Genomic DNA, 57529 nt, shown 5'->3' with positions numbered 1-57529 from the left:
TCGCCAATGATAAACTCTGTACTCGCCCCACCGATATCAATAACCAAGCGACGGCCTTGACCACAAGTGGTCGCCACCATACCTTGATAGATAAGCTCTGCTTCACGCATTCCAGAGATAATTTCGATCGGATGACCTAAGAGTGGCAATGCACGCTGATTAAACTCATCAGCATTGCTAATACTGCGAAGAGTTGCAGTTGCAATCACAGCAACATGGTTTGCTTCAATCTTATGTTGTACCAACATCTGGGCAAACATACTCAAACAGTCGAGGCCGCGCTGCATGACATCGGGGCTTAATTTGCCATCGTTGCCTATGCCTTCGGCGAGCCTCACCTTGCGTTTATATTTCGCAATAATATGCGGCTGACCACCACGCGTTTTGGCGATCAGCATATTAAAACTATTTGAGCCTAATGTTATAGCGGCATAAGCGGGTGTTGGCATTTACGAATGTCTACGTGTCCTATCATGACGAGGAGGGCGAGCACCACTGCGTTGCGCACCTGGGCGGCTTGCCCCTGAACGATCACGCAAGTTTCGAGTGCCGCTAGGGTGTTTACGGTGGATCTTCGCTGGCGTAGGAATATCGGCCAGTAAAGCTTCACTATCGTAGTTACTTACTGGAATCGAATGATTGATGTAGCTTTCGATTGCAGGCAAGTTCAATGCGTACTCTTCACAGGCAAAGCTTATCGACATGCCTTTGTTACCCGCACGACCCGTACGACCGATTCGGTGAACATAGTCTTCGCAATCATCAGGTAAATCATAGTTATACACGTGTGAAACGTCAGAAATATGTAGACCACGAGCCGCAACATCAGTAGCAACCAATATATCTAGCTGGCCACTGGTAAATTGCTCAAGGATACGAATACGCTTTTTCTGTGGCACATCACCCGTTAATAAACCCACACGATGTCCATCACCTTCAAGCCAAGACCAAAGCGTTTCACAACTGTGCTTAGTGTTGGAGAAAACGATGGCTTTTTCTGGCCAATCTTCTTCAATCAAGGTCAACAGCAAACGCATCTTCTCTTCTTGGGAAGGATAGAAGATTTCTTCTTTGATGTTTTTGGAGGTTTTTTCTTCGGGGGCGATTTCGACTTTAACGGGCTCATTCATATGATCATAAGCCAGCTCTTGTACTTTCATCGACAAGGTTGCCGAAAATAGCATATTAAGACGTTGATTTGCCTCAGGCATACGTCTAAATAAGAAGCGGATATCTTTAATAAAACCAAGATCAAACATACGATCGGCTTCATCAAGTACTACTGCCTGAATTGAATTCAAGCCAATAATACCTTGGCGAACGTAGTCGATAATTCGACCCGTTGTACCAATCAAGATATCAACACCTTGATCTAATACTTTACGCTGCACATCGTAACTTTCACCGCCATAAACAATACCCACCTTTAAGTGTGTGTGCTTGGCGAGTAAAATCGCATCTTTGGCAATCTGAATCGCCAGTTCGCGAGTCGGGGCCATAATGATGGCGCGGGGCTGATTAATCAGTCGACCTTCAGGTATGGGAGTCGATAATAAATGATTAAACGTGGCGACCAAAAAGGCCATTGTCTTACCAGTGCCCGTTTGTGCTTGGCCTGCGATATCTTTTGATTGGAGTAATACAGGCAGTGATAACGCCTGAATCGGCGTACAAAATTCGAAGCCGTTCTCGGCAAGGGCCTGTTTAACCTCAGGATGTAGAGGTAGGTCGGCAAACCTTTGGGTAGATAGATGTGTTTCGCTCATAGCGCAAGCTTACCTGTTGAGGTTGCAATAAGATACTCGATCGTTTGAAATAGCCACATTGTAAAAAGGTAACTTGAAAAGCTATTTTTCAGCCCCAATATACATGGTAAGCCATTAACAAACCAGCAATGGCACCCAAACTGGAGAACATCATGAGCGATAAAATTATATACCTGAGTGACGACAGCTTCGAAAACGACGTATTAAAGTCTGATTTGCCAGTATTGGTAGACTTCTGGGCCGAGTGGTGTGGTCCTTGTAAAATGATCGCTCCAATTTTAGACGATGTGTCTGAAGAATATGCAGGTCGCTTGACTATCGCTAAATTAAACGTTGACCAAAACAATGTTTCTCCAGCGAAATATGGCGTTCGTGGCATCCCAACTTTACTGCTATTCAAGAACGGCGAATTAGCCGCGACTAAAGTTGGCGCACTCTCAAAAACGCAATTGAAAGAGTTTATTGACGCTCAAATCTAATTTGACGTCGTCGTAATGAGTGACCTCCGGCACAAGCTATAAATTAATTGTGCCGGAATTTCCCTAAATTTCTGGACGCCCCGCTTTGTTAGTGCTACTTTAATAACCAGATTCTTTCTAATAACCTCTTCTCGCTCGTCAATCACTATCCTGAATTACATCCTTACTGATTGATCGCGGTAAGCTTTGTCGCGTAACACAAGACCCCCAAAATGAACTTAACTGAATTAAAAGACACGCCGATTTCTGACCTAGTCTCGCTAGCTGAAAATATGAAGCTCGAAAATATGGCCCGCGCTCGCAAGCAGGACATTATTTTCTCAATCCTTAAAGCCCACGCAAAAAGTGGAGAAGACATTTTCGGTGGTGGGGTATTAGAAATACTCCAAGACGGTTTCGGCTTCTTACGCAGCTCAGACGGTTCTTATTTAGCTGGTCCAGATGACATCTATGTCTCACCAAGCCAAATTCGCCGCTTCAACATGCGAACGGGTGATACCATTTTTGGTAAAATTCGCCCACCAAAAGAAGGCGAGCGTTATTTTGCTCTATTGAAAGTCAACGAAGTTAACTTCGATAAACCAGAAAACTCCCGTAATAAAATTCTCTTTGAAAACTTGACCCCACTCCACGCAGAAGAACGTATGCGTATGGAGCGCGGCAATGGCTCAACTGAAGATATTACCGCGCGTATTCTGGATTTATGCTCACCGATTGGTAAAGGTCAACGTGGTTTGATCGTTGCACCACCAAAAGCCGGTAAAACGCTATTACTTCAAGGTATTGCTCAAAGCATCAGCTACAACAACCCAGAAGTGGTGTTGATGGTATTGCTGATCGACGAACGCCCAGAAGAAGTAACAGAGATGCAGCGCCTCGTTAAAGGCGAAGTTATCGCATCAACCTTCGATGAACCAGCCAGCCGTCACGTTCAAGTTGCCGAAATGGTGATTGAAAAAGCAAAACGTTTGGTTGAGCACAAGAAAGACGTCGTTATCTTACTCGATTCGATTACCCGTTTAGCCCGTGCTTATAACACTGTTATCCCATCATCGGGCAAAGTGTTAACTGGTGGTGTAGATGCCAACGCCCTGCACCGTCCAAAACGCTTCTTCGGTGCGGCACGTAACATCGAACACGGCGGCAGCTTGACCATTATCGCCACAGCCTTGGTAGATACCGGTTCTAAGATGGACGAAGTGATCTACGAAGAATTTAAAGGTACAGGTAACCAAGAGCTACATTTGTCACGTAAAGCGGCAGAAAAGCGCGTGTTCCCAGCCATTGACTTCAACCGCAGCGGTACGCGTCGTGAAGAAAAGCTCACGACTCAAGAAGAACTGCAAAAAATGTGGATCCTGCGTAAGATCCTCAATCCTATGGATGAAGTCAGCGCAATGGAATTCTTAATCGATAAATTGGCGATGACCAAGACTAACGAAGAGTTCTTTACCGCCATGAAACGCACTAAGTCTTAAATCTCACTCAGTGAGTCTCTAAACTAAAAGCCGCATTATGCGGCTTTTTTGTTATCTAAGATTTTTTCACTGCTAATATTTTACTCAAGTTTTTACTCAAAGCCTGTGTTCGCTGCCGGAGCATTTCCCGCAGTAAGAGCACGACAGGCGTGACATGTTCACGTCCTGGGCACACTAAGTACAAATCGACGGGCTCCCCCTGATACTCAGGCAACAAACGTACTAATCGCCCTGAGATTAAGTCATCGGCCAGATCTAGACTCGACTTAAATACCAACCCTTTGCCAGCCACAGCCCAACGGCGGGCAATCTCGGCATCATTAGCACTACGATTTCCCGTGACACGCACTTTGAATTCTTGACCATCTCGCCTAAATAGCCATTGATCGTGGGTGCGATCATCTAACTTATAAAACAAGCAATTATGCTCAACTAATTGTTCTAATGAATTAAGCACACCAAACTTGGCGAGATATTCAGGTGAGGCGCACAAGACACGATCAACACTGCAGATAGGAAAAGCCACTTGGTTAGAATCCTGCGGTTTTCCATAGCGCACAGCGACATCAATTTTATCGTGATAAAAGCTGCTGATATTGTCGCCAAGGTGCAAGCGCACTTGCAGTTGAGGAAAATCGAGCAAAAAATCGTCGAGCCAAGGCACAAACAAATTACGACCAAAGTCTGAAGAAACCGACAGGCTTAAGGTGCCAGATATTTTACCTTTATCACTGGCAATAGCCTGTTCGCCAAGCGCTAAATCGCTTAGCGCACGTCGGCAATGAATAAGATAACGTTCACCTTGCACAGTCAAACGTAAACTGCGTGTCGTGCGGATAAATAAACTAGTATCGAGCTGTTTCTCAAGCCGTTTTATTGCTGCACTGGCAGAAGCAGCCGAGATATCCATCTCGGCTGCTGCGGCAGATATATTGCCGCAATCAGCGACTCGCACGAACAAAGCTAAATCATTAATTAGCATGATTATCAAAAATCCTTTGAAAAAATTACAAACTTTATCCTGTTTATCTCTTGGCTAATATTCCACACAATGGCTACACGATACAAGTACACTCAAACAAGTAGACTCCAGCAAGTACACCCAGAGGAATAAACATGAAAGCCATTGGTTACCAGACAGCAGGTGCAATCACAGCGCCCAATGCATTAGAAAACATCACGCTAGCCGAGCCAACTGCGACAGGTTTTGACCTCTTAGTGGAAATCAAAGCCATTTCTGTCAATCCGGTTGATACAAAAATCCGTGCATCTAGCTCAGCGTCTGCAGGCGAATACAAAATTATCGGCTGGGATGCGGTCGGTGTCGTCAAAGCAGTTGGTGAGAAAGCCAGTCTTTTCAACGTTGGCGATGAAGTGTGGTATGCAGGCGATATCAGTCGCAGTGGAAGTTATGCAGAATATCAATTGGTTGATGAGCGAATTGTCGGCCATAAACCTAAAAGTTTAACCTATACCCAAGCCGCGGCATTACCTTTAACGGGGATTACGGCATGGGAGATTTTATTCGACCGTTTAGCTTTACCCCAAGATGGTTCGGCAACTGACGCCCGTATTTTAATTATCGGTGCGGCCGGCGGTGTGGGTTCAATCATCACTCAGCTTGCAGTAAAACTCACTGGTGCAGAAGTCATAGGCACTGCATCTCGTCCTGAATCCGCCGCTTGGGTGCACAAACTTGGTGCCGATGCTGTTATCGACCACACCAAGCCACTTTCACAGGAACTTGCCAATATTGGCATTACTAATGTGACCCATGTGATTAGCTTAACCCAAACCGATCAGCATTTTGATGAAATAGTACAAGTGCTTAAGCCACAAGGAAAACTAGCATTAATCGATGATCCTAAGGGGCCATTAGATGTGATGAAACTTAAGCGTAAAAGCTTATCCTTACACTGGGAACTGATGTTTACCCGCAGCCTATATCAGACCGAGGATATGATTGCGCAACACCACTTACTCAACCGCTTAAGCGCCCTTATCGATACAGGCGAGTTACAGAGTACGTTCGGTGAACACTACGGCACCATTAATGCCCAAAACTTAATCAAAGCTCACGCTCAGATAGAGTCTGGCAAAGCGATCGGTAAAATTGTTTTAGAAGGTTTTAACCAATGAAAATAACAGTATTTGCCCAAATCATAGCGAATCAAGGCCAAAGCGATACGCTATTTAAGATACTCAAGCAACTCGTGACAGACACTCATACCGAGGCTGGCTGCATCGAATACAAACTGCATCACTCATTAGATGATGAAAATATCTTCTGGATGTACGAAATTTGGCAATCCCAAGCCGCACTGGATGAACATATGGCGAGTACGCACTTTCAAGCATTCGTCGCTCAAACCGCAGACATAATCAATCGAGCTGACATTCACAAAAGCTACGCCTGCTAATCAACAAAAAAGCGCCAAACACGTTGGCGCTTTTCATCATTTATCACTCATCAAATCAAAGTCATGGCCATCTTACGGCGTAAATACGCAATTTGCTGCATGTGTGGCAAATCCTTAGGACAGTTGTCTTGGCAGCCGAGTAAAGTCATACAACCAAATACGCCATCCTGATTGCCAATCACATGGTAAAAATCCTCGGCAGTACGAGCGTCACGGCTGTCCATCTCAAAACGAGCTATTTTCATCATGCCCACAGCGCCGACAAAAGTTTCACGCATTTGTTTAGTCGCACAGGCAGAAACACACACGCCACATTCAACGCAGCGCTCTAGCTCATATAAACGCGCAGCTTCATCTGGGTCCATAGGATCTTCAAGCCGATGCACGCTTATATCATTGGCCTTAGGGTGTAACCACAGCTTTAAGCGTTCGGCCAGTTCCCGCATAAACTTACCAGTGTTAACCGAGAGATCACCAATCAACTCAAAACCTGGAAGCGGCATTAAGGTGATTTCGCCCTTAGGATATTTGGCCGTTAAGGTGCGGCAAGCTAGCGTCGGGAAACCGTTGATCACCATAGCGCAGCTACCACAGATACCAGCACGACAAACAAAGTCGAACTGCAATGAAGTGTCTTGTTCTTCCCTGAGTTTATTAAGGGCGATAAATACCGTCATCCCCAGTGTTTCGGTGAGCTGATAACGCACCATTTTCGGCTTATCGTTTGGCTCCTGCGGATCATAACGAAAGATATTAAAGGTTAACTGGCGACCTTGGCTCATTATGATTTTTCTCCTAACGCATTGGCAGATGGACTTTTTAAAGTATCACTTAAACGTTCATTATTGGGTTGTAAGCTCTCGGGTAATTCAAAGGGCATAAGAGCCCGCTGCCTTTGATAACGGTCAGCATCATCACCTAGCTCAGCTAAAATCTCGGCAATTTGCTGTTCACGCTTTTCGGTATCGGGATGCACTATGGCGTTGTTGATGCCATAACCACGATAACCCGGCGGGAGTTCCATCTTCATCACATCGAGTGCTTCGTAGTTAAGCACAGGTTCGAGTGCCTCGGGATCCGGCCAGCTGGCCAGGGTGCGATTCAGCCAGTCTCGATCATTTCGCTGCGGATAATCCTCGCGAGCATGGGCACCACGACTCTCTGTTCGCGCTGCGGCGCCGCAGGCTACGGTTAGCGCCACTTTTAGCATACGCTTAACCCGCAGAGCTTCGACTAACTCAGGATTGGCGTGACGCTTTTTACACTTAAGTCCGAGTTTACGCGAACGCTCAAGCAACACTTTTAGCTCGGCAACCGCTTTTTCAAGCTCGGGGCCATTACGGAAAATCCCCACATAATCCATCATGATGCGCTGCATTTCGCGCTTAAGTTCAAAGGCGCTCTCGTGACCATCACCCTCGACCAGCACATCGATTTCACTCTGCACCTGCTGCATAAACCGTTCAGCAAGCTGAGTGTCGATCTCAAGGCTATTGTTCTCACAAAAATCGGCGACATATTTACCAATAATCATGCCGCCAACCACAGTTTCGGCCAACGAATTACCGCCTAAACGGTTAAAGCCGTGCATGTCCCAACAAGCCGCCTCACCTACGCTAAATAAGCCTTTAAGCTGCGGACTTTCACCTGTGGCATTAGTCCGAATACCGCCCATAGAATAATGCTGAGTTGGGCGAACTGGGATCCAATCCTTAGCGGGATCGATGCCAAGGAAATTCTCACAAATTTCCTGTACTTCCCTAAGATTCGTTTCAATATGCTTGCGACCTAAAAGGGTAATATCTAGCCACAAATGCGGGCCATAAGGGCTATCAACGCCCTTACCTTTACGTATATGTTCGGTCATGCGACGCGATACGACATCCCGCGATGCCAACTCCTTTTTATCGGGCTCATAGTCAGGCATAAAGCGATAACCGTCTTTATCGCGCAATAAGCCGCCATCACCACGGCACCCTTCCGTTGTTAAAATGCCCACGGGAACAATGGCAGTGGGATGGAATTGCACCGCCTCCATATTGCCAAGCCTTGCCACGCCCGTTTCCAATGCCAACGCTTGGCCAATACCTTCGCAGATAATCGCATTGGTCGACACTTCATAAATTCGGCCATAACCACCAGTGGCTATCGTAGTGGACTTAGCCACATAGGCTCTAAGTTCACCCGTAATCAAACAACGAGCAATCACGCCATGGCAACGCTTCCCATTGTGAATAAGTGCCAAGGCTTCGATACGTTCATGGACGGGAATATCCATGGAAATCGCTTTGTTATCCATAGCGTATAATAGCGAGTGACCTGTACCGTCGGCGGTATAACAAGTGCGCCATTTTTTAGTCCCGCCAAAATCACGGGCGTTAATAAGACCATGGGCTTCTTGGGCCTCATGTAGCGTGACTTTTTGCGCATTGACTATCACTTCTCTCGGGCCAGCAGTCACCCGAGACCAAGGCACGCCCCAATTGGCCAGCTCACGTACTGCCTTAGGTGCACAATGGGCAAACATCCGTGCGACATCTTGATCGCAGCCCCAGTCGGAACCTTTTACCGTATCTTGAAAATGCACATCCTCATCATCGCCCATTCCCTTAACGGCATTGCCTAAACTCGCCTGCATACCCCCTTGAGCGGCAGCAGAGTGGGAACGTTTTGCAGGAATGAGTGACAAAACTAAAGTGTCAAGCCCACGCTCTTTCGAAGCGATAGCGACCCTTAAGCCCGCGAGCCCAGCTCCTACCACCAATGAATCGGTATAAATCAGTTTCACGCCTGCTCCTTAATGGGGTCTATTGTTTTGTGCTGTTTTTTTATGTTCGACATTCTATTCACTGATTAACTTAATCATTGATTAAAAGCGGAATTAACTCGCGTAGGGTAAAAATGCCAGAAGTGAGGCGACACCAACAGTGACAAATAGCACGCTCACTATGGTCTTGATCTTACGTAATCGACTGCGGTTGTTGAGATCCCGCGCCGCCCCCCATTTCAAAGCCACACGGTAAATGCCAATTGCTGCATGTAACTCCACAGTGAGCAGCAAAGGCAGATAAACCATCCAGACACCTTGATTCCAAATACGAACGGCGCTTCCCTGAGGGCCAATGGTTTCGGGAGCCGAGCCAATAAGCCACAAATGCACAGGCAACAGCAGTAAAATCACGACACCGGTAATGGCTTGCCAACGCCACAAGCGAGTATCGCTGTGGTTGATCACTTGCATTTGTTGGCGTAGAGCCCTTTGCTGACGCAGACTCATGGGTAATTTTTGCAATGCCACTAACACGTGCACTAACGCCAAAATGGCAATACCAATGGCAATACAAGTCACTACCCAAGGATAACCGTGTCCATCAGCGGACAGAAAACTCAGCTCCATAGTGCGTGCCACCCAACTCATGGCATCCGCACCCAATAAAATCGATGACACTAACACTAAGTGGGTCCACAAAAAGACTGCGAGTATTACCCCAGACAAACTCTGGCTTAAATCCAGCCAAGCACTCCATTTTTTAATATTTAATTTGATCGCCATCCTATCGCCTCACGCCGTTGACCTTATCGAGCCAATCTCATTAAGTCTTATCGCAAACTAATATCGCTCACACATCCACACGAAAACGTGAGCCAGATCAATTGAGTGCTGAATAATTAACCTAATGCTTAATAATAGCAGTGAAACAAAATCCTACTGCTGGCTTAAAACCTACTCAGGTACGAAGGGCTGCACAGGAATACCGAGCTCGCTACCGATAAATAGATATGAAACAAGGCTCGCAGTCCCCAGACATAGCAGATATATAATCAACACCTTAGCGACTTTTCGTAGCCCTGAACGTTTAGTGGTTATGCCCCACTTTACCGCCACGCGATAGAGACCAATCATGGCGTGTACCACTACAGCGGGAAGTAACAGCGCATACAGCAACCAAGCATTATCGTGATAAACCCGCTCAGCTGATAAATGCGGGCCAATTTCGGGATTCAAAATCATAGTGAAGAGGTGAACAGGAACGAGGAAAAATAAGATAAAGCCGGTGATCAGTTGCCAAAACCACGCATGGGTATCCTTATGCTTGATATTCCCCATGTGCGAACGCAGGGCTCGCCATTGCCCTAGCTGCGCCGGAAAACGCCGTAGCGCCACCGCGGCATGTACTATCACCACCAATAGCATAAACACTGAAAACACTTTAGTGACTATAGGAAAACCATGTCCTGTGCTGCTAAACATTCCACCTTCAAGCAAATGAACGACCCGATAAAAAGCCTCTTTACCCAGCAAAATACTCGATTCAAAATGCATGTGTAATAGTAAAAAGCTGCCAAGCATAATCCCTGTCGCACTCTGCAGCCTGTCAGCCTTTGCTGACCAAGGATGACCTTGCGATGTACTCACCCTATTGTGAACTCGAGTTATGCTTGTCATCTTGGATTCACCTATGTCGTTTGTCGTTGGCACCTCTTGGCAAACTACACCATAGCAGTAACGCAGATCCGGCTTCAGCATCACAGATTTAAAGCGTGAGCCAACTCACCTGATTGAGTGCAACTCTTAGAACAAGATCACAAAAAACGCACCAAACCAAACAAAGGTAAAACCAATTAACCAATATATTTCATGGTGTTATATCAAATAATGAAACTGACAATTCGGTTTTCAACACCAATCCATACCCGCCAGCTAACCCCTTGTCTGTATAGACAAAAGCGCAATACCAGGATAGCCAGTCGTCGAACCTAAACCCTAGTGATAACCAAACGACCTTACCTAAAGCGCTTTAAATTCCCGCTACATCCTGCATTTTGGGATAGTTTGGGTATACAATACCGCGATATTTTGAACCCTTAGTTTATGAACACTCAGTCACAGGATGCCCCCATGCCTTGGATCCAACTCCGTATAAACACCAATAGCGATGACGCTGAAACCATCAGCGACTTGCTCATGGAAGAAGGTTCAGTCTCTATCACCTTCGAAGACGGTAAAGATACCCCTATTTTTGAACCTAAATTAGGCGAAACCCCACTGTGGCGCGATACCGTGGTAGTGGCCTTATTCGATGCAGAAACCGATCTGACACCGACCATCGCCATGCTGAAAACCTTGCCTTTCCTCGGTGAGAACTTCAGCCATAAAGTCGAACAAATTGAAGATAAAGACTGGGTACGCGAATGGATGGATAACTTCCACCCAATCCAATTTGGCACACGTTTATGGATCTGCCCAAGCTGGCGCGAAATCCCTGATCCAACCGCAGTCAATGTGATCTTAGATCCGGGTCTTGCCTTCGGTACTGGCACTCATCCCACGACAGCACTGTGTTTAGAGTGGCTAGACAGCTTAGATTTAAGCGATGAAGAAGTGATCGATTTTGGCTGTGGTTCAGGCATCTTAGCCGTAGCCGCACTGAAACTGGGCGCAAAAAAAGTCACAGGTATCGATATCGACTATCAAGCCATCGACGCCTCGCGTGCCAACGCCGAGCGCAATGATGTCGCTGACAAGCTGGAGTTGTACTTACCAGAAGACCAACCCGCCGATCTCAAAGCCGACGTACTGGTCGCTAACATTCTTGCAGGCCCTCTGCGAGAATTAGCGCCTTTGATCGCAGAACGCGTAAAAACCGGTGGCAAACTTGCCCTTTCCGGTCTCCTCAAAGAACAAGCCCAAGAAATATCTGACTTTTATAGCCAATGGTTCGATATGGACGCAGCGGCTCACAAAGAAGATTGGAGTCGCTTGACAGGTAAGCGTAAATAGCGCTAAAGGGTGGCGCAACATGCGCCACCGCTGGCTTCCAACAATTTGACCTCTGACTTCTCGTCAATTAAAAGTCAAGAAAAAAAATTACCTCCAGGTCATTTATTGACCTTTTCACGGCCAACAAAAAGGGCTACTATAGCGCCCCTTTGAAGAGCTAAGGTGAAACATAAAATGCAGATTGGACCCTATCAACTGAACAATCAGCTGATCGTGGCACCAATGGCAGGTGTCACCGATCAAGCCTTCCGCAATCTTTGTCTTCGTTATGGTGCAGCCTTAGCGGTTTCCGAGATGCTTTCATCCAATCCCGAGGTTTGGGATACAGATAAAAGCCGCCAGCGCATGACGCATTCTGGCGAGGAAGGCATCCGCTCAGTGCAAATTGCAGGGGCTGATCCTGATTTAATGGCGCAAGCTGCCTTGTTCAATGTCGAACAAGGTGCTCACATCATTGATATCAATATGGGTTGCCCGGCGAAAAAAGTGAATAAAAAGCTGGCAGGCTCGGCGCTAATGCAAAATCCACCGCTGGTAAAAGAGATTTTACAAGCCGTGGTCGCCGCAGTGAATGTGCCTGTCACGTTAAAGATTCGCACCGGCTGGGAGCCAGAACACAAGAATGGTGTTCAAATCGCCCAGATTGCAGAGGATTGTGGCATCGCCTCGCTCGCCGTTCACGGCCGCACGAGACAATGTATGTACAGAGGCAACGCCGAGTACGACACGATCAAAGCAATCAAACAGAATGTCTCGATTCCTGTCGTCGCCAATGGGGACATCGACAGTCCGGAGAAAGCCCGCTTTGTGCTGGAATACACCGGTGCCGATGCCTTGATGATAGGACGGGGTGCTCAAGGACGGCCTTGGATTTTCAGAGAAATCCAGCACTACTTGGAAACGGGTAATAAGCTAGCGCCCATTGAGGTTGCCGAACAGCGTCAAGCGATGCTGGAACACCTCACCAAACTGTATGACTTATATGGTGAATACAAGGGTATCCGCTTCGCCAGAAAACATATGGGATGGTACCTAGACCAAGAAGCTCAGCGCCAATTTAGGGCTGACTTTAATCGGCTGGAAACCGCTGCAGAACAGTATTCCCTCGTGGAATGTTATTTTGATGAATTAGTACAGAATTAATAAAGAGCAGAATAGAATGTTTGATCAGACAACTAACACAGAAGTTCACCAGCTTACCGTTGGCAAAATCGAAACAGCAAACGGCACTATCAAGCCCCAGTTATTACGTGACGCCGTCAAGCGTGCCGTAACTAACTTCTTCGCACAGTTGGACGGTCAGGAAGCACAAGAAGTTTATGAAATGGTGCTAAGCGAAGTTGAAGCGCCTCTGCTTGACATCATCATGCAACACACTCGTGGCAACCAAACCCGCGCAGCAAACATGCTAGGTATCAACCGTGGTACTCTGCGTAAAAAATTGAAAAAATACGGCATGAATTAATCCGCAAGGATTAAGCTGTTGTATTGAAAAAAGAAAAGGCCTGAAGAGATTCAGGCTTTTTTGCTTTCTGATACACGCCTTTCTAATACATAGTTACACACAGTCAAAATCATGCTTGGTTTATCATTCATCTCACTTCAAACTAAGACCTAGTTAACGAATACCTAAGTTTTGCTCCATCTAGAGACCAAAATCAATAAATAATCCATACAGCCCATAGCACAACCTTGACACGAGCCATCGTGTTTTAAGTTATAATGCATTTAAAAATCAGTCTGTTAATTCTAAAACTTTTTAGCCGTAGGTTTTACATTGTCATTGAATCACTCTGAACAAGATATCAAACACAGTTGGTTTGGCCGTTTCTTTATTGGCAAAGCTGATGCGGTAAAACTCACCACGAGTGGTATTAGCATTAATCGCACTAAAGGCGGCTTTTTTGCTCACTCTCGCAGCGCTCACAAAGTAGAAGCTGACGAATGTTTTACCTGGCAACAGCTCGATTCCCCACCATTTTTTACCTTAAGTCCACTAGGTTATCTACTCGGTTTCACGGTATTAGGCAAAGCCTATCAACTGCCGTTTCTCAGCTATTTTGCACAGCATCAATTTAGCAATCAAATCGCACAGTATTGGGCAAATGCCAATGGGCCGCGCGTTGCTGAGTTAATGGCGAAAGTGGATAAGACACTGACACACACTTATTTACGTGAATCACGTTTAGAAATGATACAAGCCAGAGTCGCGCGCGAATACCAGCGCTGGTTCCCTTGGTGTGAAAACCTGCCATTAGCGAGAAATCTACACACAGGGTTAGCGAGGCTTAAGCAAATCCACCGCTGGACTCGCGCCGATATAAAGCAGTTGCGTGAAGATTATATTCTGTCGCAGCTCATTAAATTTGCTGACTATTTTGAGCATGTAGAATCTAACCCCTTAACCGAAAAACAGCGCCGAGCTTGTATTATCGATGATAACAATAACTTGTTATTGGCAGGCGCAGGCACGGGAAAGACCAGTGTGATGGTTGGTCGAGCAGGATATTTGCTTAAGAGTGGTCAAGCAAAAGCCGATGAAATATTGCTATTAGCCTATGGCCGTAAAGCGGCTGACGAGATGGATGAGCGGATTAAAAACAGGCTCGGTACGGATGATATCAAGGCGAGCACCTTCCACAGTTTAGGCTCAAAAATTATCGCCGACGTTGAGCGAGCAAAACCGAGTTTGTCCCCTTTAGCGGAGGATGACAAAGCCAAAGAGCTGTGGGTGCACAATACCCTTGAGACTTTGATTGAAGATGAGGCTTACCGTAAACAACTTTTCGAATATTTCAGCCGTTTCTATTATGTTGAAAAAAGCCCGTTCGAGTTCGATATGGAAGGCGAGTATTTTCAATACTTGAATGATAACGATATTCGCAGTCTTAAAGGTGAGCGAGTCAAAAGCTTTGGTGAGCTCTACATTGCCAACTGGCTATTTAGCAATGGCATCGAATATGTCTATGAAGCTAAGTACGAGCATGATGTGCGCAGTATTGATTTTCGTCAGTATCAACCCGATTTCTATCTACCCGAATACCAAATTTATCTTGAATACTATGGTATTGATGAACACCAGCATACCGCTCCTTATATCGATAACCAGAAATACTTGGAATCGATGGTATGGAAACGCCAGCTACATCAACAGCATGGCACTAAGTGTGTTGAGCTATTTTATTACCAACATAAAAAAGGTTTGTTAATCAGTAAGCTTGAGCAAGCTTTACAGGTCTTTAAAGTACAATATGCGCCCTTACCCGATGAAGCCATACTAGCAACCCTACATGAACTTGGCCGCGTGACCGAATTGGCAAAAATGTTTAGTCAGCTGATAGGGCTGTATAAAGCGGCTTGCCTTGATGAACATGGACTTGAGGGGGTATTTGCTCGCGCCGCCGATGCTCGGCAGACCCGCAAGGCATTCGAACTGCTTGAGCCCATAATCACGCGCTATGAGCAACATTTAGCAATAAATGGCGACATTGATTTTGAGGACATGATTGGCAAAGCGCTGACGTATCTGCAACGCGGGCAATTTATTAGCCCGTGGCGTTTCATTATGGTGGATGAGTTCCAAGATATTTCAGAACCACGTGCCCGCTTAGTACGTGCCTTGAGGGATTCCTGTGCGCCCCATTCTAAAGCGTTGGCGTCTTTATTTTGTGTCGGGGATGACTGGCAGGCAATTTATCGTTTTAGCGGTGCAGATGTAAGTTTAACCACGCAATTTAGCCAATATTTTGGCCCAACAGCCCAAAGCTACTTGGATCTGACTTTTAGGTTTAACAGTAGTATTGGGCAAGTTGCCACTCAGTTTGTCACCCAGAATCCCACGCAATTGAGGAAGGACATTCGCTCCCTCATGCAGGTCGCCTACCCTGCAGTCTCAATATTACGCCGCGGAGAAAACGAGCAGTCAAACCTAAATGAACCAAGCCCAAATGCACTGGAACAATCATTAATGGCCATTAGTGCAAGGATAAGCGCTAGAAGTGACAAACTTAACAGCGTGGCAAGCGTCTATTTACTGGCACGTTTTTGGTTTCAGCTACCCGATAAAACCCAAGTAAACCAACTCGAGGCTAAGTACCCTAACTTGAAAATCGAGTGCCAATCTTTTCATGCTTCGAAAGGGAAAGAAGCCGATTATGTGGTGATCATGGGGATGAAGACGGGAATGCATGGCTTCCCTTCAATGAAAGTCACTCCTCCGATACTAGATGCATTTTTACCAAAAACGGAAGCGTTTGAATTTGCAGAAGAACGTCGACTGTTTTATGTCGCGTTAACGCGGGCAAAACACCGCGCCTATGTGATTGCCGATATGACAGACGTGAGCCCATTCGTCACCGAACTGCTTACAAAAGGCTACGCAATTGAACAAGATGAGTTCAGCACCTCTTTAGTACAAAGGTTATTTGAAGACATAAAATGCGTGCGTTGTAGCACGGGAACGCTTAAGCCTAGAACGGGAAAATTTAAATCGTTTTATTCCTGCTCACATTTTCCCCTTTGCGATCACAAGGAAGAAGGTTGTGAGCTCTGTGCTAGCCCAATGACCCGCACACGCTTTGCTGGCTTTAAGGTATGTTTGAATGAGAACTGTGGTCATATAGCACCACTTTGTAGCCTCTGTGGTGGCGATATGCTATTAAAAGATGGTCGATTCGGCCCCTTTTGGGCTTGTCGCAATTACCGCGGGCAAAACCTACCCAGCTGCATGAATATTCTAAACAAGGCCAAGTTATCGCTCCCAAGCGAGCGACCCAAAAAGCATGTGAGCTAGATGCAAGAATGCTCAACAAAAGCCTATAACAATGAGTCGCAACTCATTTTTATAGGCAGGGGATTTAGAGTAAAAAGAAGAAATAAACAACGAGGAAAAAGGAGCTGAGTGCGCCAATAACCACTGGGTAAATGAGATAAGCATCTTGCGCTCTGGCAGCACGAATAAAACATAAATGAGCCAGAAAATAATTATAGATAAAAATCATAATTGAAATCATAACACCATGGCTAAAGCGTAATGTATTCATATTGAGTGCAACAATAATAAGCAATAGCCAATTCAGCAGAATAAGATACAGAAAGACCTTCTGTAATTTATCCGAGCCGTTTCGATGAAAAGATGCAGCCATTGCATATCCTATATTTTCGCCCGTAATCTAATTGCATCAATCAAGTTCTGGACTTCAGCTTTATCACGATAAATCCAGCGAGCGCCTAAGAACTTCAATCGACCTTTAATCGTCTGTTCTCGAGTTACCTCACATAAGACTCGTGTTTGCTCAAGTTCAATATAGAATTTCCTCCCTACTGGCAGTGGTTCATTGCACAAAATCCCAACACCGCCAATGCTAATATCTTTTATATTTGCAGTTCCAATCGGCGTAATAACAAACCAGCGAGTTGTTGATAAATTTACTGTCAGGCCATCGCATGCAAATGCGAGTGGCGCTCTTTTATTTCGTCTCAGGCTAAATCTTTGATGAGTTCGACGATTATCAAATTCAATAATCTGATACTCAGGGGTCGCTTCAACTTCATCCTCAGAATGTACAAACTCTTCATACAGATTCATAGTCATCCCTAACAAATGAGAGCGGGTATTAACACTAGCGAGTGTTTGCTTGGCGCTTAATGTCGTTGATTGTAACGCCACTTGGGACTGTATCGTTCGGAGCGCCAATCATGCCTCTTAATAACTGTTCAGCAGAGGAGGTTAAAATAAGCGCCTCAATCCGACGATTAGCCGCCGCAGCAGTATCCGAAGTGATGTAAGGAACCTGATCAGCCATTCCCGTCACCTGAATAACCTGATCGCGTTTAACCCCGCCACGCTCTAAAACTCTACGTGCTAATAGTGCTCTTTCACTCGATAATTCCCAATTGGTAAATAAATTGCCCGCATAGGGCGTTGAATCCGTATGACCAGAAATAACCATGCTATTAGTTATATTTTTTAAAATAGGCCCTAAAGATAAAAGTAATTCTTCAAAATAGGGCTGCATTTGTGCACTGCCCCGCGTGAACATAAATTGATTCACATTATCGTGAATTAAGATGCGTATGCCTTGAGGCACAATCGTCACGGCAATGTTTTCAGCCATGCTCGAGCTTTGCACGACTCGATTCAATTCTCTGGCGAGCACAGTTAATTGCGCCTGAGTATCAAATTGCCCAGGGATGAGCGCACCTTCCTCTAATCCTTCTGACTCCGAACCTCTAGGCATAGAATTGGAAGGTATGATTGGAGGAGCAATAGACATATTTCCTTCTAAATCAATAATCGAAGATGACTGACTTAGCTCAAATGGATTCATTGGACCAGTGGGATTCATATCTCCACGTAAATACTGCACTATCATGGTTCGCTCTTTTTGATCAGCGATTTGCATGATCCACAGCACCATAAAGAGCGCCATCATAGCAAGCGTGAAATCGGCAAAAGCGACTTTCCACGCACCACCATGCCCATGATTACGCTTTCCTCGCTTTCGCCGCTTGATAATAATCGGCTCATTTTTATGGAGCATTAGCTTCTCTGCCCTTCCATCCAACGTTCTAACTCGATAAATGAAGGACGATTTTCACTTTGTATTTGTTTCCGTCCCGCATCAATAGCCATCATTGGTGGTTTACCTTTTGAAAAGGTCACTAAAATAGCGGCGATGCACCGAAGCTGTGCCGATTTGCGATCAACTAGATGTTCTAATGCCTTTGACATTGGGTCAAAGAAACAATAACACGCGAAAATACCAATAAATGTACCGACTAATGCCGCGGCAACTTTGACACCAATCATAGTAATTGGGCCATCAATATTAGACATAGTAATGATAATACCGAGTACAGCAGCTAAAATACCAAAGCCAGGCATAGCCTCTCCCACCTTACTAAAAGCTTCCGATGGCCGTAATCTGTCCTCTTCTATACGATGAATTTCTTCTTCTAGGATATGCTCTAAGTCATGGGGAGATATTTTCCCAATAGACTGCACTCGTAAGTTATCAATTAAAAACTGTAAAACATTTGGGTGATTGAGCACGGCTGGGTACATTAGAAAAATAGAGCTCTGATGAGGATTTTCTAAATGTTCATCGAGCACTTTTAAGCCTTGAGATTGGATCTGAGCCATTAAAGTGCCCATCAAAGGAAATAACTGAGGATATAATTCAGGATCTTCTTTGCCCTTATTAAATAATTCTTTTAACTGCTCAAACATCTCTTTTAATACTGATTGTGGGTTAGCAATAATGAGCGCTCCAACTCCGGCCCCCATAATGATTAAAATTTCAGCAGGCTGCCACAATGCAGACAAAGCTCCACCAGCCCAAACATATCCACCAAACACAGAAGCTAAAATGATTAACAGCCCAACTAGTTTACTCATTACGATCTTCTCACTTTTAAACTTTAGCGCTGCAATATTGTTTTTAACTGTGAAATTGCTGATTTATGCAGCTGGCAAATACGCGTTTCAGTCAATCCCAATGCCATAGCAATTTCTTTTAAATTCAGCTCATGATGATAGTAAAGCGACAAAATTAGCTGTTCTCTTTCATTTAATTTTGAAATAACTTTAATCAAGGTTTGCTTCAGCATTAACCGCTCAACATCATTGCTTCTATCTACTGGATGATCACCGCCCAATAGCAACTCATCTAAGCTTTTCATCGACTCTGCTTGCGTCGAGTATAAACGTTCCCGATAATCCTCCGCGCTAAGCCCAAGCGCACTGGCCACTTCAAGATCGCTTGGTTCACGTCCCATCTCTCGACTCAAACGTCTAACTACATCATTAAGCTCATGGGCCTGCTGTCTAACAGGCCTAGGGCGCCAATCCTGCCGCCTCAACTCGTCGAGTATGGCACCACGAATCCGTTGCCCAGCGAAGGAAATAAATCCATTATCCAGCTCACCAGGATACCGACGTGATGACTCAAGCAAGGCCATCATGCCAATTTGCTCCATATCCTCGAGGGATAACATCACGCCGCAGTGACTGCGCATCTGCGAGACTATACGTTTGATTAATGGCAAGTATTGTCGAATAATCTGTTGTTCAGATTGACGCTCTTCGACTGGATAATCACAGGTTTGTTGATATGCGAGTTGGCCCGCTGCTGTCATGATAAGGCCTCTTACTGGATCACCATGCGAGTAAAGAGCACTTCATCAATATCTGACGGTAATTGGTTATCTGACAGCACTTTAACCATCAATATCAACGCCTCTGATTGTAAACTGTCAAGCTGATCTAAGTGGTTCAACTGCTCAAATGTTTTACGTGAGAACATCTTCATCATAGCGTTTCGTATAAGTGGATCTGACTCCAGCAACACCGTTTTCATATTGGGATTACGGCTTTTTAATGACATTTCAAGCAGCATGTAATGGGGATACTTATCCCCAGGAATCGATATCACAAACTTTTCTAACGGGTAAAACTTGGCAACTGGCACAGGTTCGACTTCAGGTTCCGATGCAAAAAGCTCTGCTAGCTTCCAATCTCCACTACTTGTCCCAATCCAAAATGCACCTGCGGTCGAACTAATGAGCACAAGTAACGCTAAAATGATCTTTACTAAACGAGATTTTAAAATTGCCATGAAACGACTCCGGCACTTAAGCCAATAAATCTAATTGGGATTTCTCTCTCGCCATAACATCGACTACATTATCCGTTGTAGTTTCAGCCGCTATCGACGAGGAGAATAATGCAGTTTCCTGTTGATGCTGTTGCGATTCTCCTTGGCCAATATCAACATCAATTTGACCGCCATGATCCATTGCTAAATCCACTCTCAAACGATCTAAACCATTGAGTAATGCATCTCGAATTGCCGGATTTACTGCATGCATTTGTACCTGTAAACGATCGCCCTCTAAACGAATATTGAGCTCAATCTTGCCCAGCTCTGGCGGATCTAACCTTAATTCGGCTTTCTTAATATGTTGATCGACTTGGAAACGAAGATGCTCTCTTAAGGGAGTAAGGATCTCCTGAGAATGCTGCGCTAAAGAAGCCATGGGAGTGAGAGATACAGGGCCCCATTGAGTAGCACTTGCAGCCTGCGTACCCGCAACCTGCTGAGATCCTATCGCATTAATATCTTTAACTTCATGCCCCCTAAGTTCTGCCAACACACGCTGAAACACTGACGAGTCAGATTTCAAATGCTCAAAATCCCCAGAGAAAGTTGCCAGCGTTGAATCCTGCGTAAATACGCCGCTCATTTTCAAGGATTCGCCACTCATACCCGCAGGGTGAGTACGACTTCCTGCAAGAGCCATAGATGAGGTCATCCCTGAACTAAATAGCGTTCCTCTTTGATCTGTGGCTGAAAGCCCAATTAAAGACGCAGGAGTTCGACCTATCGGATCCGTTTTAACCGTTTCTGCAGGAAAAATCACAGGAACAAACGGCGCGACAGCAGTCGGTGAAACGAGACTGTTCTGAGGCGTGGCGGCTAAGCCATCTTGAATAATAGGCGCTGAGTTAATCTCAGTATTTAACAGTGACGGAGACAATCCCTGTGCAGCAGGAACTATAGACGCAAAAGGAGCCGAATCAATAAAACTACTATTAACATATTGATTTGAAAAAGTATCAGCATCTCTTTCTAAAGTATGTTCGCCATTCTGAGTCCACTGAGTCCCCTCTAACGGGAGAGGCGCTGCAGACAATCCGACTGGCAACCCCAACAAGGTAAATGACTCAGATTTATCTTGATCAACTGCACTTGTCACTTTAGTCGTCAAGCTGGTATTTGTGCCAACAGGACGAGTTGAAAGAAGATCAGAGATCATCCAAAGCTCCACTTACTTGTGTTAATTGATAGGCTGCTAAACCTGGTTGTTGCGCCTTAAAGCGGCCCATTTCAGCGGCTAATTCATCACGAGCCAAGATCAACTCTTGCAGCACTTGGGAATGAACCCGCTTTAATTCTGCACGTGCCAATTTCTGCTCAATATCATGAGCCTCACCAGCCTGTTGCAGTGCTTTGATCAAAGCGATGTTCACTTTTCGGACGCTTTCCCAATCCTGAGCATCTGCATATTGGCGTAAAGCATTCGCAAAACGCGCCCACTGCTTAATTGAGATTTGTCCATCCTTCTCTGACATTAGTAATCACCTGAGTCACTGGAACTAGCGCTTCAGCACTGTTTTCAACACTGGCGCTGACAAGCTGACGGCTACAAAAGTCATAGAGACGATGTAAGCTCACGGCAACCTCACCACCATTTTCAAGGTCAAGCATAGAGTCCAAGCCATGCACGATATTAAGGCACTTATGGATACTCATTCCTTTCGCCTCAAACCTTTGGTATTCCATATGGCCAGCGGTCCGCTCTAGTTCTTCCAATAAACCATCAAGTAGCATACGCACCATGTCATGGGTTGTTGCTGCCGCTACTTGTGCATCTAAAGCGGTTTGCTTGTAGGCATTAAATGGATCGTACTCATTTAACATTTTTTACTGCTTCCTATGAAAACAACTGACTTGCGGAATTAAATTGATTAATGGTGGATTCCATTGCCGTAAACTGGGTTAAATAAATCTGATACTTTTGATTCATCTGATAATCATGGCGCGCCATACTGTCATTCACACTTTTAATCTGCTTATTTAGCGCTTCCTGCTTTTGATCGATATAGCCATTAAACTGTGTAAAAGGTTTTAGGGTCTTTTCTATGCTTTTGATATAACTGTCAGGACCAGTAAACATGGCTTGTACTTTTTCTGGATCACTTTTAAAGCTATCGGTCAGCTTAGCATCATCAATTTTTAGTTTTCCGTCTCGTCCAATCTCAATCCCGATATCAGACAAACGCATGCCATTAGCAGCCGTTGCAAATACAGAATCACGTAATTTAGACTGGAGAAGGCGAATAGAGGTATCCCCCTTCAACACTCCAATTTGCGCTTCACTCACTGCAGTGGTTTTGTCTTCCTTATCTTTATCGGAAGAGCCAGAATCAGAGGTTTTAACGCCCATAGAACGAGTTAATTGATTAATTTGCGTCATTAAAGAATTAAATGAATCGACAAAATCCTTAACCGCTTTCTTATTCGCTTCAAAATCGTCTGTGACTTTAATCATGCTGCTTTCACCAGCCGCATGCACCTTGACTAATTCGAGGCTGACACCATCAACAACATTTTCTAGATAGTTACTACTGCTGGTAATACTGATACCGTTTAATGTGAGTTCCGCATCTTGTGCTGCACGACGTTCTGTCATGCCCCAATCGGCACCGTTAAACTCTACCTTCACTTGATTCGCGACACCCGATTCCTTTGAAGACAGCATAAATTCGATTTGGTTACCTGTGCGCACTAATGACGCTTGCACACCAGGATTACCCACTTGTTTATTGATCACATCGCGTAACTGAGACACAGAAATAGCCGCACCGCCATTAACCGTTGCCAAATCAATTTCCATACGCTTAGTCGGATCACTACCGACTTGAATACTGATAATACCCGACGTTGGCAACAATTCACTTTCAGAGGAATAGGCTTTAGTCAGTTGATGCGCTTGCGCAAGTTTATGCACACTCAAATCATAGTTGCCCTTAGGCGCATCAGATTTAACTGTCGCGGTCGCATTCTCGCCCGTAACCGTAGCAATTTTGCCTTTAGCTGCATCGCCACCCATTTCACTCAGCTTAGTGGCCATCTTCTTCATATTATTTTCGAGCAACGTATAAGCATCTAACTGTGTTTTGCTGGCAGTTAGCTTGCCTTTGTAAAGCGTATCTTTACCTGCGCGGTCTGCGCCAATCAGTTGCTGAGCAAATTGTGCTGCATTCATACCTGAAATCATGACTACCTCCACTCGTTCTAGAGCAAAACGCATGCCAAAAACAAGCTACTGTTTTTAAATGAATTTAAATAATTAACTGGCCCAAACACAGCTAAATACTTCCGCATGAACACTTAAACAGGAAAACCATCTTCCACTTTGTGTTATCGAAAATTACCCCCTAAAACATGAACCTTATAGGTTTCAATCTCGGGTTTAGCGACTATCGACCAATACATAAACCGTGGCTAAAATAAAAATGCCAGTCAGCGCAACTAACTGGCATTTTAGCCGTGACCAATGACATCACTTGCCCAATAACATTAACGCAATAGACCCATGACTAAACCCGTATTCTGGTTAGCTGAAGACAGTACCGTTGTACCCGCCTGAACTAATAATTGATTACGTGTCATATTGGCAGATTCAACCGCGAAATCGGCATCCATAATACGGCCGGCAGCGGCTTTAGTATTTTCAGTTACGCTGGCAAGGTTAGCCGCAGTATGGCCAAGACGGTTAATGTTGGCACCTAAGGTTGAACGTTCTGTCCCAACTTTAGCCAAGAAGGTATCAACAGCCCCGATAGCCGTATTGGCGGCTGCAGAAGTCAACAAATCACCAGTGACTGTCTTATCAATAGCACCTAAGGTAACTGACATTTGCTCTGCTCCATCCGAGCCAATCTGAAAGGTCACACCTTTGACGAGTACACCATCAGTGGCATCTTTAAATAAGTTATTACCCGCATAGGTTGTATTTTCTACAATACGGGTAATTTCTGCATTTAATTGCTTAAATTCATCATCCAACGCTTTTAAATCTGCTGTAGAGTTAACGCCGTTTGATGCTTGAGTCGCCAATTCTTTCTGGCGGTTAGCAATGGTCGTTAATTCTTCTAACGCACCATCAGCGGTTTGCAGCATAGAGGTCGCATCAGAAATATTGCGTGAAGCCGTTTCCATGCCCTTTACGTTAGCGCTCATGCGATTAGCAATTTGCAAACCCGCTGCATCATCAGATGCGCTATTGATACGTAAACCCGTCGACAAACGCTCCATAGCATTAGTTAATAGATTATTACTTTTATTAACAGCACCTTGTGCAACAATTGACGCGTAATTAGTGTGAACACCTAACATATCAGCTCTCCTAGAAAAAACAGTTATCTTGGCTATACCTGAATCCCGGTATAGCTCCATAACTAAGTAAGGCGACAGCAACAGCGCAAAACTAAAACTTATTTAAAAATAGATGGGATCACCTCTATAAAAACAGACTTAAATGGCATCCACAAAACGCCATAAAAAATGCCAGCAAGCTAAGCTTACTGGCACTTAAAACTAACTCAACTCGGCGTAATTAACGCAGTAGCCCCATCACTAAACCTGTATTTTGGTTAGCAGAAGACAGTACCGTTGTACCCGCTTGAACTAATAATTGATTGCGGGTCATATTGGCAGATTCAACCGCGAAATCAGCATCCATAATACGTCCAGCGGCAGCTTTGGTATTTTCAGTCACACTGGCAAGGTTAGCTGCAGTATGTCCAAGACGGTTAATGTTGGCGCCTAGTGTAGAACGTTCTGTACCGACTGCTGCGATGAACGTATCAACAAGGGCAATTGCCGCATTCGCGCCAGTAGTTAAATCACCAGCAGCCAGCGCAGCATCATCTATGGCTGTTGTTGTAACAACCAATTTTTCACCCGTTCCGGCACCAATTTGGAAGGTAACACCAGCCTCCAACTTGGTGAATAAGTTATTACCGGCATAAGTTGTATTATCGAGAATACGGGTAATTTCGGTGTTTAATTGAGTAAACTCATCATTCAGAGCCGTTAAATCATCAGCAGAGTTAACACCGTTTGCCGCTTGAGTGGCGAGTTCTTTCTGGCGATTAGCAATGGTCGTTAATTCTTCTAACGCACCATCAGCGGTTTGTAGCATAGAGGTCGCATCAGAAATATTACGTGAAGCGGTTTCCATACCTTTAACGTTAGCGCTCATGCGGTTAGCAATTTGCAAACCAGCAGCATCATCAGATGCGCTATTGATACGTAAACCTGTCGATAAACGCTCCATTGCATTAGTCAATAGGTTATTGCTTTTGTTAACAGCACCTTGAGCAACAATTGAAGCGTAATTAGTGTGAACACCTAACATATAAGTTCTCCATTAAATAACGAGTAGCGGGGTTAGACCTGAGTTCAGGGATAACTAACTAAGGCGACAGCAACAGCACACAACTAAAATCGATATTTAAAAAATAGAGTGTATAGCACTGTAAAAGCTAGACTGAAATGGCATGCACAAACACCATAAAAAATGCCAGCAAGCTAAGCTTACTGGCATTAAAACTAACACTGACTAATTGAATAAAATTAGCGCAGTAAGCCCATCACTAAACCCGTATTTTGGTTAGCTGAAGACAGTACCGTTGTACCTGCTTGAACTAATAATTGATTGCGGGTCATATTGGCAGATTCAACCGCAAAGTCGGCATCCATAATACGGCCTGCAGCGGCTTTAGTGTTTTCGGTAACGCTCGCTAAGTTAGCGGCAGTATGGCCAAGACGGTTAATGTTGGCACCTAAGGTAGAACGCTCAGTACCCACAGCGGCTAAGAAGGTATCCACAAGGGCAATCGCAGCATTGGCGGTACCACCTGTTAAAGTACCTGCGACAGTTTTAGGAATTGCGCCTAATTTAACATCCATTGTTTCCGTTGTTCCGGCGCCAATTTGAAATTTCACGCCCGTACCAGAGGTCAATACACCAGTATCGAATAATTTATTACCAGCATAAGTGGTATTTTCTACAATACGCGTTATTTCGGCGTTCAATTGCGTGAACTCATCATTTAATGCCGTTAAATCAGCCGCAGAGTTAACGCCGTTAGAGGCTTGAGTAGCCAATTCTTTCTGGCGATTAGCAATGGTCGTTAATTCTTCTAACGCACCATCAGCGGTTTGCAGCATAGAGGTCGCATCAGAAATATTGCGTGAAGCCGTTTCCATACCTTTTACGTTAGCGCTCATGCGGTTAGCAATTTGCAGACCAGCAGCATCATCAGATGCACTATTAATACGTAAACCAGTCGACAAACGCTCCATAGCATTAGTTAAAAGGTTATTGCTTTTATTTACAGCACCCTGCGCAACGATTGAAGCGTAATTAGTATGAACACCTAACATAGTAGTTCTCCAGAAAATAACGATTGTTTTGGTTAGGCCTGAATCCAGGCATAACTCATTAAGGCGACATGAAAAGCTCATCACTGAAGCCAAATAGCTTATTTTCAAAAATTAAATAATCACACTTAGGGTTCGCTTCAAAAATTAGAGCAGCAGAGCGCTAACCTGTTCGCGGTTCGTATTTCCCTGCGCCATCAAAGATGTTACTTGATAGGCAAAAGGATAGGGTTGCATAAATTTATGCAAATGCTGGAGTTCAAATTTGGGCTGACTAGATGCGGTCAATTGCTTAACCTTCACCAGTAGTAAACGGTGGGATGCTTTAATATCATCAATTTGCACTGTGACTTTTTTATCTACCTTTGACACTTTAGCCAATGTCATTTTTAACTTTTCAGTATCCGTAAAATTCCATTCACGGGGATCCTGCCAACTAAATTTCTCTTCTAATGGTATATTCCTCGGCTCACCCGCTGGCAATCTTTGCCCTTCGCCAACCATTAAAATCCCCCCATTGAGCTTCATCCAAGTCTCATGCTGTGCAGTAAACACTGTGTCATTGGTCGATAAGCGGTCAATACTTATCCCAATCGAAGCTAAAACAGGCTCTATGATATCTTGTAGCTCTAAGCGATTTTTATTGGCAGGTAAAAGCAAATGTAATGTTTGCTTCTCAGTAAAAAGCGTAATCCGCTCATCGCGGTTCTTAGGTGATGTGAGATCGACTCGTCGGAACCTAAAAAAATGTAATGCCGCAGGCTGAGATGCTGAAATCAAATTCAAATGATGATCGAGTAAACGCTTTCCTTGGTAATAAGGCCTAATCTCGATTAATTGTCTTCGACACTCCTCCGCTTTATGTAATGCATCTTCAACAACTGTGTTTTTACTGGACAAGCAGGTTTGTAGCTGTTTGTTTAGTTGACCTAGGATACTTTTGGCTGAAATCAAGCTCTGTAACACCACTTGCGATGCACTAATATTATGTTGCTCTTGAGTCACCTTGGCCCAACGTCCATAGGCTTCCAATCTATGCTTAGGTATGGGCCTCGCTTTCGGTGCACTGCGGGGCGCACCTGATATCGGAGCAACATAATGAGACGTTACCGTCTGACTTTGGCGTAACTGACTAAGTGACTCACCTATCCCTTTGATCATTTAACTCATTACCTACATATGATTGAAAAGGGACAGCTGGCTTATCTGTACAAAAGTTTGCTGGGTAATTTTTAATGCGGTTAATTTGACATTGAACTCGGCAGTGGCAGCGGCATAATCGAGCTCCTGCGTTTCACCTATCACTTGTTTACTAAACAACACCATTTCTTCATGGGAGCTTTTAACTAACGCGAGATTATTTTGCTTGCCACCGAAATCGGTAATAGCTGCACCTATGCTATCTAAGGTTTCACTTAACGCTGTTTGTATTCCACTCGCGGACGCACTAAAAGCAGGATCGCTTGGTGATAAGCTTGGATCATTTAATACGTTAATGTAGTCCATTGCTTGATTCAAAATATCTTGACCAGCATTGGAGAACAAGACTTTTTCGGCGGTGACATTAGCCGTAGTCCATGAAGAGCTAGACGTTTGTACCGTTCTCTCGCTAGCATCACCTTGGTAGACGTATCGCCCAGCAGCATCCTTAACTACCGCAGCTTTCTCAATCGCATTACCCGAAAAGAGATAATTACCCGACTCATCAGTGGCGTTAATATTATCCACTAACCCCTTTAAGAGTTCTTCCATTTCAGAAGCATAGGATGCTCTATCCTCTTTCGAGAGATTTGAGCTATTAGTGGCGATACTGATTTCCTTCATCCGCTGCTGCGTCTCAACCATACTCGATAAATAGGTTTCAGATCGGCTCATATTGGTACTTAAGGAATCGATATTTTTAATGTATTGCTGTACTAGTGCTAAATCGCGTTGGTTATCCATTACCCGAACAACACCAATAGGATCATCCGAAGGCGATAGTATTGAAACACCTTTAGAGAGCATTTGATTCAAACGTGCCACATCATAGGTCGTGTTCTGCAAACTGTTTAAATTGTTAGTGTATAAATTTTGCATTGTTACACGCATGAATAAAGTCCTTAAAAGCTACTAAGCATAGTTTGAAACAGTTGATCTGCGGTGGAAATCACCTTCGCATTTGCCATATATGACTGCTGATAGATGATCAAATTGATCCCTTCTTCATCGGGATTCACACCACTGGTACTCGCCCATTGGGACTGCGCATCTTTTTGCAAATCTACACTGGTTTTAGCAAATGAAATCGCTTGGCGAGAAGCAGAACCTAACTGGCCAACCTTGCTGGAAAAGGATTCCGCTAAGCTTGTATTACTGCCAAGACTAGTAAAACTCAGTTCTTTATTCGCTAGCTGTACTAAAGCTTTTAAATTTGCGTTATCACCTTGGGTACCATCTTTACCAAAGGCAAGTTTATCAGGCGTAAAACCGGCCGTTAGAGATAAGCTTCCTCCTGGGTTATTAGCTTGATAAGTAAATAAATCCTGTGACGGTGTCGCACCATTTAAGTCAGTGCCAGAAGCAAGAATAGAATTAAACTCTGTCGCTAACATGACCGCTAATTCATCTATGTACTGTTGCGAATCCGCAAGCTGCACATCACGGTACGTAAGCAAGGCACCTAAACTGCCACCAGCGGTTTCATCAACATTAAACTGGCTAGCACCAAATTGGATAGTCACCAAATCGTTCTTAGGATTGGTGGGATCGGGATTACTCGTTAACTTAGCGGCAGTATTTCCCGTCAATAGCGGCTCACCTCGTGCCAGCGAGATATTGACCATGCCTTGGCTATCTTCAACAACCCGAATATCTAAAATCGCAGCTAAGTCATCAATCGCAGCATCTCGACTATCTTGCAGTGCAGGGGGAATCGTTCCTGTCACACTCGCCGCCTGAATGTCGCGGTTGAAACTGGCAATAATATTTAGTTGTGAGTTGATCTCTTTTACGGACGAACCAAGCTGTCCATTGATCTGGTTACGTTGCGAATCAATATTGTCGTTGATTGCATTCACTCTTTGGGCAACGGCCTTAGCCTCATTAAGTACACCTTGTCGATAGGCAATGAGATTAGGTTGTTCCATAGATGAATTAAGGGCGGCGAATAATTGATCTAGGCCTTTTGAGATATTATTCCCTTCGGCACCAAATACTTGTTCAGCCTGACGCAAATAACTACTTTGCACTTTAGAAAAACCAACAGCACTCGTTGTTTGCCATAACTGCGCGACTTCGTATTGATCAGAGATCCGTCTAACACCATCAACAAACACGCCCGCGCCGGAGCCATAAGCACCGCCACCAACCGAACTTAACATCACCTGCTGACGTGAATAGCCTGCAACCATAGCATTAGCAACGTTATTTGAGGTTGCATTCAATGCGGCCATGCTTGCCAATAAGCCAGACTTACCAATGTTCAACATGCTCATTTAAAATCCTTCACAACGGGCCGCATAATAAGTGCAGGCTGCATCGCTGTTGTTGTCATCTGTTGAGGATCAAAGGCGACCGGATCTTTCTCAGACTGAAATGAACGTGATAGCTGCTTAGTCATCACGTCAGCCAAGCCCATACCATTGACTTGGCTTAAACGACTTGCCAATTCCGCATCATGTAAATCTTGATAAAGGCCATTATTGCTTTTGGAGGTTAAAGGATTATCTTCATCGGCCATAGCGTCGGTGGCTGAGCGCATTTGCTTAAGTACCGTTTGCAGGAACTGCGCCTCAAATTGTTGACTGACTAATTTAAGTGCACCTTGCTCGCCATTCGCCTTAATCAAATCATCAGCATTCAGCTTATTTAAGTAACCGCCCGTATTTTCAACTTTCATTAAATCACCACCAAATCAGCTTCTAAAGAGCCCGCTTCCGCCAAAGCTTCTAGAATTGCCATCAAGTCCATTGGTGTCGCACCTAAGCTATTTACGGCACGCACGATTTCTTCAATTGCCGTGCCCTCGGGCCAAACAAACATACGTTTGTTACCTTGCTCGACCAATACTTGGCTATCATTAGTCACCACGGTTTCCCCTGCGGCATTACCAAGATAAGCGCCATTAGGCTGGCTCACGTTTTCACGTTCAACAATAGTCACTGTCAGATTGCCATGGCTCACAGCGGCTTTACGAACCACAACATCTCCCCCTAATACCACTGTCCCCGTACGGCTATTAAACACGATTCTAGGTGAACGTCGGCCTTGGTCAATCTTGAGTTCTTCAAGCATTGACATAAAAGTCACACGCTCTCGATTCGACTTAGGCGCGTGTATCAGGACCTTGGCATGATCTTGCGCACGCGCAACATCGGGGCCAAATAGTTCGTTAACAGCCCGTTCGATATTTCGGGCGGTTTTAAAGTTGGGATCCTTAAGGTTTAATATGATGTCTTCATTATCACTAAAGTTACTTTTGATTGGTGCCTCAAGTAAGGCACCATTGGGGATAGTGCCAACAGTTGGCACATTCACAGTCACAGATGATCCATTACGACCGGCGGCAGAAATACCGCCAACCACTAAGTTGCCCTGCGCTACCGCGTAAACCTCACCATCGACAGCCCTAAGAGGCGTCATTAATAAGGTTCCGCCCTGAAGACTTTTTGCATCACCAAGGGATGAAACCGTCACATCTAAGGATTGTCCTGGGCTCGCCAGAGAAGTAATAGTCGCATGCACAGCAACAGCGGCGACGTTCTTTAACTTAGGATCGGTTTTATCATCAATCTGTACACCAAACTGCTTAAGCATATTGACGACAGATTGACTGGTAAATTTAACTTGAGAGCGATCACCCGTCCCATTTAACCCGACGACTAAGCCATAACCCACGAGTTGGTTATCACGCAGACCTTGCACATCGACAATATCCATCAAGTAGCGGCTTTGCTCTTCCGCTTGCAGTGTACCAGTAGCCAAAAGTAACAATAATAAACAACGTAGCATCAAAATATCCTTTGCTAGAGCGGGAACCATGGACTATTGAAATAGCGAGAAGCCCATCCCATAGCATTACTGTCGGCAATGGCACCTTGACCACCATAGATAATTCGGGCATCGGCAATACGTTGCGACGATATCGTATTGTCATTACCTATATCATCAGCACGTATAATGCCAAGTAAGCGTAAATACTCATCGCCCTGATTCAATCGCAGCCATTTTTCACCACGTATCAACAAGGTACCATTAGGTAAAACCTTAGAAACAGTTACAGTGATTGAACCTGATAACTGGTTTTGCTGTGTACTTGAGCCTGCACCATTAAACCCTCTCGAAAAAGAGGTTTTACCGTCAGCATTGGCCGTTTTATCACCAATATTACCCGCAAGTCCCATACCCATATCTTGTTCTTTGTTGGTCTTGGTATCCGCTTTCTTACTCGAATAGGTTTTTTCATCTAACGCGACGGTTAAAATATCGCCCTCACGGAAAGCACGTTTATCCTTAAAAAGTGTCAACATGAAACCGGGACGATAAAGACTGCCATCCTTTGCATCTGGCAGGCTGTAGTCAATCTCAGGCGGTGCCCACTCTTTAGTGCCAGGTTTAGTCTCCTTATCTGGAATATGCGACATACAACCCGATAACAGTGCAAACCATAAAAACCATAACCAACGCATGATTGCCTCTCTAAACCGATTGATTGAGGAACTTGAGCATATCGTCTGAGGCTGACACAACTTTGGCATTCATCTCATATGCTCTCTGCGTGGAAATCATTTCGACCATTTCTTCCACCACGTTGACGTTTGCGCCCTCTAGCGCACCCTGTCTTAAAGCACCTAAAGCTTGATCACCCGCCACACCTTCAACCGCCACACCCGATGCCGCAGTTTCACGGTAAAGGTTGTCACCTCGAGCTTCTAACCCTGCTGGATTAGTAAAGTTAACAAGCGTGATTTGACCTAAATCTTGAGGTTCAGCTTCACCCGCCATTTTCGCTGTGACTACACCATCGTTGGCAATAGTAACGGTTAGCGCATCTTCAGGGATCACGATATTAGGCACTAAAGGTAAACCTTGTGACGTGACCATCATGCCTTCGCTGCTGCGATAAAACTGACCGTCACGGGTATAAGCAAGATCGCCATTTGGCTCTTCTACTTGGAAAAAACCATGACCTTCGATCGCTAAATCCAACTGCTGACTGGTATTTTGCATATCCCCAGTAGTGAATATTTTTTGAGTACCAACGACTCTCGTTCCTGCACCTAATTGCAGACCCGATGGCAGATTATTCAGTGCATCAACCTGTCCACCTGGCTGACGTTGAACCTGATAAAACAGATCATTAAACGCAACACGGTCACGCTTAAAACCTGTGGTATTCACGTTTGCCAAGTTGTTGGCAATCGCAGTCATTTTCGTATCTTGTGCTGTTAGGCCGGTTTTACTTACCCATAACGCTGATTGCATACCAATAATCCTTAAACATTGCCCAGCAGACGATTACCAGCCTCGGCCAGCTTTTCTGCACTTTTCATTAACTTAACTTGAATCTCAAATTGACGACTCAAATCCATAGATGCAATAAGCTCTGACACGGCCTGCACGTTACTCGACTCAAGGAAGCCACTATCCACTAACACACCTTCATCTTGTGGCACTGCTTGGCCATCACGACGATAGAGCAACCCATCTTGCCCCTTTTGCATTAAGGCAAAGTCAGGATTCACTAGCTTTAATCGGCCCACTTCCTCAATGATCCCGCCTTCAGAGGGTAAAACACTGACTGTGCCGTCTTCACCCACAAAGACATCTTTATGCTCAGGCAACGCTATCGGCCCATCAACGCCTAATACAGGTCGGCCATCGATAGTCAGTTGCCCCTCGGCATTGGTCTCAATTGCACCTGAACGGGTGTATGCTTCAACACCGTCAACAGCCACACTGAACAAGCCACGATCGCGGATCGCTAAATCCAATGAACGGCCCGTAGGATTGATCACCCCACTTTGCTGGCTAAAACCACTACTCTCAGTCTGTGCCATAACCCTTGTGTTCAAACTATTACCTTGAACAGCTAAAGGCACGGCATTAACGCGCTCAAGGTCGGCTTTAAATCCTGCAGTTTCAGCGTTAGCCAAGTTATTCGCGCGAATACTTTGCGCCTCAAGAATACGAACTGCACCACTGGCGGCGGTATAAAGCATCTTCTCCATGTCAGTGTCTCTTCTTAAATGGCATTAAGTAATGCTTGTTGCATAGTCGAGTTCACATCAAGAACTTTGGCGTTAGATTGATAATTACGTTGTGCCGACATGAGGTTAACCATTTCAGCGGTCGTATCCACATTCGAGCCCTCTAAATACCCCCCCGTTACAGTGCCCATAGTGCCTGTAGATGGCGCCCCCATAATCGCTTGCCCAGCGGTATTTGTAGCCACCCAAGCATTGTTACTCACGGCCGATAAACCGTTGGGATTACTAAAGTTTGCGAGGACGACCTGACCCTGTAATTGATCTTGGCCGTTAGTATAAGTGCCATATAACATGCCATTGTCATCCAGACGCACACCTTTCAATTCACCCGAGGTGTAACCATCTTGAGATAAGCTGGAGTTGTTGTATTTGGCTGCATACTGAGTGCTTTTATCGAAGTTGATATCAAATTTAAGCGGTGATGCCCCATTACCCAATGTAAGGTCGAAGGTATCCTTTGTCGTAGTTGGATCTAAAATACCTTTTGAATCAAATTTTAATGTTGTTTGGTCTGGCAGAAGAGTCCCATCCAGAGTGTAATTAACAGTCCACTCATTCGGCGCTGTTTTTACATAATACTGAGTCACCACATGCTCAGTACCCAAAGAGTCGTAGACACTGGTGGTACCAATAGAGTGATAACTATCAATATTTTTAGGATCAAATGGCACGGCTGGGACAGCTGGGGGAATAACATCGACTCTCGCATCGAGATTTGAAACCATGCTGACATTCGTTGTGGCTTTGGCCGCTAAAGAAGCCGTTTGTACCTGTAAATCACCCGCATTGCCGGTTTGCAATCTTCCCGTCGCATTCACAGAATATCCCTGTAAACGATTACCGACTGGATCGGTTATAAAGCCTTGATTGTCCTTATGGAACATCCCAGCTCTAGCATACATGGCACCGCCATCATTCCCCTTGAGAACAAAAAAGCCTTCGCCTTGGATCCCCATATCAAGCTGACGACCGGTATAAGTTAAGCTGCCACCTTTAGAGAAGTTTTGGCTCGTTGACATCACGCCAACGCCACCCGCCTGACCACCATTATAAATTGATGCAAATTCACTACGGCCACCGCGAAACCCACTCGTCGATGCGTTAGCAATGTTATTACTGATAGTGTTGAGATCTTGAGTCGTCGCCTGTAAACCACTTAAAGCTATGTTAAATGACATCTTAATATCCTATAAAAATAATTTACGAAACTTCAGAAATATTGAGCACAGAAACAACCCCAACACCATGGCCCATTTCAGCCATCATCATGCCGGATGCACTGGAGAAATGGATTCTCTCGATCGGTGCCTTAATATACGTTGGCGCAACTAAACTATTTTCACCTAGTGTCGCCTTAGCTTTGATTTCATATTGGCCTGCAGACAACCCCAGCTCAGCAGGATCGATAGAGAACCGAACATCACCAACATCCTGAGCACCGAGTTGAATAGTGCTAACGACCTGACCTTGTGCATCGATAATTTCAAGATCTAAGCCTTCAGCTGCATTCTCTAAATACACTTTGCCTTCAACCGCTTCACCATCGAGCTGAAACTCAGACACAGGCACCATGGCATTCTTACCAATCAAAGATGCCGACTGTACTATGCCCAAATTTTCCATCATGACCATTTGGCTTGATTGATTCTTCCGCATTCCCTCTAAGCTTTCGACCTGCGAAAACTGCGCTAATTGAGAGATATACTCAGCACTGTTAAGCGGTTTAGTGGGATCTTGATTCTTGATTTGCGCGATCATTAAGGTCATAAATTCATTCTTTAATGACGCAGCATCATTCCCTGGTGCCGCTAATGCACCTGCAGGATTCTGAATCGAGTTGTTACCAGAGCGAGCCAATTCCATTGCTATTTATTCCCTAGTTGCAATAAACCTTGCTGCATAGAACGCGCACGATTCATGATTTCAACACTGGTTTCAAATGAACGACTTGCCGCCATCATGTCAGCCATTTCTTCAATCGTGTTCACATTAGAGTAAGCAACATAACCTTGTTCATTGGCAAAGGGATGATTCGGCTCATAACGCATATCCAATGGGGCATCCGCTTGGACTATGTCGCTCACTTCAATCGAAGCACCAATCGCACCTTGTTGAGTCGCATCGTAAATAGTCGCAAATACGGGTTTTAATGCTCGATAGGCCGACTCAGGGTTTTCGGCGGCAGTTCCAGCGTTAGCTAAGTTACTCGCGACCGTATTTAAACGTATGGTCTGAGCATTCATGCCAGCACCCGCTATTTGATAAATATCGCCAAATGACATACAGGCTCCTAACGACCTTCAATAGCAGACTTTAGACCGGCTATTTTCATGTTTAAAAATGTCAAACTCGTTTGATAATCCATCGCATTCTGTGAATATCTTGCCTGTTCCTTACCGAGTTCCACGGTATTATCATCGGCAGAATTTTGATAAGGCATGCGATAAGCGAGGTTGTACTCTTGATTTATCTGCATGCCTGCTTCAACTTGCTTCATGGCCGCTTTGAAATCCAAATCCCTCGCTTTGTACCCCGGAGTTTCGGCATTGATTAAATTACTCGCTAATACCTTGCTTCTCTCCACTCTAAAATCGAGTGTCTGAGGATGTATTCCTAATGCTTTATCAAGGTTGATAGCCATCTCAACTCCTAGTACTGTATGCGTAATTAATTTAGATGGTCGAGCAGCTTACAATTAGCATGCCAATATACTTATTTATATAAAACAGTTGGTTAAATGAAATCGCGATTGATATACGGAAAGTTCTTTTCCCTCACTTTCTTACTGAGCATAGGGTTACTTCCGCTCAATGTGCACGCGAAAGGGAAGATCACGGCGACAGAACAAATATCTCAGCAAATGACAAACTCCGTAGCCGCAGAGATAGCTAAGTGGCAACAATCGCAAGAGATAAAAAAAGTCAGCAAAAAAATCACACTGCACATTCCTTCCAGCACAGCCAAGCTAAAAACGTGTAGCACGGCGCTCCAAATAGAGGCTGCTAAAGGGCTCCCATTCGGTCGGATCCAACGAAAAATAAGCTGTGCCTCTGAAGGTTGGTCACTCTATGTTCGAGCTAAGGTTGCTCTCAGCGCCTACATTCCTGTTGCCAACAAAACGCTTAAGAGAGATGAGGTTGTCACATCAGAAAATCTACAATGGCAAATGTTGCCCTTAACTGCGTCAGATCAAGACATTATTACTGATGAAAAACACATTTTAGGGCAAGCGGTTGCCAGAAAAATAATCAAAAACAAACCCATAAGAGCAAGCAATTTAAGTGCACCAGAACTCGTGAGCATAGGGGATGAAGTGATTATCGAAGCAGTCAGTGCCACCTTTTATGCCAATATGATTGGGATTGCTATGGATGCGGGTAAACAAGGTGATGCCATTAGAGTGAGGAATAGTAGTTCAGGGAAAATCATTACCGCCTACCCCATAGCTAAGGGGAGAGTTGAAACCCGTTTTTAACATTTAAGCCACCTTAGGATAAATTTAAAAATTTATTTTAGATTTATCCTATTTAGGTCGCCTATATCTAATATCTAGCCATTTATGACGATGAACATCTATGGAAATTAATAAAATTAGCAGTGCCTTGAGCACTGAGTTCAGCACGAGTAAGAGCGCTAATACGCCCAGAAAGCCCGTTGAATCAGAAAATCTATCAACGCCAACACGACAAGATATTAGTCACGACTGGCAATTGTTAGAACAAACCCAGAAAGAGTTACATACCATCTCCGACGTTGACACAGATAAAGTTGCTGCTATACGTCAGGCTTTAAGTAATGGAAGCTTTGAGCTGAGCTTAAATAAAATTGCAGATAAGATATTGATACAGCATGGATAATAGTCAAGTAAATAAGCGCGAACTTGTTCAAAGTTTAATTCGCGATATTCGTCAAGATCTTGAGGGATATAGTCAATTAAAATCAATGCTTAAGCACCAACGTGAATTAATGCAACGCAGGGATAATGATGCGCTCTTAGCCCATAACGAGCGTCAAACTGTGCTGTGTAACAAGTTAGCTTTGAGAGCCAAACAGCGAAGCGAAAATCTCGCGACACTAGGTTTTAATAGTGACAATAGTGGCATGAGACGCTTAATCACGGCGCTACCTGATCACCTAAGACCGCAAATAAAAATGTCGTGGGACAACTTACAGCTTTTAGTGAAAGATAGCCAAACAGCCAATGAAACCAACGGCAGATTGCTCGTAATACAGCAAGAAACGATTAACCGTATCCTGAATCAAGATGGCCAACACCATGAAATTGATTACGGTGCCAAACGCTAGTCAAACTGAATTATTGAGAGTTACCAAAGCCCTCGCTAATGGGACATAGTTTAAAAGGTGGCTCTCAGCTGTAATGACACAGCGCTTATTGGCCTTTATTCTTGTAATAGAAACCCGCCATATCATCAACAACAGCCTGTTCACGGCGCGCCACTTGTGCTTGCTCTTGTATATGTGTTTGTTTTTCAAGCCACTTCAAACCTTGCTGACGCCCTAATTGCTTACGCCATAGGCGATCAATACGCAGTTGTTCCTGTTGTAGAAAGACCTCCTTTTGAGCTAACTTCACCCGCATAGGCTCTAACACTTGCGCCATACTTGCGGAATTTTGCCAGAGCAAAACATTTGAGCCCTCTTTCGCACCACGATAAGTCAATATCATTTGGGCTAAGGCTTGATTTTGTTGTTGATTTAGTTGGACGCTTAGGCTGGAATCATCGCGTTTTTGCCCTAGCTGCGCTAATTTATTTTCAGCTTGAACACGTAACTTAGAGAGATGACGCTGGCTCATATCCCATAACTCCCATCAACTGTTCCAATTGCACTAAACTTTCAGCCAGATTGACTTTACTGTGTGTGGTCTGGCGTAAAAATCGTGCCATTTCTGGATACACTCGCACAGCAAGATCCATTTCAGGATCTTGGCCAGCTTGGTAGCCACCTAAAGGTAATAAGTCTCTGACCTCATTGTAACGACTCAAAAGATGTCTAAAGATCTGACTCTGTTCAATACTGCTAGAGGTCGCTATGTGCATGGCTAAGCGGCTCACTGACGCATTAAGATCAATCGCAGGGAAATGTCCTTGCTCGGCCAATTTACGACTTAGCACTATATGGCCATCTAAAATGGCTCTCGCTGCATCTGCAACGGGATCCTGCTGATCATCGCCCTCGGCCAATACGGTATAAAAAGCGGTTAGCGTTCCCGTCGGATGTTCACCATTGCCCGCCATTTCCACCAGTCTAGGTAACTGTGCAAACGCCGATGGCGGATAGCCTTTGGTTGCTGGAGGCTCACCTAAACTCAAGGCGATTTCACGCTGTGCCTGAGCATAACGAGTCAATGAGTCGACTAATAGCAACACTTGCTTACCTTGATCTCTAAAAGCACAGGCAATGGAGTGGGATAACCGCATTGCACGTAATCGCATGAGCGGTGTGGTATCTGCAGGGGCTGCAATAATCACAGCCCGTTTACGCCCTTCTTCACCGAGTGTTTCTTCAATAAACTCCCTGACCTCACGGCCACGCTCCCCAATTAAGCCAACCACCACGACATCTGCTTCAGTAAAACGAGTCATCATGCCTAATAACACACTCTTACCCACACCCGAGCCCGCAAAGAGCCCGAGTCGCTGGCCTCTACCAATGGGCAACAAACTATTGATGGCGCGAATACCGACATCTAGCGGCTGCCGAATAGGCTGGCGCAGCAAAGGATTGTAACTCGTGTGAGATTGCGGGACTTGTGAAACACCGGTTAAATCGCCCAGTAAGTCGAGTGGCTGTCCAAGTCCATCAAGCACCCTGCCAAGCAAACCATCACCAATAGCAATTGTTTGCTCATCCGTAATAGGCAGCACTCTGGCACCTGGCATCAAGCCCTGTGTAGGCTCAATCGGCATAAGGCACAATACGTCCCGATGAAAGCCAACGACTTCAGCCTCAATTAAACGACCATTTCGCCCTTCAATCTGGCAACGATCCCCCATGCCAAGCTGACAGCCAACAGCCTCAAGCAATAGACCATTGACTCGAATAAGACGTCCATAAACCCTTGCAACTGGAACCTGAGGCCAATCGTCATGAAATACATCAGACTCCAATCTCAGCCTCATTCAACTTGGTTTCAACCTGCTTCATGCAAGCATCGAGTCGTGTCTCGACTGAAGCATCTGCATCGGATTTATCACTCACAATTCGACAACTGCCCGCAGAAATACTGCTATCTGCAATGAGGTTCCAGCCACGGATTTTATCTTCCGAGAGCTCTTTTAATTTAGTCACGGCACTCGGCTCTAAATGGATTTTGATATCCGCTTGATCATCGGGCAACGCACTCAAGGTTTCTTCAACGAGCTTAAGAATTTGTTGTGGCTGCAGGGTTAGCTCGCAGCGGATCACTTGTTGTGACACTCGGCGCACTAAATCCAAGATCAAATTCTGCTGCTCACGCACCTGCTTTGCATGGCCGTCTTCAAGTAACTCTCTCAAGGCACCAAGTGGCACAAGTAAACTGTTGAGCTGCTCATCGATGGATGATCTACCCGCTGACTGCCCATCTAACTTGCCTTGATGAAAACCAGCAGCATGTCCAGCAATGCGCCCCTCTTCAAGACCTGCCTCATAACCCGCACTCTTACCTTGGATGACACCTTCGTCATAACCCTCGTCAAATGCTTGTTGATAACTTTGAAAATCACCGCCCGCATCTGAGTTCGATTCAATCGCGTCGTGCAACGCAGGAAAACGATAACGACGTGCCAGATTGGTATTTAGACGCCAACGAGAATGCTTGTTTTCCATTAGACAACAACCTGTTCTTCAAATAACTGCAATTCAATTTCGCCTTCTTGCATTAATTGCTTTGCCAGTTCCATGATTTCTTTACGCGCACCACTGGCTCGGCTTACAGGCACACCACCTAAGGCTTCAATTTGCGTTTCAATCGCTGACGACATACGTTTTGGTAGCGCATTGAGCAAGGAATCTTTTAGCTCAAAATCAATCCCTTTCAATGCCAAAGACAAGGTTTCGGAAGGTACTTGCCCTAAGAGGGTCTGCAATGTTTCTTGCTTTTGTCGCCCAAGAATAATGAAATCAAACATATTATCGGTTACATCAATCGCCATCTGCTTATCATGGAGCTTAATCATTTCCATCAGCTGCTCTCTATCGCCTTCGAAGCGATTGAGTATATCTGCCACCTGTTTGACACCCGCCACTTGCGTGTGACTTTTCTCCATTGCCATCAACATGCAGCGCTCAACCAGCTCCCGCAGTTCTTCAACAACGTTGCGGTCTAATTCGCCAAGTTGCGCGATACGAACGAGCACCTCATCTTGGCTATCACTGGGCAACATTTTCAGAATTTTAGCGGCACTTTCCGGTGGTAATAATCCCAATAATACCGCTTGTAACTGACAATGCTCATGGGTGATTTCACGGGCAAGTAATTGAGGGTCAACCCATTCGAGGCGCTTAACGAGCACTTTAATCTCATCGCCATAAATGCTATCGATGAGACTTTTAGAGACCCTGTCTCCCAACGCGATATCGAGAGTCTTCTGCAAATAGGAGCGCGATGCTCTGGCGATCCCCGACTGTTCTTTGTAACGTTGAAAGAATCGACTTAATACTGCTTCGGCTTCTTGCTGGGTAATACTGGATAACCGCGCCATTTTATGGCTTAAGTGTTGCACATCGTTACGATCCAAATGCGCCATCACCATGGCAGCACCTTCTTCTCCCATACTCAGCAATAACATGGCCGCTTGGGCATAATTGTCCATCTTGATTTCGATTGAATTATTCACCGTCTTTATCGCCTATCCAATGAGCTATCACTTCTGCAACACGCGCGGGTTCTTTATTTGCGAGCAAGGCCAAATGCTCCATTTTAACGGTCAAAGGTGAGCCAGGTTCGGGTAAACCTTGACTACCTAGCCACTCGGCACTCGGTAACTGATGTGGCTGATTTGATGTAGCATCGGCAACAGGTCCATCTAACGCACCAGCAGGAGCAGCACTTAATGCTACAGGCTCAATCCTAGGAGCCGTTATTTGCGCTGTACGAGTCAAGTGCTTAACCAGCGGCCTTAATACGAACAAAATCAGTCCGAAACCGAGAATGCCGCCAATGATGTAGCGTAAATAAGCTTGGTAATTTTCTGATTGCCACCAAGGTGACGGCGTAAATTCCGCTGTAACAGTTGGGGTAAACTCAAAGGCATTAATGGTAAAACTATCACCTCTCGCCGCCGAGAAACCGATAGCATCCTTGACCATATTGCCAAACTTAACCAGTTGAGCCTCATCATTGAATGCGCCTTGGCTTGTCGCACTATTAATAAGCACTGAAACTGAGAGGTTTTCGAGCTGCATTTGTTGATAACGAACATGACGCACAGAACGACCAACGTCATATTGACGACTTTCTTCCTGCTTCAAATTACGGGTCTTATCATTCGTCGCCTCTTTGCCTGCTTGGGGTGGCTTATTACTTAAAGCTCCGGGAATTCCTGCGGCAATACTATTACTTGAATCATCGACACTCGTACGCTCTTGAGTCACGACATTTTGCGGATCGAGTGACTCCTTAGTTTCTTCAACCTGATTGAAGTTTACTTTTGCAGTCACCCGCACTTGGAAATTATCTTGGCCAAGCACAGGCTCGAGCATAGAGGCGGCATTAGCCACTAAGCTATTCTCAAGTTCACGCGTGTACTGTAACTGCTTGTTTCTAGACTGGCTAAGATCTTGATTGCCTGAAATGTTCTCACTTAAATATCGACCATCTTGATCGACAACTTTGATATTACTGGCCGTTAGTCCAGTCACACTGCCTGCGACCAAATTAACAATAGCCTCAACTTGTGTTTCAGAGAGTCGAGTATTCGGGTCTAGCTGCAGCATGACGGAAGCCGTCGGCAGTTCAGGCTCCTGGCGGATAAACAGAGTTTGTTTAGGTATCGCCAAATGAACTCTTGCGGCACGAACCGACTTTAACGACATGATAGTGCGAGCTAATTCACCTTCTAAACTATGGCGATACTTAGCTTGTTCCATAAATTGACTCGTGCCGAGCGCGGTATTGTCGAGTGCCTCCATACCCGAAGGTACTTTCGCTTTTACCCCTTTTGCGGCCAAAAGCATACGCGCATTACCGACTTGCTCTTCTGCAACGAGGACTGCCCCAGTATTTGCCTCGAGGCGATAATCAATGCCTTCTGCATCCAAGACATTTAACACTTGAGAGGTATCGACATTTTCTTGGCTGCCATATAAAGGTCGATACCCTGCAGTAGCAGTCCATAACATCAACACTATGACACTGGCGACAACCACCGCAAGTAAAGCTAAGGCGATAACTTGACGATCACCACGGTTAAAACGATGCCATTTTTGGGTCATGCCAGCAATGAATCCTGACGAAGATTCAGTCCCGGTAATATCCTGACCTGATTGAACAAAAGTGGTAGACATTCACACAATTCCTTAAATAGGCATCTTCATTACATCGTCAAATGCTTGCACAAGACGATTACGAATTTGGAGCATAGTCGCAAAGGACAAACTGGCCTTTTGCGAAGCAACCATGGCACCGACGAGGTCATCACTCTTACCACTATCGACTGCAGCCATCGCCATAGAGGATTGATTCTGATCTTGGTTGACGGCAGAAACTTTACTTTTAATTAACTCAGTGAATGAGCCATAAGCCATACCATTGTCGGCTGGATTTGAAGTGATGTTGATCGCACCTTTAGCCACTTCACGATGAATATTTAAGGTTTCCATCAACATACTTGAGCTACCAATCGCTCCATTAGACATATTTCATTCCTATTTACTTTTTTGATTGCTCTACGCTGCTTGATCTAATAACGTTTCGATATCAATCCCTGCTTCTCGCATTTGTACGAGACGATATCTTAAGGCTCTAGTCGTCATCCCTAGCGCCTGAGCACTTAACGTGCGTTGTCCATTAAAACGTTTAAGTACATCAATAATATATTGAAATTCTGCCTGTTGTTTTGACGCTTTAAGTCCATCTGAGGCACCTAAAGGCTCCAACTCAAGCATCTCTTCTTGAATGTTTAACCCGAGTTCCGCAACTTGAATCGCCTGACCTCTACGCATCACTAATGCACGTTGAATACAATTTTCTAGCTCTCTTACATTTCCGGGCCAATCATAGTTAACGAGCACTTGTCTTGCGTGCTCACTGAAATAACAGCGACTTGAGCAATCAGATTGGCCATATAAATTTAAGAAATGTTCAGCTAGAGGCAGGATGTCAGCCTTACGTTCTCTTAAAGGCGCGATTTTTAAAGGCAACACATCTAAGCGGTAGAACAGATCTTCCCTAAAATGACCAAACTCAACGGCCTGTCTTAAGTCGCGATTGGTAGAAGCAATGATCCTGATATCCAGTGGAATAACATGCTGCCCACCGAGTCTTTCGACTTCACGCTCCTGTAACACCCGAAGTAACTTCGCCTGTAACGGCAAGGGCATTTCACCAATTTCATCGAGTAATAAAGTACCGCCATTGGCCTGCTCAAATTTTCCTGCCTTATCACAAATGGCACCAGTGAAGGCACCTTTGACATGCCCAAAGAGAACGGACTCTAGAATACTTTCAGGGATGGCAGCGCAGTTAATCGCAACGAAAGGCTTATGAGAACGAGAAGAGTGGCGATGAATATAACGAGCAAGCGGTTCTTTACCAGTACCACTTTCACCCAATAATAAAACACTGGCCTCAGTGGTTGCGGCGCGATGGGCCAACATCAACAATTGTCGACTAACAGAAGCCGCGACAACCAAACTAGAATCAGGTAACTCTAAACGGTGTAATCGTTGAATGGAGGCAAGTAACTGCTCAGTTTCTACGGGAATTAATAGATAATCCTGTACGCCAGCTCGCATTGCTGCGGCTGCCAACTCACCTTGCTCTGGTGCTAATAAGGCGACGATATTACGGCCAGGAAAACGGGCAAGATAGGACTTCACATCACAAGGACTACAATCCGATAAGTTAACGATAGTGAGCCAAGGTAATTCCATTGCATCACTCCACAGATAAAAATCCTCATGTGTTATTTTGCATGCAAGTTCCGCAGATATGTTTAACCCTTCAATCCGTATACTTAGGCCACCCACTCACTAACTCCCTTTCGTTTACAGTACATTAAATAACACCTTAATTTAGACCCATAAGTCTTTGTGTTTGAGTGTATATAAAATCTATTACTACTTACTTATCCATCTAGATGAATGAGCAATAAATAACTCAAGCCATTAAGAACAGTAAAAACAAATGCGGAAGCTGAATGCGGAAGATATATTTCCGCATGTAATATCAAAGCCAGCGATAGAGAACTACACACAATGAGTATCCACATTGACAATGGCTAAGGATATGCCCTCAACTAAATAAGGTTAAAACGTGTTCTAGTGCAATCATCGATAAGAAATGTGACCAGCAACAAAGTTTAAGGTATCACCGAATTATATGAATCAATTGCTATCAACCATGAAAGGTCTAAAAGAAAAACCGCAAAAAAGTGATGCATATAACTTAGGACTGACTTATACCAAATATATTTGTAAAATAATATATGACAATGATAAAAATGCACCATCGATACTTTTAAAATAGTGACAAAATTTAACCGCCAATGTTTAATATTAAATAAATCACAAACCATAGCGCACAAAAAACAATGAAAATCAAAGACAAACAGATTTGCAACACAATATCATCATTAATAATCAATATTTAAATGCTGACATAAATATTGCCCGCCAAAATATCGACAAATGTCAAAATAATATCTAACCGCCTTTTTATTGACGCGAAAATGCAAAACCTAAAGCATTAATATCTTCTTACACAATCTCAAAACAAACATTTTGTTCACAACCAACTTTACCCTACAATTCTATTCACATATATTTCAGCATTTCTTATAATTATTATTGAATACTTAAGCCTTATTAACTTATCATCCTCGTCGTTTAAAACAGAGTCGAACCTAAAGTTCAACGCTTAACTGTTTTAAGAAATTCATTAATCCTTAACGATAAAGAAATAAATATTTAGGCACTCTGTTTGTGTATGTTTTTTATGCGCCAACTGAATCACGGAGGTAGCCAAGCAGCATTCTAGTAGTAAAAACACGTTTAATAGGAAGAACAATGAAGACGACGGCGAAAGCTAGGCTTATAAAATCAAATTCCAATGAAATAATTAGACCTATTATGCTAGTTCAAGAAAAGCTAGCGAGAACGCGATTATTGCAACAGCTAGAAAAGCTACATCGTCCACTTATCGATGCCATAAATAATATCCTATCTCCGCTACTAAGACAGGGTCATCCCGCTGTTTCGGGGTCAACGTTAACAGAACCTAGAACACCTGTCGTTCCAGAACATTGCTATTCATGGTTTGTATTAAAACATCATCAAAATACCCTCGGTTATTGGAGAATTGATCGCTGCACGCTCGATCAATTGGCAAGTAATTATTACGGTAATACCTCAACACCATTAAGTTCTCCTTTGAGAAACCCCAGCCAATCTGAATTTAGGTTAGCCAAAAAGTTGCTACTTTCCGTAGTGGAGGAGCTACCTAATAGCACGATCGAAACCAATAATCTTGAAGTTGAGCTCATAAAAGGCCATATGCCACTCGCAGTATCGGCAGTATGGTCGTTCAATTTTACCAATGGCCCACTAACCCCTCCAATGCTCTTTTGCTTAACTGAGCATTTACTGGGGCATCTGGCCGAACAGCCTAAGAAATCTGAAGTATCTGCGGATTTACCCGCAAAACTAGCCGTCTGGCTAAAAAGTCTCCCCATAAAAATGCAGCTGACATTAGGGCAACATAGCATCCCGGTGCAATCACTCAGCCAATTAAAAACTGGGGATATTTTACCTATTAATCTCTATCCAAAAACCTTGTTATCAATCGGAAACACACCGCTATTTCATGCCTCTGTGCATAGTCATGAAGGACAGATGGTAGCGAAATTGACCCAAGATATTTATCAGCATGAGGAGCATGGCATTGGCTGAACAATCTATTTTATCGGATGATGATTTTCTATTAGAGGACGATATTTTCTCTGAGAGAGCATTTTCAAAGCCGGACACCCATAACCGTAAATTGAAAAATAATAATTTTTTTCAACAACTTCCTGTTCAAGTTACTCTCGAACTGGCCAGTGCTGAAATGTCTTTAGGCGAACTAAATCGTATGGGAGAAGGTGATGTTATCGCACTCGACCGTATGGTAGGTGAGCCGCTGGATATCAGAGTAAATGGTGCACTATTAGGAAGAGGCGAAGTCGTAGAAGTGGCTGGCAGATATGGCGTACGTTTGCTGGAAATAGAGAGCATTACTCTCGATGGGACAAGTAACGAATGATAGTTCGGGTATTGTTACTGGCGATTCTATTGTTTGCTCCCCAAGCCCTCGCATCGGAAGGACTGACCTTATTCACACTGGATAGCGCTCAAGACAGTCAAGCAGTTAACATTAAACTCGAAATTTTAGCGCTCATGACGGCAATTAGTTTCTTGCCCATCATGCTGATGATGCTAACCAGTTTTACTCGTATTATCATTGTATTAGCAATTCTCCGACAAGCTCTCGGACTACAACAAAGTCCCCCTAACCGAGTGCTTGTTGGGATAGCATTAGTACTCACTATCTTTATTATGCGCCCAGTGGGAGACAAAATTTATAAGGAAGCTTATTTGCCCTATGACCAAGGTAAGATCGAATTGATGGAGGCTGTCTCAATAGCCAAAATCCCTTTAACTCGATTTATGCTGGCGCAGACAAGAGAAACTGATCTTGAGCAAATGCTGAAAATAGCTAACGAACCCACACACATGAAAGCAGCAGAGGAAGTCCCCTTTTTTGTCCTTATGCCAGCTTTTGTGCTGAGTGAACTCAAAACAGCTTTCCAAATCGGCTTCTTACTTTTCTTACCTTTCTTGGTTATCGATCTAGTTGTCGCAAGTGTCCTCATGTCTATGGGGATGATGATGTTGTCACCTTTGATTATCTCGCTCCCATTTAAATTGATGGTTTTTGTATTAGTCGATGGATGGTCTATGACAGTAAGCACCTTAACCGCAAGTTTTGGGTAGTTAGATGGACATCAATGAACTGACCTCCCTGTTTGCGGACTCGATGTTTCTCGTCATCATTATGGTCTCTGTGCTGGTGACGCCGGGACTCATTCTAGGCTTAATCGTTGCCGTATTTCAGGCTGCTACACAGGTCAATGAACAAACCTTAAGTTTTCTGCCAAGGCTTATCATTACCTTACTTATGGTACTGTTTTCAGGCCATTGGCTCATACAACAGCTAAGCGATTTATTTGATAGGCTGTTTATGAATATCCCTCATATTATCGGTTGATATGCTTTCACTCACCTCAACCGAACTCAGCATGTTAATCGGTAGCCTTTGGTGGCCATTCTGCCGGATCATGGGGGCATTTATGATAATGCCCTTGTTAGGTAATTCTTATGTGCCTGCAACAGTAAGAATTTTTCTTGCCTTGAGTATTGCAGCGCTGATTGCACCTATGCTGCCCCCCGTTCCCGCTGTCGATGCCCTTTCGCTCGGATCATTGTTTTTAGCCATAGAGCAACTACTGACTGGATTTATGCTCGCGCTATTTTTAACCATTTTAATCCATGTGATGACCATGCTTGGCACTATTATGTCAATGCAGATGGGCCTCGCAATGGCGGTGATGAACGATCCTGCTAATGGCGACACCAACCCCATTCTCAGTGAATGGTTACAAATCTTTGGTACCTTGATTTTTCTGGCTCTTGACGGTCATTTAGTCGGGCTCAACATCATTGTTGATAGCTTTCGTTTATGGCCAATTGGGAATGGGATTTTTGACTTACCGCTAATGGGATTGGTTAGTCGAATGGGCTGGCTATTTGCTGCATCGCTGATGCTCGCCATACCCGCAGTACTCGCTATGTTAATGGTTAACATCACTTTTGGTGTATTAAGCCGCGCTGCGCCGTCATTAAACATCTTCTCGCTCGGGTTTCCCATGACCTTATTGATGGGCTTGATTTGCGTCTTCCTTTCGTTAAGCGGCATTCCAACTCGTTACAGTGATCTGTGCTTAGACGCATTAACTGCCATGTACCAATTTATCGGAGGGATCTCATGAGTAAAACGCCCCAACAAGATAAAACGGAAGAAGCTACACCGCAGAAAAAGCGTAAAGCGAGAGAAGAAGGCCAAGTTCCACGCTCTAAAGATCTTGCCTCCGCAGCACTGGTCGTTGGTTGCTCTGCCATGCTGACCAGTAATGCGGATTGGTTTGCGACGAGAGTCAGTGGATTAGCTAAATACAATATGCTGCTCACCCGAGCAGAGTTAGATCAACCAGACATCATGATGCGCCATCTTGGCGCCAGCCTAGTCGAAATGCTAAGCATCTTAGGCCCACTATTCATCATGGTTGCTCTGTTGGCCGCAGTTGCAGGAGCCTTGCCTGGAGGGCCAATATTTAATTTTGGAAATGCTAATTTTAAATACAGTCGAATCGATCCTCTTGCCGGTGTCGGAAGAATATTTTCCGCTCAATCTCTCGTTGAGTTACTCAAGTCATGCCTAAAGATTGTGTTACTGATCGGAATTATGTTGGTTTTCTTGAATGGTCACTTACAAGAACTACTTAGCTACAATCAACGTCCTATTGATGAAGCGGTTCGTGATGGCATCAATCTACTGTCGCAAGGCATGTTTTATCTTGGTACTGGGCTGCTCGTGATCGCCTTTATTGATGTGCCTTACCAATATTGGCATAACAGCAAAGAATTACGTATGTCACGCCAAGAGGTCAAAGACGAGCATACCCAGCAAGAAGGTAAGCCAGAGATTAAAGCTAAAATCCGCCAAATACAGCAACGAATGGCTCGCTCTCGGGCAGATACCACCATTCCAAAAGCGGATGTTCTCTTGGTTAATCCCACTCACTATGCCGTGGCATTAAAATACAATCCTGACTTAGCGGATGCGCCTTACGTTATCACTAAAGGCACCGAAGAACTCGCCCTCTATATGCGAGAACTCGCTAAAAAACATGATATTGAAATTATTGATATCCCACCGCTCACGCGGGCTATTTATCATTCAACGCAAGTCGATCAACAGATACCCAGTGCCCTTTTTATCGCCATAGCGCACGTATTAAGTTATGTCATGCAAATAAAAGCATCTCGTAAGGGCTTACAGCAGAAACCTGAGCCTTTACCACATTTTTTTATTCCCCCTAATTTACGTCACGATTAAAGGATTGCTTAACCTATGAATTGGCTTTCTCGCACCTTTTCAGGAAATTACAGCTATATCGGCATTCCAGTCATGCTGCTCGCTATTCTGGCGATGGTGATTTTACCGCTGCCTGCATGGCTACTGGACATTTTGTTTACCTTTAACATAGTCCTTGCCGTCATGGTGCTGCTGGTGAGCGTCTCGATCAGGCGACCATTAGAGTTTTCTGTATTCCCAACCTTATTGCTCCTTGCGACCTTAATGCGTTTGACCTTAAACGTTGCATCGACGCGCGTAGTACTCATTGAAGGTCATGAAGGAGGCGATGCTGCGGGTAAAGTGATCCAAGCCTTTGGTGAAGTCGTCATTGGCGGAAACTATGTCGTCGGTGCTGTTATCTTCTTAATTCTAATGATTATTAACTTTGTTGTAATCACTAAGGGTGGCGAGCGGATCTCTGAGGTATCGGCGCGATTTACATTGGATGCCCTACCGGGTAAACAGATGGCGATCGATGCCGATCTCAATGCTGGCACACTCACACACGAACAAGCCAGCCTACGTCGCCAAGATGTCGCCAGAGAAGCAGACTTTTATGGTTCCATGGATGGAGCCTCAAAATTTGTGAGAGGGGATGCCATCGCAGGACTCTTGATCTTAGCAATCAACATTATTGGCGGGATCAGCATAGGCATCTTTATGCATGATCTGAGTACAACAGAAGCCTTTAAAACCTATGCACTATTAACCATTGGTGATGGTCTAGTTGCACAAATTCCATCATTACTACTCGCCACTGCTGCCGCAATTATTGTGACTAGGGTATCCGATGCAGAAGAAATGCCGACCCAATTGAGTCGACAGTTACTGGCTAACCCTAGAACCTTAGCCACTGCAGCCATTGTGATGGCAATTCTCGGTATCACCCCAGGCATGCCAGCACTGGTATTTTTATCTTTTGCAATACTACTAGGCTTTGCTGCGTGGAAACAAAACCAGAATAAGGCCTCCTTTACTGAAGAGAAAACTGAAGAACTCATAGAAACCAGCCTGACAGAACCTTCAGCGCCAAGCTGGGAATCCCTGCCTTTTACCGACATCATCGAAGTACGATTAGGTTATAGATTGGTTCATCTAGTCGAAAAAACCAAAGGAGCAGAATTACAAAAACGCCTAACAGGGATCAGACGTACTCTTTCAGAACAAATCGGATTTCTGCTATCGGAAGTGAGAGTGCGCGACAATCTAGCTTTAGCACCACATGCATACCAAATTAACTTTATGGGCACTCAAGTGGCTATCGCCGAATTAGAACCTGATCTGCTGCTCGCAATAAAAAGTGGTCCTGTGTACGGCAAAATTGATGGGATTTTAACCAAGGAACCCGCTTACCAAATGGATGCGATTTGGATTACGCCTGAACTAAAAGCCAAAGCACTCAATTTAGGTTATTCGGTCGTCGATAATGCCACGATCATTGCCACTCATGTCAGTAAGTTATTGCGCGAATCACTGCCTGAATTATTGCAACATGATGATATTATGCAATTAACTGACAGGCTCAGTAAGCAAGCCCCCAAACTGGCGGAATCACTCAGTACCTGTTTAACCCCCATTCAGTTACTCAAAGTTTTCCGCTTGTTACTCAAAGAGCAAGTGCCGCTAAAAGACATACGCACCATAGCAACGACCTTACTGGAATGCAGCGAGCAAACCAAAGATCCCGTTCTACTCGCCGCCGATGTGCGCTGCGCTTTACGCAATAGTATTTTGCATCAAATCGCAGGCAGCAGTCCGCAGTTGAATGTACTTACGCTGACCGCAGAATTAGAACAAACCTTAATGACAGCGTTAAATCAATCGCAGCAACAGGGCCGAGTTGCATTGGATAGCTTCCCTATCGAACCTAATCTACTGGCGCAGCTACAACAAAGAATGCCCCAATTACTCGCGGAGACAAAAGAGAAAGGCTATAACCCTATCCTACTTGTTTCTCCACAACTCAGGCCTTTCCTCGCGCGATACGCATTAGCATTCGCCCGTGGACTTCATGTTTTATCCTATAATGAAGTCCCTGAAACAAAAGAACTTATGATTGCGGGACAACTAGGGTAATCAAACGCATTAAGCCCTATCGCTTTATTAAGTTTTCATCGTGCAAGAAGCATCAATGACAGAATGCTAACCGGCGTTCGACATTGGTGCCAGATGCACTTAGCACTATTTTACGCAGTCAGGATGAACAGATTGGGAGCTAAGCTTAGCGCTTAATAAACGTTAGCATTTCGGTATGACAGACATTGCGCTTATTACTTCATTCATTTTTATATCGACGTTTTAATCAAACTTTCACAATAGTATGAGCTGCATCAGGTGCTAGGAGACAAATGTCCTCTGGCATTCCCTCTTCCCTCCCTATAATCCACGCCATGACTTCGTAACTCGGTGCTTGAGCCTCTGGTTTTGGCTGCATGGCGGCACCGTTTCCTCTCAGGAGCTAGCTAATGAACATACTCGTGCTAAACGGGCACCCCAACTTAACCCAGTCTGTGGCCAATGCCTGCATACTTGCCCTTGAGGCTGAGCAACCGAGCTGGCGTATCAATTCAGTGGCTCAGTTTGATGGGGATACAGCCACGGAGCAGCAACAGTTGCTCGATGCCGATGTGATTGTGGTGCAATTCCCGCTCTATTGGAGCACCTACCCCGCCGTGCTCAAACATTGGATTGATGAGGTATTTACCTATGGTTTTGCCTTTGGCCCTAATGGTAGCCAGCTCCAAGGTAAACCTGTCCTGTTTTCTATCACTGCGGGGGCGACTGAGGACTCCTACAGCGAAACAGGCTTTAACTTTTTCCCCTTTAACGTATACCAACAAGCTTACGAACACCCATTTCGCGCAGCCGCTGTCGAGATTATCGATACCATTATTAGCTTTGAGATGAACTCCACTGCCGCCGAAGGTGGTAACAAATCCAACACCCTTTCCCTTGCAAAGGCCCACGCTGAGCGTGTGATTGCAGCCATTAATTCATATAAGGACCACTCAGTATGATCCAGTCCATCCTTGGCATTCTTGTACTCTTAGGCATAGGTTTGCTGTTTTCTGAGAACCGCCGTTTGATCAGCTGGCGCGCCGTTATCGGTGCATTTGGCATTATCATCGCGCTCGGTTTTTTTTGTGCTGGCAACCAAGATCGGTGCCGATGTACTGCTGGCCGTATCAAATACTGTAGGCAAAGTCTTTGGTTATGGTACTGAAGGGATCAAATTTGCCTTTGGCAGCTTAGTCAATTTCAGCGTTGAAGGCATAGGTTTTGTCTGGGCGTTACAGGTATTACCGCAAATCATCTTTACTGCCGCACTCACCTCTTTGCTGTACTACTTAGGCATTATGCAGTGGTTTGTGTTAATTATTGGCGGCAGCTTGCAAAAGGTACTCGGCACGTCACGGGCGGAGTCAATGAATGCGGCGGGCAATATTATTCTCGGCCAAACCGAAGCACCGTTACTGATCAAGCCCTACCACCGCGTTCTCACCCGCGCGCAAATTTTTGCGGTAATGGTTGGCGGATTGTCTTCGATTGCTGGCTCCATTTTAGCGGGCCTTGCGGGGATGGGCGTTGCGCTTAACTATCTGATTATGGCTTGCTTTATGTCAGCTCCAGCTGGTTTGATGTTCGCTAAGTTGCTTATCCCAGAAACCGAGCCAACCGTTAATGAAGTGCCAGAATTACCCGATGATGAAAAGCCCAGCAGCTTTATTGATGCCATAGCCAAAGGCGCTATTGCTGGTATGGGAATCGCTGCCATCGTCGGCGCAGTCATTATTGCCTGTATTGGCCTCATGGCATTGTTGAACGGCGGATTAGGCGCGATTGGTGAACTGTTTGGCATGCCAACCTTAACCGTAGATATGATCCTCGGCACCTTGTTTGCGCCAGTAGCTTGGTTGATTGGTATTCCATGGGCTGAAGCAAGCACTGCCGGCGCCTTCCTAGGGCAAAAAATCGCCATGAATGAGTTTGTTGCCTTCGCCAATATGGGCAATGTGGAACTCTCTGCACGTAGTAATGCCATTATGACCATTGCCCTTTGCGGCTTTGCCAATATCGGCTCAGTGGCCATGGTGTGTGGCGCCCTGAGTCAAATGATACCGCAACGCGCGGGGCTGATTGGTCAGCTCGGGATGAAAGTACTGCTAGCGGCGACGTTAGCAAACTTGATGAATGCTGCAATTGTCAGTTTGTTTATCTAAGTTTTCCCTTCGCGGTAGCCCGATACAATTCGGGGCTACCGCCAAGCTAAGTAATTGATAAAGGTCAACAATGAGTATTCAACCCCATATTCTCGTCGCGCCCCATCAAGTCAGTGAAAAAGCCGTCGTCTGCGGCGAACCCAATCGAGTCAACCGCATCGCGGCGCATCTAACGGATGTCGAATCCTTGGCGGATAACCGCGAGTTTCGACTGATGCGTGGCCGTTATGGCGACACTATAATAACCGTTTGCAGCACTGGCATTGGCGCGCCCTCGGCGATCATTGCCCTTGAGGAACTGTATCAATGCGGTGTTAAACAACTTATCCGCATCGGCTCTGCTGGTGCGCTACAACCGCAAATAGCCATAGGCGATGTGATTATTGCCGAAGCCGCCGTACGTGATGATGGCGGCTCTGCCAGCTATGTAAAGCCCGGTTTTCCGGCCAGTGCCAATCATCGTTTGATCGGCAAACTGCAAGCATACTGCGCGCAGCATCATATATGTGCCCATAGCGGCGTAGTGCGCTCCCACGACAGTTTTTATACCGATCAAGAACAGGAGATCTGCCACTATTGGCATCGCCTAGGCGTGCTCGGGGCCGATATGGAAACCGCTGCGTTATTCACCGTCGGCCGACTGCGCCAACTTGAAGTGGCGGCGATACTAACCAACGTAGTGCTATTTGAGCAGGATGTTAAAGCAGGAGTTAATGACTATGTTGCGGCGTCCAAAGCAAGCGCCCAAGGTGAGCAACATGCCATTTTAGCTGCGCTCAACGCACTGTGTGATTAGAGCTTGTTGAGGTTAATTAGCAGTAAGCCTTGCCGCTAAACGCAGCATCCAGATAACCACCAAGTCATCCTCTTAATGGCGCAGCCAATGCGCCATCATTCTCACTAAAGCTCACACTCACACCGACCTGTCATAACACACGTTTGCAGCGTCACAACAACGGCGACACACAATGCGATCGACCATCTACCGCCGCCAAAGTGCCAGCCCTCACGCAGGGATTTACATATTTTATGATCGAATGAGTATCAATCCTGCAGCGAAATGCGTACCTTAATCGCATCAATATCCAAAACTATCATCAACATGCAGTTACATCCTGAACTCTCTAGCCGCTTTGGCGACACATTAAGCGAGCAGTGCGAACTCTTTAAGCAAGCCTTATTTCAGTGCCAAACGGCCAGCCGCCAATTTTCCCCCGGTGATATCATGTTGCAACAGGGGCAAAATGTGCGTGAGCTTTATGTCGTGTCCGTAGGAAAAGTCGCCATGTATACTAGCGCCCATAATGGTCGGCGCTTTCAGTTAGGTGAGCTAAATTGTGATCAGCATATTTTTGGCGAAATTGAGTTTTTTACCAAACTGCCCTGCCAGTGGACAGTGATGGCCGAAGATCAGATGGAAGCCGAGGTAATTTGTGCCGCCAAACTACAGCAATGCATCATCACGCAACCGCAATTAGCACTCTTTTTTGCCTCAGCGCTGGCATGGGATTATCAAGACTCAATGGCAATCTACACCAACCGCCTATTGCACCCCATCGCCGTCAATATTGCCCTCGATCTGCTACAACGCAGTCAAAACAATCTCGCCCTCGGAGCCTTTAACAAAGTCGAGCAAGAAGCCGAACGCTTTGGCACCAGCAGTCGCGTCTACCGCCGCGCACTCAACTCTCTCATTGAACTCGGCCTTGTCGAAAAACGCGATCAGCAGCTGCATATTATCGACCCAAAGGCGCTAGTAACTTTTATTGCGGAGTAGATCAAAAAAATGCTGCATAGGGCTATGCGGGGATTCACAGGCAAACCACCCAATTTGCATCAGCTTTGCTATCGACACTCTGCATCAATCAACGTATTTATCGTTAAGGGCGATAAATCCAATCCTAAATATGGAGACCATAATCCAATCTGATGGATCTAAAAAGTGTTAGATTTTGTAATGAGTGAATCAGACTTGCCTAATCTGGTTCACGCCCTGAACACCGTCATTTTGCGTTAGCTTTGGGCTAACACGTTTTATGCCCTGTCGTTAGCGGCCAAGTTAAGTTGTCAGTACCGCGGCGTCGTAGTGATAGTGGGTTGTGCCCTCATCACAGCGATCGCGTATCAGCAGGCCCCGCCCGTCATAGTCGAACTAGTGGCGGTCAATATGTTATCCACCAATTCAAAACCTGACACACCCATTGTTAAGTAATTGGGGTACTCAGAAACAGGAATACGCCTAATCTCTTCCTCGCCTTTATACAAACCGCCTGCATAATTAAATATTTTCAACCTTTCTTTTTCTTCAGTTAAATTAACATGGTCAATTATTTTCCACATCCCGTTACTAATATTTTGGTTTCCAGTAAATAAAACTTGTGTTTTTTTGCCGAATTTTTCAACACAGATGGGAGATAAAAGATCATCATTGACAAATGAATTATCATTTTGAATAGAAAGCACGCAAAAAGAAATTATATTTTTAAACTTCTTTTTTGGTGAAAAAACAACCTGACAAATGGCATGGTTACTATTGCTTAGAGGGATAACAAAAATGTCACCTTCTCTATATTTTATTTTCATAAACCATTACCTCTCAAGATAGAAAGAGCAGCATCTAATATTGTATTAGCCCAGCTACTACTTTGACCAGCAACATCATCAATTAACTTCGGTACTATCGAGCCAGATTACAGTGAAGACTATTAGAGTGGCACA

61 protein-coding genes and 1 pseudogene (1 of these 62 cut by a window edge) are annotated in these 57529 nt (G+C 44.8%); 22 read left to right on the top strand and 40 right to left on the bottom strand.

What is annotated here, in order from left to right:
- On the bottom strand, positions 1-449 hold the 5' end (the start) of the coding sequence (locus AAA952_RS18800) for a Ppx/GppA phosphatase family protein (protein WP_113940795.1). Its footprint begins 478 nt before the window's first position; the window shows 449 of its 927 coding nt (coding positions 1-449); the start codon lies at positions 447-449; the stop codon falls past the left edge of the window.
- The gene (gene rhlB / locus AAA952_RS18795; protein ID WP_063884693.1) at positions 450-1766 is read right to left on the bottom strand and encodes an ATP-dependent RNA helicase RhlB; all 1317 of its coding nucleotides are present in this window, start codon (positions 1764-1766) and stop codon (positions 450-452) included. It lies immediately after the preceding gene.
- A gap of 152 nt (positions 1767-1918) precedes the next feature.
- Here rhlB and trxA point away from each other — a divergent pair, with 152 nt between their 5' ends.
- Both trxA and rho read left to right on the top strand, forming a co-directional pair.
- Positions 1919-2245 (top strand): thioredoxin TrxA, encoded by a 327-nt coding sequence (trxA, locus tag AAA952_RS18790; RefSeq protein WP_105250415.1) that lies wholly within the window; start codon positions 1919-1921, stop codon positions 2243-2245.
- Between the two features lie 212 nt (positions 2246-2457).
- On the top strand, positions 2458-3723 hold the full coding sequence (gene rho / locus AAA952_RS18785; RefSeq protein WP_011787892.1) for a transcription termination factor Rho: 1266 nt from the start codon (positions 2458-2460) through the stop codon (positions 3721-3723).
- 55 nt (positions 3724-3778) lie between these two features.
- Here rho and AAA952_RS18780 read toward each other — a convergent pair whose 3' ends face one another.
- Positions 3779-4705: a LysR family transcriptional regulator gene (locus tag AAA952_RS18780; protein ID WP_338258828.1), complete on the bottom strand. Its 927-nt coding sequence runs from the start codon at positions 4703-4705 to the stop codon at positions 3779-3781.
- 134 nt (positions 4706-4839) lie between these two features.
- On the opposite strand from AAA952_RS18780, the gene AAA952_RS18775 reads away from it, so the two are divergent.
- A complete protein-coding gene (locus AAA952_RS18775; protein WP_338258827.1) occupies positions 4840-5862 on the top strand; it encodes a zinc-binding alcohol dehydrogenase family protein in 1023 nt (340 codons plus the stop codon).
- Positions 5859-6143: a putative quinol monooxygenase gene (locus tag AAA952_RS18770; RefSeq protein WP_168825853.1), complete on the top strand. Its 285-nt coding sequence runs from the start codon at positions 5859-5861 to the stop codon at positions 6141-6143. Before AAA952_RS18775 ends, AAA952_RS18770 begins: the two co-directional genes overlap by 4 nt.
- A gap of 50 nt (positions 6144-6193) precedes the next feature.
- Here the strand turns inward: AAA952_RS18770 and AAA952_RS18765 are convergent, their stop codons facing one another.
- The 4 genes from AAA952_RS18765 to AAA952_RS18750 form a co-directional block, all read right to left on the bottom strand.
- Positions 6194-6925: a fumarate reductase iron-sulfur subunit gene (locus AAA952_RS18765; protein ID WP_338258826.1), complete on the bottom strand. Its 732-nt coding sequence runs from the start codon at positions 6923-6925 to the stop codon at positions 6194-6196.
- On the bottom strand, positions 6925-8931 hold the full coding sequence (locus AAA952_RS18760; protein ID WP_338258825.1) for a fumarate reductase flavoprotein subunit: 2007 nt from the start codon (positions 8929-8931) through the stop codon (positions 6925-6927). The genes AAA952_RS18765 and AAA952_RS18760 overlap by 1 nt, the downstream gene beginning before the upstream one ends.
- A gap of 93 nt (positions 8932-9024) precedes the next feature.
- The gene (locus tag AAA952_RS18755) at positions 9025-9696 is read right to left on the bottom strand and encodes a fumarate reductase cytochrome b subunit (RefSeq protein ID WP_338258823.1); all 672 of its coding nucleotides are present in this window, start codon (positions 9694-9696) and stop codon (positions 9025-9027) included.
- A gap of 171 nt (positions 9697-9867) precedes the next feature.
- Entirely contained in the window at positions 9868-10590 is a 723-nt protein-coding gene (locus AAA952_RS18750) for a fumarate reductase cytochrome b subunit (RefSeq protein ID WP_338258822.1), read from the bottom strand.
- A 453-nt stretch (positions 10591-11043) separates the two neighbouring features.
- Here AAA952_RS18750 and prmA point away from each other — a divergent pair, with 453 nt between their 5' ends.
- The 4 genes from prmA to AAA952_RS18730 all read left to right on the top strand — a co-directional run bounded on the left by prmA (position 11044) and on the right by AAA952_RS18730 (position 16717).
- A complete protein-coding gene (gene prmA / locus AAA952_RS18745) occupies positions 11044-11925 on the top strand; it encodes a 50S ribosomal protein L11 methyltransferase (RefSeq protein ID WP_338258821.1) in 882 nt (293 codons plus the stop codon).
- A gap of 174 nt (positions 11926-12099) precedes the next feature.
- Positions 12100-13068 (top strand): tRNA dihydrouridine synthase DusB, encoded by a 969-nt coding sequence (gene dusB / locus AAA952_RS18740; protein ID WP_338258847.1) that lies wholly within the window; start codon positions 12100-12102, stop codon positions 13066-13068.
- Between the two features lie 16 nt (positions 13069-13084).
- Positions 13085-13390 (top strand): DNA-binding transcriptional regulator Fis, encoded by a 306-nt coding sequence (gene fis / locus AAA952_RS18735; protein ID WP_006083371.1) that lies wholly within the window; start codon positions 13085-13087, stop codon positions 13388-13390.
- A gap of 312 nt (positions 13391-13702) precedes the next feature.
- On the top strand, positions 13703-16717 hold the full coding sequence (locus AAA952_RS18730) for a UvrD-helicase domain-containing protein (protein ID WP_338258818.1): 3015 nt from the start codon (positions 13703-13705) through the stop codon (positions 16715-16717).
- Between the two features lie 64 nt (positions 16718-16781).
- Here AAA952_RS18730 and AAA952_RS18725 read toward each other — a convergent pair whose 3' ends face one another.
- From AAA952_RS18725 to flgB, 25 genes are all read right to left on the bottom strand, one after another.
- Positions 16782-17069: a hypothetical protein gene (locus AAA952_RS18725; RefSeq protein ID WP_113940804.1), complete on the bottom strand. Its 288-nt coding sequence runs from the start codon at positions 17067-17069 to the stop codon at positions 16782-16784.
- An 8-nt stretch (positions 17070-17077) separates the two neighbouring features.
- Positions 17078-17512 (bottom strand): pilus assembly protein PilZ, encoded by a 435-nt coding sequence (locus tag AAA952_RS18720; RefSeq protein ID WP_338258817.1) that lies wholly within the window; start codon positions 17510-17512, stop codon positions 17078-17080.
- A 34-nt stretch (positions 17513-17546) separates the two neighbouring features.
- The gene (locus AAA952_RS18715) at positions 17547-18467 is read right to left on the bottom strand and encodes a flagellar motor protein MotB (RefSeq protein ID WP_338258816.1); all 921 of its coding nucleotides are present in this window, start codon (positions 18465-18467) and stop codon (positions 17547-17549) included.
- A complete protein-coding gene (gene motA / locus AAA952_RS18710; RefSeq protein ID WP_168825865.1) occupies positions 18467-19324 on the bottom strand; it encodes a flagellar motor stator protein MotA in 858 nt (285 codons plus the stop codon). Before motA ends, AAA952_RS18715 begins: the two co-directional genes overlap by 1 nt.
- Positions 19325-19347: 23 nt before the next feature.
- Positions 19348-20064, bottom strand: a complete 717-nt coding sequence (locus AAA952_RS18705) for an RNA polymerase sigma factor FliA (protein WP_113940808.1) — start codon at positions 20062-20064, stop codon at positions 19348-19350.
- Positions 20065-20075: 11 nt separating this feature from the next.
- A complete protein-coding gene (locus tag AAA952_RS18700; protein WP_131523400.1) occupies positions 20076-20543 on the bottom strand; it encodes a flagellar basal body-associated FliL family protein in 468 nt (155 codons plus the stop codon).
- A 16-nt stretch (positions 20544-20559) separates the two neighbouring features.
- Positions 20560-21744, bottom strand: a complete 1185-nt coding sequence (locus tag AAA952_RS18695) for a flagellar hook-length control protein FliK (RefSeq protein WP_338258815.1) — start codon at positions 21742-21744, stop codon at positions 20560-20562.
- Positions 21734-22060 (bottom strand): hypothetical protein, encoded by a 327-nt coding sequence (locus AAA952_RS18690; protein WP_113940811.1) that lies wholly within the window; start codon positions 22058-22060, stop codon positions 21734-21736. Before AAA952_RS18690 ends, AAA952_RS18695 begins: the two co-directional genes overlap by 11 nt.
- On the bottom strand, positions 22029-22409 hold the full coding sequence (gene fliS / locus AAA952_RS18685; protein WP_113940812.1) for a flagellar export chaperone FliS: 381 nt from the start codon (positions 22407-22409) through the stop codon (positions 22029-22031). The genes AAA952_RS18690 and fliS overlap by 32 nt, the downstream gene beginning before the upstream one ends.
- A gap of 13 nt (positions 22410-22422) precedes the next feature.
- Entirely contained in the window at positions 22423-23769 is a 1347-nt protein-coding gene (gene fliD / locus AAA952_RS18680) for a flagellar filament capping protein FliD (RefSeq protein ID WP_113940813.1), read from the bottom strand.
- 302 nt (positions 23770-24071) lie between these two features.
- Positions 24072-24890, bottom strand: a complete 819-nt coding sequence (locus tag AAA952_RS18675) for a flagellin N-terminal helical domain-containing protein (RefSeq protein ID WP_113940814.1) — start codon at positions 24888-24890, stop codon at positions 24072-24074.
- A 220-nt stretch (positions 24891-25110) separates the two neighbouring features.
- The gene (locus AAA952_RS18670; protein ID WP_113940815.1) at positions 25111-25914 is read right to left on the bottom strand and encodes a flagellin N-terminal helical domain-containing protein; all 804 of its coding nucleotides are present in this window, start codon (positions 25912-25914) and stop codon (positions 25111-25113) included.
- A 218-nt stretch (positions 25915-26132) separates the two neighbouring features.
- The gene (locus AAA952_RS18665; RefSeq protein ID WP_006083386.1) at positions 26133-26945 is read right to left on the bottom strand and encodes a flagellin N-terminal helical domain-containing protein; all 813 of its coding nucleotides are present in this window, start codon (positions 26943-26945) and stop codon (positions 26133-26135) included.
- Between the two features lie 144 nt (positions 26946-27089).
- A complete protein-coding gene (locus AAA952_RS18660; protein ID WP_338258813.1) occupies positions 27090-28103 on the bottom strand; it encodes a hypothetical protein in 1014 nt (337 codons plus the stop codon).
- A 12-nt stretch (positions 28104-28115) separates the two neighbouring features.
- On the bottom strand, positions 28116-29033 hold the full coding sequence (gene flgL, locus AAA952_RS18655; protein WP_338258812.1) for a flagellar hook-associated protein FlgL: 918 nt from the start codon (positions 29031-29033) through the stop codon (positions 28116-28118).
- An 11-nt stretch (positions 29034-29044) separates the two neighbouring features.
- Positions 29045-30418, bottom strand: coding sequence for a flagellar hook-associated protein FlgK (flgK, locus tag AAA952_RS18650; protein ID WP_113940818.1), 1374 nt, complete (start codon positions 30416-30418; stop codon positions 29045-29047).
- A complete protein-coding gene (locus tag AAA952_RS18645; RefSeq protein ID WP_113940819.1) occupies positions 30415-30822 on the bottom strand; it encodes a rod-binding protein in 408 nt (135 codons plus the stop codon). Before AAA952_RS18645 ends, flgK begins: the two co-directional genes overlap by 4 nt.
- On the bottom strand, positions 30822-31934 hold the full coding sequence (locus AAA952_RS18640; protein ID WP_113940820.1) for a flagellar basal body P-ring protein FlgI: 1113 nt from the start codon (positions 31932-31934) through the stop codon (positions 30822-30824). The genes AAA952_RS18645 and AAA952_RS18640 overlap by 1 nt, the downstream gene beginning before the upstream one ends.
- A gap of 14 nt (positions 31935-31948) precedes the next feature.
- Positions 31949-32611 carry a flagellar basal body L-ring protein FlgH gene (gene flgH / locus AAA952_RS18635; protein ID WP_113940821.1) on the bottom strand — a complete coding sequence of 221 codons (663 nt, stop codon included), beginning with the start codon at positions 32609-32611 and terminating at the stop codon, positions 31949-31951.
- A gap of 10 nt (positions 32612-32621) precedes the next feature.
- Positions 32622-33407, bottom strand: a complete 786-nt coding sequence (gene flgG, locus AAA952_RS18630; RefSeq protein ID WP_006083393.1) for a flagellar basal-body rod protein FlgG — start codon at positions 33405-33407, stop codon at positions 32622-32624.
- 11 nt (positions 33408-33418) lie between these two features.
- Positions 33419-34153: a flagellar basal body rod protein FlgF gene (locus AAA952_RS18625; protein WP_131523393.1), complete on the bottom strand. Its 735-nt coding sequence runs from the start codon at positions 34151-34153 to the stop codon at positions 33419-33421.
- 14 nt (positions 34154-34167) lie between these two features.
- Positions 34168-35370 (bottom strand): flagellar hook protein FlgE, encoded by a 1203-nt coding sequence (gene flgE, locus AAA952_RS18620; protein ID WP_113940823.1) that lies wholly within the window; start codon positions 35368-35370, stop codon positions 34168-34170.
- Between the two features lie 22 nt (positions 35371-35392).
- On the bottom strand, positions 35393-36055 hold the full coding sequence (locus tag AAA952_RS18615) for a flagellar hook assembly protein FlgD (RefSeq protein ID WP_113940824.1): 663 nt from the start codon (positions 36053-36055) through the stop codon (positions 35393-35395).
- A gap of 2 nt (positions 36056-36057) precedes the next feature.
- Positions 36058-36474 (bottom strand): flagellar basal body rod protein FlgC, encoded by a 417-nt coding sequence (gene flgC, locus AAA952_RS18610; protein WP_113940825.1) that lies wholly within the window; start codon positions 36472-36474, stop codon positions 36058-36060.
- A gap of 8 nt (positions 36475-36482) precedes the next feature.
- Complete coding sequence (flgB, locus tag AAA952_RS18605) at positions 36483-36833, bottom strand: flagellar basal body rod protein FlgB (protein WP_338258810.1); 351 nt, start codon at positions 36831-36833, stop codon at positions 36483-36485.
- A gap of 96 nt (positions 36834-36929) precedes the next feature.
- Between flgB and flgA the strand changes: the two genes are divergently transcribed.
- The 3 genes from flgA to AAA952_RS18590 all read left to right on the top strand — a co-directional run bounded on the left by flgA (position 36930) and on the right by AAA952_RS18590 (position 38497).
- The gene (gene flgA, locus AAA952_RS18600) at positions 36930-37667 is read left to right on the top strand and encodes a flagellar basal body P-ring formation chaperone FlgA (protein WP_338258809.1); all 738 of its coding nucleotides are present in this window, start codon (positions 36930-36932) and stop codon (positions 37665-37667) included.
- Positions 37668-37767: 100 nt separating this feature from the next.
- Positions 37768-38049, top strand: a complete 282-nt coding sequence (gene flgM / locus AAA952_RS18595; protein ID WP_338258808.1) for a flagellar biosynthesis anti-sigma factor FlgM — start codon at positions 37768-37770, stop codon at positions 38047-38049.
- Positions 38042-38497, top strand: coding sequence for a flagellar protein FlgN (locus AAA952_RS18590; RefSeq protein WP_338258807.1), 456 nt, complete (start codon positions 38042-38044; stop codon positions 38495-38497). The genes flgM and AAA952_RS18590 overlap by 8 nt, the downstream gene beginning before the upstream one ends.
- Before the next feature lie 85 nt (positions 38498-38582).
- Here the strand turns inward: AAA952_RS18590 and AAA952_RS18585 are convergent, their stop codons facing one another.
- Genes AAA952_RS18585 through AAA952_RS18555 form a run of 7 tightly spaced genes read right to left on the bottom strand, consistent with a single transcriptional unit; the run spans position 38583 to position 45385 of the window.
- The gene (locus AAA952_RS18585; protein WP_338258806.1) at positions 38583-39008 is read right to left on the bottom strand and encodes a hypothetical protein; all 426 of its coding nucleotides are present in this window, start codon (positions 39006-39008) and stop codon (positions 38583-38585) included.
- Complete coding sequence (locus AAA952_RS18580) at positions 38986-40335, bottom strand: FliI/YscN family ATPase (protein ID WP_113940831.1); 1350 nt, start codon at positions 40333-40335, stop codon at positions 38986-38988. Before AAA952_RS18580 ends, AAA952_RS18585 begins: the two co-directional genes overlap by 23 nt.
- A complete protein-coding gene (fliH, locus tag AAA952_RS18575) occupies positions 40313-41023 on the bottom strand; it encodes a flagellar assembly protein FliH (RefSeq protein WP_338258805.1) in 711 nt (236 codons plus the stop codon). Before fliH ends, AAA952_RS18580 begins: the two co-directional genes overlap by 23 nt.
- A complete protein-coding gene (locus tag AAA952_RS18570; RefSeq protein ID WP_011848037.1) occupies positions 41023-42009 on the bottom strand; it encodes a flagellar motor switch protein FliG in 987 nt (328 codons plus the stop codon). Before AAA952_RS18570 ends, fliH begins: the two co-directional genes overlap by 1 nt.
- 16 nt (positions 42010-42025) lie before the next feature.
- On the bottom strand, positions 42026-43702 hold the full coding sequence (gene fliF, locus AAA952_RS18565; protein WP_338258804.1) for a flagellar basal-body MS-ring/collar protein FliF: 1677 nt from the start codon (positions 43700-43702) through the stop codon (positions 42026-42028).
- A gap of 12 nt (positions 43703-43714) precedes the next feature.
- Complete coding sequence (fliE, locus tag AAA952_RS18560) at positions 43715-44053, bottom strand: flagellar hook-basal body complex protein FliE (RefSeq protein WP_261272829.1); 339 nt, start codon at positions 44051-44053, stop codon at positions 43715-43717.
- A gap of 30 nt (positions 44054-44083) precedes the next feature.
- Positions 44084-45385 carry a sigma-54 dependent transcriptional regulator gene (locus AAA952_RS18555; RefSeq protein WP_338258802.1) on the bottom strand — a complete coding sequence of 434 codons (1302 nt, stop codon included), beginning with the start codon at positions 45383-45385 and terminating at the stop codon, positions 44084-44086.
- 1038 nt (positions 45386-46423) lie between these two features.
- Between AAA952_RS18555 and AAA952_RS18550 the strand changes: the two genes are divergently transcribed.
- The 11 genes and pseudogenes from AAA952_RS18550 (at position 46424) to AAA952_RS18500 (ending at position 56588) form a co-directional block, all read left to right on the top strand.
- Complete coding sequence (locus AAA952_RS18550; RefSeq protein ID WP_338258801.1) at positions 46424-47305, top strand: FliM/FliN family flagellar motor C-terminal domain-containing protein; 882 nt, start codon at positions 46424-46426, stop codon at positions 47303-47305.
- Positions 47298-47657: a FliM/FliN family flagellar motor switch protein gene (locus AAA952_RS18545; protein WP_131523384.1), complete on the top strand. Its 360-nt coding sequence runs from the start codon at positions 47298-47300 to the stop codon at positions 47655-47657. Before AAA952_RS18550 ends, AAA952_RS18545 begins: the two co-directional genes overlap by 8 nt.
- A complete protein-coding gene (gene fliP, locus AAA952_RS18540) occupies positions 47654-48388 on the top strand; it encodes a flagellar type III secretion system pore protein FliP (protein ID WP_263236978.1) in 735 nt (244 codons plus the stop codon). The genes AAA952_RS18545 and fliP overlap by 4 nt, the downstream gene beginning before the upstream one ends.
- Before the next feature lie 4 nt (positions 48389-48392).
- Positions 48393-48662, top strand: coding sequence for a flagellar biosynthetic protein FliQ (locus tag AAA952_RS18535; RefSeq protein WP_006083412.1), 270 nt, complete (start codon positions 48393-48395; stop codon positions 48660-48662).
- A 1-nt stretch (position 48663) separates the two neighbouring features.
- Positions 48664-49443: a flagellar biosynthetic protein FliR gene (fliR, locus tag AAA952_RS18530; RefSeq protein WP_113940838.1), complete on the top strand. Its 780-nt coding sequence runs from the start codon at positions 48664-48666 to the stop codon at positions 49441-49443.
- Entirely contained in the window at positions 49440-50570 is a 1131-nt protein-coding gene (gene flhB / locus AAA952_RS18525; protein WP_168825897.1) for a flagellar biosynthesis protein FlhB, read from the top strand. The genes fliR and flhB overlap by 4 nt, the downstream gene beginning before the upstream one ends.
- Before the next feature lie 15 nt (positions 50571-50585).
- Complete coding sequence (flhA, locus tag AAA952_RS18520) at positions 50586-52667, top strand: flagellar biosynthesis protein FlhA (protein WP_113940840.1); 2082 nt, start codon at positions 50586-50588, stop codon at positions 52665-52667.
- Positions 52668-53056: 389 nt separating this feature from the next.
- A complete protein-coding gene (locus AAA952_RS18515) occupies positions 53057-53608 on the top strand; it encodes an NAD(P)H-dependent oxidoreductase (protein WP_263183101.1) in 552 nt (183 codons plus the stop codon).
- A pseudogene (locus AAA952_RS18510) lies at positions 53605-54811 on the top strand (NupC/NupG family nucleoside CNT transporter). The gene AAA952_RS18515 and the pseudogene AAA952_RS18510 overlap by 4 nt, the downstream one beginning before the upstream one ends.
- A 70-nt stretch (positions 54812-54881) precedes the next feature.
- Positions 54882-55607 (top strand): nucleoside phosphorylase, encoded by a 726-nt coding sequence (locus AAA952_RS18505; protein WP_338258799.1) that lies wholly within the window; start codon positions 54882-54884, stop codon positions 55605-55607.
- A gap of 264 nt (positions 55608-55871) precedes the next feature.
- Entirely contained in the window at positions 55872-56588 is a 717-nt protein-coding gene (locus AAA952_RS18500; RefSeq protein WP_338258798.1) for a Crp/Fnr family transcriptional regulator, read from the top strand.
- 347 nt (positions 56589-56935) lie between these two features.
- Here the strand turns inward: AAA952_RS18500 and AAA952_RS18495 are convergent, their stop codons facing one another.
- Complete coding sequence (locus AAA952_RS18495) at positions 56936-57394, bottom strand: immunity 26/phosphotriesterase HocA family protein (protein WP_263212512.1); 459 nt, start codon at positions 57392-57394, stop codon at positions 56936-56938.
- Between the last annotated feature and the right edge of the window lie 135 nt (positions 57395-57529).

This window comes from Shewanella sp. M-Br (genome assembly GCF_036245925.1).
In the GTDB taxonomy this organism is placed as follows: domain Bacteria; phylum Pseudomonadota; class Gammaproteobacteria; order Enterobacterales; family Shewanellaceae; genus Shewanella; species Shewanella oncorhynchi.
Note: the sequence above shows the minus strand (reverse complement) of the source record. Positions and strands in the feature narration are given on the sequence as shown.

Coding starts and splice junctions, on each gene's coding strand:
- flhA (WP_113940840.1), top strand. CDS start 50,586: ATGAATTGGCTTTCTCGCACCTTTTCAGGAAATTACAGCTATATCGGC.
- AAA952_RS18625 (WP_131523393.1), bottom strand. CDS start 34,153: ATGGAGAAGATGCTTTATACCGCCGCCAGTGGTGCAGTTCGTATTCTT.
- AAA952_RS18775 (WP_338258827.1), top strand. CDS start 4,840: ATGAAAGCCATTGGTTACCAGACAGCAGGTGCAATCACAGCGCCCAAT.
- AAA952_RS18535 (WP_006083412.1), top strand. CDS start 48,393: ATGGACATCAATGAACTGACCTCCCTGTTTGCGGACTCGATGTTTCTC.
- AAA952_RS18720 (WP_338258817.1), bottom strand. CDS start 17,512: ATGAATCTGTATGAAGAGTTTGTACATTCTGAGGATGAAGTTGAAGCG.
- AAA952_RS18505 (WP_338258799.1), top strand. CDS start 54,882: ATGAGTATTCAACCCCATATTCTCGTCGCGCCCCATCAAGTCAGTGAA.
- AAA952_RS18550 (WP_338258801.1), top strand. CDS start 46,424: ATGAAGACGACGGCGAAAGCTAGGCTTATAAAATCAAATTCCAATGAA.
- flgC (WP_113940825.1), bottom strand. CDS start 36,474: ATGTCATTTGGCGATATTTATCAAATAGCGGGTGCTGGCATGAATGCT.
- flgL (WP_338258812.1), bottom strand. CDS start 29,033: ATGCGTGTAACAATGCAAAATTTATACACTAACAATTTAAACAGTTTG.
- AAA952_RS18665 (WP_006083386.1), bottom strand. CDS start 26,945: ATGTTAGGTGTTCATACTAATTACGCTTCAATCGTTGCGCAGGGTGCT.
- rho (WP_011787892.1), top strand. CDS start 2,458: ATGAACTTAACTGAATTAAAAGACACGCCGATTTCTGACCTAGTCTCG.
- flgB (WP_338258810.1), bottom strand. CDS start 36,833: ATGGCTATCAACCTTGATAAAGCATTAGGAATACATCCTCAGACACTC.
- AAA952_RS18585 (WP_338258806.1), bottom strand. CDS start 39,008: ATGAGCCAGCGTCATCTCTCTAAGTTACGTGTTCAAGCTGAAAATAAA.
- flgH (WP_113940821.1), bottom strand. CDS start 32,611: ATGCGTTGGTTATGGTTTTTATGGTTTGCACTGTTATCGGGTTGTATG.
- AAA952_RS18715 (WP_338258816.1), bottom strand. CDS start 18,467: ATGCTCCATAAAAATGAGCCGATTATTATCAAGCGGCGAAAGCGAGGA.
- dusB (WP_338258847.1), top strand. CDS start 12,100: ATGCAGATTGGACCCTATCAACTGAACAATCAGCTGATCGTGGCACCA.
- AAA952_RS18780 (WP_338258828.1), bottom strand. CDS start 4,705: ATGCTAATTAATGATTTAGCTTTGTTCGTGCGAGTCGCTGATTGCGGC.
- AAA952_RS18725 (WP_113940804.1), bottom strand. CDS start 17,069: ATGGCTGCATCTTTTCATCGAAACGGCTCGGATAAATTACAGAAGGTC.
- fliE (WP_261272829.1), bottom strand. CDS start 44,053: ATGTCTAATGGAGCGATTGGTAGCTCAAGTATGTTGATGGAAACCTTA.
- AAA952_RS18675 (WP_113940814.1), bottom strand. CDS start 24,890: ATGTTAGGTGTTCACACTAATTACGCGTCAATTGTTGCACAAGGTGCT.
- AAA952_RS18755 (WP_338258823.1), bottom strand. CDS start 9,696: ATGGCGATCAAATTAAATATTAAAAAATGGAGTGCTTGGCTGGATTTA.
- AAA952_RS18570 (WP_011848037.1), bottom strand. CDS start 42,009: ATGGACAATTATGCCCAAGCGGCCATGTTATTGCTGAGTATGGGAGAA.
- motA (WP_168825865.1), bottom strand. CDS start 19,324: ATGAGTAAACTAGTTGGGCTGTTAATCATTTTAGCTTCTGTGTTTGGT.
- AAA952_RS18765 (WP_338258826.1), bottom strand. CDS start 6,925: ATGAGCCAAGGTCGCCAGTTAACCTTTAATATCTTTCGTTATGATCCG.
- AAA952_RS18705 (WP_113940808.1), bottom strand. CDS start 20,064: ATGACAGCAGCGGGCCAACTCGCATATCAACAAACCTGTGATTATCCA.
- AAA952_RS18645 (WP_113940819.1), bottom strand. CDS start 30,822: ATGAAAGTTGAAAATACGGGCGGTTACTTAAATAAGCTGAATGCTGAT.
- AAA952_RS18500 (WP_338258798.1), top strand. CDS start 55,872: ATGCGTACCTTAATCGCATCAATATCCAAAACTATCATCAACATGCAG.
- AAA952_RS18690 (WP_113940811.1), bottom strand. CDS start 22,060: ATGTCAGAGAAGGATGGACAAATCTCAATTAAGCAGTGGGCGCGTTTT.
- fliD (WP_113940813.1), bottom strand. CDS start 23,769: ATGATTTCAGGTATGAATGCAGCACAATTTGCTCAGCAACTGATTGGC.
- AAA952_RS18580 (WP_113940831.1), bottom strand. CDS start 40,335: ATGAGGCTGAGATTGGAGTCTGATGTATTTCATGACGATTGGCCTCAG.
- AAA952_RS18750 (WP_338258822.1), bottom strand. CDS start 10,590: ATGACAAGCATAACTCGAGTTCACAATAGGGTGAGTACATCGCAAGGT.
- flgM (WP_338258808.1), top strand. CDS start 37,768: ATGGAAATTAATAAAATTAGCAGTGCCTTGAGCACTGAGTTCAGCACG.
- flgK (WP_113940818.1), bottom strand. CDS start 30,418: ATGAGCATGTTGAACATTGGTAAGTCTGGCTTATTGGCAAGCATGGCC.
- AAA952_RS18660 (WP_338258813.1), bottom strand. CDS start 28,103: ATGATCAAAGGGATAGGTGAGTCACTTAGTCAGTTACGCCAAAGTCAG.
- AAA952_RS18495 (WP_263212512.1), bottom strand. CDS start 57,394: ATGAAAATAAAATATAGAGAAGGTGACATTTTTGTTATCCCTCTAAGC.
- rhlB (WP_063884693.1), bottom strand. CDS start 1,766: ATGAGCGAAACACATCTATCTACCCAAAGGTTTGCCGACCTACCTCTA.
- flgG (WP_006083393.1), bottom strand. CDS start 33,407: ATGCAATCAGCGTTATGGGTAAGTAAAACCGGCCTAACAGCACAAGAT.
- AAA952_RS18590 (WP_338258807.1), top strand. CDS start 38,042: ATGGATAATAGTCAAGTAAATAAGCGCGAACTTGTTCAAAGTTTAATT.
- AAA952_RS18770 (WP_168825853.1), top strand. CDS start 5,859: ATGAAAATAACAGTATTTGCCCAAATCATAGCGAATCAAGGCCAAAGC.
- AAA952_RS18640 (WP_113940820.1), bottom strand. CDS start 31,934: ATGCTACGTTGTTTATTATTGTTACTTTTGGCTACTGGTACACTGCAA.
- AAA952_RS18700 (WP_131523400.1), bottom strand. CDS start 20,543: ATGGCAATTTTAAAATCTCGTTTAGTAAAGATCATTTTAGCGTTACTT.
- prmA (WP_338258821.1), top strand. CDS start 11,044: ATGCCTTGGATCCAACTCCGTATAAACACCAATAGCGATGACGCTGAA.
- fis (WP_006083371.1), top strand. CDS start 13,085: ATGTTTGATCAGACAACTAACACAGAAGTTCACCAGCTTACCGTTGGC.
- trxA (WP_105250415.1), top strand. CDS start 1,919: ATGAGCGATAAAATTATATACCTGAGTGACGACAGCTTCGAAAACGAC.
- AAA952_RS18515 (WP_263183101.1), top strand. CDS start 53,057: ATGAACATACTCGTGCTAAACGGGCACCCCAACTTAACCCAGTCTGTG.
- flgE (WP_113940823.1), bottom strand. CDS start 35,370: ATGTCATTTAACATAGCTTTAAGTGGTTTACAGGCGACGACTCAAGAT.
- fliF (WP_338258804.1), bottom strand. CDS start 43,702: ATGTCTACCACTTTTGTTCAATCAGGTCAGGATATTACCGGGACTGAA.
- AAA952_RS18670 (WP_113940815.1), bottom strand. CDS start 25,914: ATGTTAGGTGTTCACACTAATTACGCTTCAATTGTTGCTCAAGGTGCT.
- AAA952_RS18615 (WP_113940824.1), bottom strand. CDS start 36,055: ATGGAATTGGCTCGCTCTGGTAACAACTCGATTCAGAATCCTGCAGGT.
- fliH (WP_338258805.1), bottom strand. CDS start 41,023: ATGGAAAACAAGCATTCTCGTTGGCGTCTAAATACCAATCTGGCACGT.
- flhB (WP_168825897.1), top strand. CDS start 49,440: ATGAGTAAAACGCCCCAACAAGATAAAACGGAAGAAGCTACACCGCAG.
- flgA (WP_338258809.1), top strand. CDS start 36,930: ATGAAATCGCGATTGATATACGGAAAGTTCTTTTCCCTCACTTTCTTA.
- fliP (WP_263236978.1), top strand. CDS start 47,654: ATGATAGTTCGGGTATTGTTACTGGCGATTCTATTGTTTGCTCCCCAA.
- AAA952_RS18695 (WP_338258815.1), bottom strand. CDS start 21,744: ATGATCTCTGATCTTCTTTCAACTCGTCCTGTTGGCACAAATACCAGC.
- fliS (WP_113940812.1), bottom strand. CDS start 22,409: ATGTTAAATGAGTACGATCCATTTAATGCCTACAAGCAAACCGCTTTA.
- fliR (WP_113940838.1), top strand. CDS start 48,664: ATGCTTTCACTCACCTCAACCGAACTCAGCATGTTAATCGGTAGCCTT.